Origin of the sequence: Borborobacter arsenicus (genome assembly GCF_003934165.1) — a bacterium.
Lineage (GTDB): Bacteria > Pseudomonadota > Alphaproteobacteria > Rhizobiales > Rhizobiaceae > Pseudaminobacter > Pseudaminobacter arsenicus.
On sequence record NZ_RKST01000016.1, the window covers coordinates 56120 to 112282 of the forward strand.

Consider the following 56163-nt stretch of genomic DNA (forward strand, 5'->3'; position numbering starts at 1 on the left):
CTTTCGAGCGCCGATGCGTCGATCATGTTCACGGCCGAGCACATCAGCACGACGTGCTTGAGCTCGGGTCGTTCAGCGATAAGGGCGGCGATGCGGTCCTCCAGATAGCGGGCGTTGGCGAAATAGAGGCTTTCGTCGACCCGGACTGACAGGATATGCGGCGAGGTTTCCACCTGATGGCGATCGACGTTGCGGAAGTGCTCCGTGCCGGGCATCTGGCCGACAACGGCCATATGCGGGCGCGACGTACGGTGAAGATGGAGGAGCAGCGACAGCACGACGCCCATGACGACGCCGGTCTCGACGCCGAAGAAAAGCGTGCCGAGGATGGTGGCGGCCATGGCCGAGAAATCGACCTTGGAATAGGTCCAGACGCGCCGAATGACGGCGATATTCACCAGTGACAGGACGGCGACGATGATGGTTGCGGCGAGCGTGGCCTGCGGCAGGTTCGCGAGAAGCGGGGTCAGGAACAGCGTGGCAAGCGCGATGCCGATGGCGGTGTAGATGCCGGCAGCCGGCGTCTCGGCCCCGGCGTCGAAATTGACGACTGAGCGAGCAAAGCCCCCAGTGACGGGATAGCCCGAGGAGACCGCCGAGGCGATATTGGCCGCGCCGAGCCCGATCAGTTCCTGGTCCGGCACGATGCGCTGACGGCGCTTGGCGGCGAGCGTCTGCGCGACCGAGACAGATTCCACGAAGCCGATCAGCGAGATCAGGAGTGCCGGGACGGCCAGGATGCGAATGAGGGCGAGATCGAAGGCGGGCAGGGTCGGGACGGGCAAGCCCTGCGGAATGGCGCCGACGAGGACTACGCCGCGCGCGTCGAGGTTGAATGCGGGAACCGCAAGGATCGTCGCGGCGACCGCGGCCACCGGGCCGGCCTTGGTGGCGATATCGGCGAGGCGCGCCGAAAGGCCGAGCGCGACGAGGACACGCTTCAGGCGCATCCGCACGAAATAGAGGAAGGCCAGCACTGATGCCCCGAGGCCAAGCGTCGGCAGGTTGACCGAACCGATGCTCGCGGCGAGGCCGCGCACGATCTGCGGCAGCGTATGGCCCCCGGCCTCGATGCCGAGAACATATTTGAGCTGGCCGGCCGCGATCAGCAGGCCCGATGCGGTGATGAAGCCGGAAATGACCGGGTGGCTCAGGAAGTTCGCGACGAAACCGAGTCGGAAGGCGCCCATGGCGATCAGCATCGCGCCTGACAGGAAGGCGAGGAGCATGGCGGCGGCCAGATAGGCGGGCGTACCTTGAGCGGCGATCTCGCCGATGGCCGAGGCGGTCATCAGCGAGACGACCGCGACGGGACCGACGGCGAGCGTCCGGCTGGTGCCGAACGCCGCATAGGCAACCAGCGGCAGGATCGACGCGTAGAGCCCGATTTCGGCCGGCAGGCCCGCCAGCATCGCATAGGCGAGCGACTGCGGGATCAGCATGATCGTGACGATGACTGCCGCGACCATGTCGTTGGTCAGGGTCGCGCGGGAATAGCGCCGACCCCAGTCGAGGATCGGCAGGTAGTTTGCCAGCCGGTTCATTGTCCTGATCTTTCGATTGTTGCCTGCGTCAGGCGGTACGAGGCGCCGCATTGTCCTCGGCGAGAAGGCGCGCCGCCCACATGCCGAGGATCATGGCGGGGATGAAGGCGAGGGTGCCGGTCGCGCCAAGCCCGACCGCGGTCAGTGCCGGGCCCGGGCAGAAGCCGCCGAGCCCCCAGCCGATGCCGAAGATGGCCGGACCGGCGACGATGCGCGCGTCGATGTCGCCGCGCGTCGGTAGATGGAAGCGGTTACCGACAATCGGCTCGCCGCGCGCCAGCACGAGACGGTAGCCGAGAAAGGTCACGAGCACCGCGCCGCCCATGACGAAGGCGAGCGAGGGGTCCCAGGCGCCGAAGAGGTCGAGGAAGTTCAGGACCTTCGCCGGATCCGACATGCCGGAGACGACGAGGCCGGCGCCGAACAGAAGGCCGAGCGCGAGATTGACGAGAAAGGACATGGGATCAGCCTCCGATGACGTGGCGGACGAGGAATACGGTGACGAAGGCGGTCGCCATGAAGATCGAGGTGGCGACGAAGGAGCGGGTCGACAGCCGCGACAGGCCGCACACGCCGTGGCCGGACGTGCAGCCATTGCCCCAGACCGAGCCGAAGCCGACGAGGAGCCCGGCGGCGATCATCAGCGGGATGTTGGACGATACCGTCTGGCTGATCTCGACGCCTCCAAGTGCGATCATGGCAAATGGCGCCGCGACGAGCCCGATGACGAAGCCGAAGCGCGAGAGGAACACGCCGTCGCGATAGGGCGGCAGGAGGCGGCCGACGATGCCGGAAATGCCGGCGACGCGGCCCTCCCAGAGCATCAGGAGGACGGCCGACAGGCCGATCATCATGCCGCCGGCGAGCGAGGCGAGGGGGGTGAATTCGGTCATGGATTCGATCCTTGGCGCGGCGTGGCGCAGAACATGGCGTGCATCATCGAGATGAATTCGGACACGCGGCCGTCTTCGAGCCGGTAGAACATGTGCTTGGATTCCTTGCGGCCGACAATGAAGCCGGCCTCGCGCAGTTCGGCGATCTGCTGCGACAGACCGGGCTGGCGGATGCCCAGCGTGTCTTCGAGGTCGCGCACCGAACGCTCGCCATCGACAAGCGCGCAGACGATCATCAGGCGCGAGGGGTGCGCGAGTTTCTTCAGAAACTCCGCCGCCTCGCCGGCATTCTCGACCATCTCGGTGGTCTCTTGCGACAGGTCGCGGGTTATGGCGGTCAGTCCCATGCCGCACCCTCCAAGACGTCGAGCGGGAATTTGAGATAACGCTTGCCGTTCGCTTCGGGCTCGGGCAGGCGGCCACCATTTATGTTCACCTGCAGGGCGTGCAGAATGAGCTTGGGCATGGGCAGTGATGCGTCGCGCTTCTCACGAACCGCGACGAATTCGTCCTTGGTCCGGCACTTCGACATATGCGTGTTCGTAGCCTTCTGCTCGTCGACGGTCGATTCCCAGCGTGGCTCGCGATCGTCGGGCTGGTAGTCGTGGCCGACGAAGATGCGGGTTGCGCCCGGCAGGGCGAGTATCTCCTGGATCGAATCCCACAATCGCGATGCGCTCCCGCCGGGAAAGTCGGCCCGAGCCGTTCCCGAATCCGGCATGAACAGCGTGTCGTGGACGAAGGCGGCATCGCCGATCACATAGGTGATCGAGGCGAGCGTATGGCCCGGCGAGAACAGCACTTTCGCGTCGATGGTCCCGACCTTGAACGTCTCGCCTTCCACAAAAAGCCTATCCCATTGCGAGCCATCGGCCGGAAAGTCGGGCCAGTGATAGAGCCCTTTCCAGAGCTTTTGCACCTCGACCACCTTCTCGCCGATGGCGGTCGGCGCGCCCGTCCGTTCCTTTAGATAGCGCGCCGCGGAGAAATGGTCGGCATGGGGATGCGTGTCGAGAATCCACTCGACCGTCAGCCCCTCGCTCTCGATGTAGTCGAGAATGCGGTCGGCATTGATCGTTGCCGTCGCCCCCGACTTCTCGTCGAAGTCGAGCACCGGATCGACGATGGCGCACCTTTTCATGCCGGGATCGGATACGACGTACTGAACAGAGAAGGTGCGCTGGTCGAAGAAGGCCTTCACGTTGGGTCGGCTGATAGTCATGGCATTCGTCCGTGAGTGGGGGATGTGGCGATCGATTATCGGTCGTTGGCGTCGAGCCATTTGACCGCGCCCGACAGATCGACGCCGAGCCGCTGCCCGAGCGGTACGATCTCGTCCTCCGACATCCGGCCGTCGATCACTTCGCCGATCGCATAGAGCGTGGCTGAGCGCGCGCCGGTCCTGCAATGAGCAAGCACCGGACCGCTGGCTTGCGCGAGCGACGCCTGAAAATCGGCCACCTGACCCTCGGTGATCTGACCCGGCACGACAGGAAGATAGGTGTAGCCAAGGCCTTCCATCTCCGCGACGCGGCGGTTCTCAGAGGAATTTGGCTGGCCTGCTTCCTCGCCGTCCGGCCGATTGTTGACGATGGCGGCAAAGCCCTCGGCCTTGGCGGCGCGGATGTCGTCGGCAGTCAGTTGCGGCGCGATGTAGAGCTTGTCGGTGACCTGTTTCATGGGTCTCTCCTGCATAAACGGGTGGGGTGGACGTTAATCATCGCATATATAAAACGATTGCGAAAAAATGCAAGAGACGATATCGAGTGAACGCATGCAGCAGAGAGTCGACGCGTTGTGGATGGCAGGGAGCAGCGAATGAACGAACCTTCGCTGGGCATCATCGCCAATCGGGACCAATTTTCGCATCAGCTCCTTCAGGTGCTGCTCATCGGTCTGACGATCGGGATGGTTCGAACCGTGATTCCCGCGCTCGCCGAGAGTGAATTCGAGGTCGCGCGCGGGTCGATGGTGCTCCTGGCGTCTTTCGTCGTCGCCTTCGGCGTGGTGAAGGGCGCTCTTAACTTTGTCGCCGGCCGTTTGTCGGAACAGATCGGCCGCAAGCCGGTCCTGCTCGCGGGCTGGGTCGCGGCGTTTCCTATTCCGTATCTCATCTACTTTGCGCCTGACTGGTCCTGGATCGTTGCGGCGACGGTACTGTTGGGCGTCAATCAAGGTCTTTGCTGGTCGATGAGTCAGACTGCAAAACTGGACTTCACCCGGCCCGAGCAGCGTGGCCTCACTCTCGGCCTCAACGAGTTTGCCGGCTATGCGGGCGTCGCCATCGCAGGAGTCGCCACCGCTTATCTGACAGAGAGTCTTGGCATGCGAACCGGCCTGCTGGTCTTTGGCATTGGCGTGATTGGAACCGGCACGGTGCTGACGATCTTCGGTGTGCGTGAGACGCTGCGTTTCGTTCGGCCAGCCACCGCCAAGGGATCTGTCAGAGCAAAACCGGCGCTCGGCACATGGGACGTGTTCGCCCTGATGTCGTGGCGGGATCGGCGCCTCGCAGCCCTGTCGCAGGCCGGCCTCGTCGAAAAGTTCGTCGATGCGCTTATCTGGGTGGTTCTACCGGTCCATCTCTTTTCAAAAGGCGTCGCGCTACCGCAAATCGGCTGGATTGCCGGAATCTACGGCGTCGTGTGGGGTGTGTCCCAGCTTGTCACCGGGCCGCTCTCCGACAGGATCGGCCGCTATATCCTCAATGTCGGCGGCATGTGGATCTGCACCATCGGAACCGCTCTGATGGTCGTGGTTGACGGCCCATGGGGATGGACGATCGCTGCTGCTATCGCAGGCTTCGGCATGGCGATGCTCTATCCCAACCTTTCCGCAGCGGTCGCCGATCTGGCGGACCCGACCTGGCGCGGATCGGCGATCGGCATCTACCGCTTCTGGCGCGATCTCGGCTATGCGGTCGGCGCGTTGGGATTGGGGTTGACGGCTAGCCTTTCAGGCTCGCTCGACGCGGCCTTCTGGTTCGTCGCCTTCTCCATGCTTGCTTCAGGTGCGCTGTTGGCCTGGTGGGGCGAGGAGTCCCATCCGGGCCTGTCCAATCGCCGCTAATCCCCAGCAGAATGGCCCTGCCACCACTGCCAAATCGTCCCTGCGTCGGGACGTACCGACGCTGGCAAGCCTTCCCCAGGCCTTCGGGACAGGTGCTCGCCCGCGCCTCGGGCTGATTGACCACGAGCATCGGAACGTCGGAGCCGAGTTTTGATGGACGCCTACGTCCGCCGACTATTCGCAAGAGCGGGATTCTCGGCTCAGGTACATAGATCGATGGTCGTCAGTAGATCTTTCGCCTTCAAAATGCCGCAAGTCGTCCAGTCGCGAGCGCTTCTGCCCAAGTCTACACCGTACACTTAAGCATGCAGCCAATTTGCTCCCAAGGAAGCGATTGTCATGATGGTACTTAGTCACCTTCTGTCAACTTCAATTCATTAAGGCCACGCCGTCGCGAGGAAGAGCTTCGATTTTGTTCAGCATCCCCTCGCGCGAAATTTCGCCGAGATGGATGTCCACGAGCCGGCCGTCCGCACCGATAAACAGCGTCGCCGGCAGGCCCGGCGCCTTGTAGTGCCGGCTCAGTTCGCCAAAATTGTCCATCAGTACGTTGGGCAGGAGCAACCCTTCCCGTGACAGATAGATACGGATGCGCGGCGCGTTCTCGCCCTGGTTGGCGAAGACGAAAGTGACGTCGTCATTCGCCGCGGCCACCTCGGCCATCATCGGCATCTCGCGGCGGCAAGGCGGACACCATGTTGCCCAGAGATTGATAACCATCGGCTTTCCGGCGAGTTCGGGAAGCGCGATGGACTGTCCTGAAAGCGTCTGGAGCGCATTGCCGGGCAGAGGCACGGGATCGACGCCTGACGTCAGGAGCGACGCGGCATTCCAGACGAAGACACCGACGGCGACGCCGGCGAGACCGGCGATCCTCCCGCGTGTCTCCTTGACCTGAAGAACCAGCAGGAGGAGCGCGGCAATGACGCCCGCCGGCCAAAAGAAGCCACCCTGCCAGACGGCGAGCGCGCGCCAGGGGTCGTCGGCAAACGTGCTCCAGTGCATGACGACGTGGGCAGTCCTAGCCGCCGCGATCCCGAAGACCAGGCCCGTCGTTGACCAGCGCGCTAGCCCGTCGCCGGACTTTCGGGCGGCGATCGTCGTCACGACGAGGAACGCGACGATCCCTGCGAGCGCGACGAGACGGTCGACCGACAGCATGAGTGATCCGATGGTGACGGCGTTCATCGCTTGAGCGCCGTCGCCGACTGGATGAGGTCGGACGAGGCGACGCTTCCGATAAGGCGGGTGCCGCTCCTTTCGCGGCGCGAAGAGTCGAAGAAGACCATGGTCGGCGGTCCCGCGATCTTGAGTTCCTTAAGCACCGCTTGGGCTGCGGCGTCGAACTCGCTGACATCGAACTTCACGAGATGAACGCCGTCCAGTGCTTTCGCCACCCCCTTGTCAGGCAACACCTTGCGTTCGATCGTGCGGCAGATTACGCACCAGTCGGCAGTGACATAAAGCATCAACGGCTGTGCTTTCTCTCCTGCCGCCTCGAAAGCACGCAGGAGACCCTCCCGAGATGCTGTCGTCGTGAACGTCAGGTCCGATCCCGCAGGCGGTGCGGAGCGCAGCACAATGCGCGCCATGGCCTGCATCGGCTTGCCGTTGCCGTCGATGGCGCCGAGCGCGAGGATGCCGGCGAGAAGCGTCAGCCCCATCGCCGCCGCCTTGGCTCGGCGCGACGAGATCCGGAGCACGAGGTCGACTGCGGCGACGATCAGCAGGAGCGCATAGAGCGACAGGTCCATGGCGATCGGCAGCAGTGGCGTAGCAACCCAGATCGCCGTAGCGATGAAGCCGAAGCCGAACAGGCGCTTGATCTCCTCCATCCAGCGACCGGCGCGCGGCAGCAGACCTCCGCCGAACGTGGCCATGGCGATGAGCGGCAGGCCCTTGCCGAAGCCCAGCGAGAACAGCGCCAGCGCACCGATCCGCCAGTCGCCGCCCTGCGCGATGTAGACGAGCGCGCCTGCGAGCGGCGCCGTGACGCACGGCCCCACGATCAGCGCCGATGTGAACCCGAGCGCGCCGGCAGATCCGAGCGAGCCGCCGCCGCTCCGTCCTGCAAAGCGGGAGGTCAATCCGCTCGGAAGCTGAAGTTCGAAGGCGCCCAACATCGAGCTGGCGAGGATGAGGAACAGCGCGGCGATCGCCGCGGTGGTCAACGGCGACTGCAGGGCAAACTGGATGTTCTGGCCGCTCCAGCCGACGATCGCCCCGACCAAGCCAAAGGCCACGGCCAGGCCGAGCACATAGGTCGTGGACAGGGCGAAGCCGCGGGCTGCAGTGGTCCGTTCGCCCTGGCGGCCGAGCATCCCGATTACGATCGGATAGATCGGAAAAACGCAAGGGGTGAAGGCGAGGAGCAGTCCGAAGCCGAGAAAACTCAGCATGATCCAGGCGACGCTGCTCCCCTCCAGGATCGAGGAGGTGTCTCCGGCGTCGTCTGCGATCACGATGCCGGACGCAGCAAGCGAGACGTCGCCGGCCACTGGCGCGATGAAGCCGCCGACAGGTTTCGTGACCACGAGCGTGTCGGGTGCGACGACACGCGCTTCCGGCCGATAGCAGATGCCGCCGTCCTGGCAGCCCTGATAGTCGACGCGCACAGGCTCTCCGGCCGCGGGTGTCAGATCCACGATGGCTTCATCGAAGATGACTTCGACATTGCCGAAGCCGGGATCGTCCTTGGCGACGCCTTCCGAGACCGTGAACGGCACGTCGGTCGCGCCCTGCGTGATCGTGAAGTTGTCCCGGTAGAGGTAGTAGCCCGGCGCGATATTCCATCTCAGCTCCAGCTTCTCCCCGACCCTCGCCACCGATAGGGCGAAGGCGTCATCGACGTCGAGCGGTGCGACCGGCTGCTGCGAGGAGGCTGCGCCGGCCGACAGGAACAGGGCAATCAGAGCCGAGACGATGAACCGCATCTTGATCAGGCCTTCTTCCGTTGCGAAGGAGCGCCGTCTCGGCGGATCAACTTAAGGCAGGCTTAAGCGGACGTCGGATACCTGCCCGGCAATCGGAAGGAGTTGGCGCAAGCGATGCGCATTCTCATCGTCGAGGACGATCCCATCCTGCTGGACGGCCTGACCGTGGGGTTGAAGCTTGCGGGCTTCACTCCGGATGCGGTCTCCTCCTGTGCCGATGCGGAGGCCGCGCTGCGCGCAAGCGACTACGAAGCCGTCGTCCTCGACATCATGCTTCCGGATGGATCCGGGATCGACCTCCTCGCCCAGCGGCGGCGCGAGCACGACGCCACGCCGATCCTTCTGCTGACGGCGCGTGACCAGGTCGCGGACCGTATCGCGGGGCTTAACGCCGGCGCCGACGACTATCTCGGCAAACCCTTCGACCTCGATGAACTCGCTGCCCGCCTTCGCGCGATCCAGCGGCGAGGGTCCGGCCGCGCCAGTGCGACGCTGCGCTGGCAGGGCGTGGTCATCGATCCCGCAACGCTGTCGGTCAGCCGCGACGACCTGCCGATCAATCTCACGCGTCGCGAGTTCACCATCCTGCGCCTCCTCATGGAGCGGCCGGGCGCGGTGATCGGCAAGCCTGCGCTGGAGGAGGCGATCTATGGATGGCAGGAGGGCGTCGAGAGCAACGCGGTCGAGGTTCACATCCACAATTTGCGCGCCAAGCTCGGCCCGGGGATTGTCCAGACCGTTCGCGGCATCGGGTATCGGGTCGGGGGAGAGCAGCCTTGAACTCGATGCGCGCGCGACTGCTCGTCATCCTGCTTCTGACCACGGGTGCGGTGTGGCTCTCCGCTGCGGCATGGATCTACTGGAGCACGCAGGCGCGCGTCGAGCAGGTGCTGGATGCCCGGCTGCGCGAAGCGGCGCGCATGGTGGATTCGCTGATCACGGACCATAGGATCGAGATCGCGTCGGCGGCCGAAGCGATCGAGGGCCTGGACGTCGAGCGGATGACCGATGAACCCTACAGCCATCAGCTCTCGTGCCAAATCTGGTCTCTGGCGGGGTCGTTGGTCGGCCGCTCCGAAGCCGCGCCCCGCGAGCGTCTGGCTTCGAGCGACGACGGCTTCTCCCAGACGGCGATCGATGGCGAGACCTGGAGGGTCTACACGGTCCTCAATTCCGAGCGCGGCGTCCAGGTCATGGTCGGCGACAATCTGAAGGTCCGCCAGTCGCTGGTCAACGACGTCATGACCGGCACCTTGCTGCCCATGACTCTGGTCCTTCCCGTCGCCGGTCTCCTGATCTGGCTGTCGGTACAGCGGGGCTTGCGGCCACTCGACCGAATGGCGGCCCTGCTTGCAAGGCGGCACGCAAACGATCTCCGTCCCGTCGACCTGCCCGACGCACCCGGCGAGTTGCGGCCCGCACTCGACGCGATCAACGGGCTGTTCGGTCGCGTCGCCAGCGCCCGCGACCGCGAGAAGAGCTTCACCGCCTTTGCCGCGCACGAACTGAAGACGCCGCTGGCGGGGCTGAAGACGCAGGCCCAGATTGCGCTGGCGTCTGACGATCCCAAGACCAGCCGCCATGCGCTCGAACAGATTGTCAGCGGCGTCGACCGGTCGTCGCGGATGGTCCGGCAGTTGCTCGACCTTGCTGCGGCCGACGCGAACGAGGAACGGGACGTCGCAGGGGCGGCGGACGCAGCTACAGTCGTGCGCGACGCCATCCGGTCGGTCGAAAGCCTTGCGGCGCGGCGCAACGTCGGCATCGAAGCGCAAGGGCTTCCGGACGGAAAAGTGGCCTGCGACCGGGCACTCGCGACCACGGCACTGCGCAACATCCTGGAAAACGCGATCCTGCATTCACCGGCGGGTGAAACGGTGCGGATAGCGGCCTCGACATCGGATCAGAAAACGCTGTTCAGGGTCGAGGACGGTGGGCCCGGCATGACCGAAGACGATCTCGCACACGCTCGTGCGCGATTCTATCGCGGCACGCACCACGATGGGGCGGGGTCCGGTCTCGGCCTCGCAATCGTGGACACCATCATGCGGCGTGCGGGCGGAAGCCTGACGCTAGCAAACCAGGAAGGCGCCGGCTTCACCGCCACCCTCCATTTCCCGAAGGCCTGATACGCTCAGCCTTCTTCTGCCCGCGCTCGCGCATCCTTGATCACCTGTTCGAAGCCGGCCTTGTCCAGCGCCGAGGCGACCAGGAACGGGCCGATCAGGTAGGCCGGCGTGCCCTGCAGACCGAGCGCCTCGGCAATGGCCAGGTTGCGCGTGAGCTGTTCCTCGATCTCCTTGCGATGCATCTTCAGGTCAGCGTCAAGACGGGCAATGTCGATGTCCGTCGCCTCCAGCACGCTTCGCATCGCCGCCGCGTCCGCCCGTCCCTCCTGTGCCATGAGGGCGGTGTGGGCAGTCTCGTACTTTCCCTGCCACTGCGCCGCGAGCGCCAGCACCGCGCCATCCTTCGATGCCTCGGTCAGGATGGGCCACTCCTTGTAGACGAGGCGGATGTCGCCGTCGGCCGCGACGACCTCAGAAAGGGGTGTGCTGGCGCGGCGGCAGAAGGGGCAATTGTAGTCGAAGAAGGTGACGATGCTGAGCGAGCCCTTTGCGTTGCCGCCCACGGGCGAGCCAGGATCGTTCAGCACCATCTCCGGATCCAGCCCCTGTGCGAACGCCCGGTCGCGGAAACTGCCGATGCCCAGAAGGAGTCCGGCGGCGCCAAGGCCGATCAAAAGCTGTCGGCGGGAGGCCGACCGGTCGAGGAATGCCGTGGTCCGGGCATGGGGTACTTGTCGGGTCATGATCGTCCTGCCGTGTTGTCGATGCCCGCAACCTGACGACGGGACTTAAGGCAGGCTTAAGCTGGCGCGGGCTGAGGATGCGGAAAGCAAAAAAGCATCGAGGCCAGCATGACATTCCCGGCAGATCCCTCAAAGTCGGCGCAGCGGGCCGGCGTTCCGCGTCGCGCCTTTCTCGCCGGTGCGGGCGCGCTCTTTCTCGGAGGCTGCACGACGGCGCTCCCGACCGCGCCGACGCCTGCGCTGGTTGCCGCGCCGCCGCCGCCACCACCACCCCTCATGTATGCCGCCATGCCGAACGAGCAGTTCCCCATCCCCGCCGTCGAGACGGAGAAGCTCGACCGCCGCTTCTGGCGCCAGGAGATCGACTACCCGACGGACGAGCAGGTCGGCACGCTGATCGTCGATACGCCGGGGAAATACCTCTATCATGTGTTGCCCGGCGGACGCGCGATGCGCTACGGCATCGGCGTCGGGCGCGAGGGGTTTGCGTGGGCGGGTCGCGCCATCGTCGCCTACAAGCGCAAATGGCCGCGCTGGACGCCGCCCGACAGCATGGTCGCTCGCCAGCCGGAACTCGAACCCTATTCCATCGCCAATGGCGGCATGGGGCCTAGCCTGAAGAACCCACTGGGCGCCCGGGCGCTCTACATTCACGAGGGTGGCCGCGACACGCTCTACCGGCTCCATGGAACACCGGAGGCATCCTCAATTGGCAATGCTGTTTCGTCGGGCTGCATCAGATTGGTCAATCAGGATGTGGCGCATCTCTACGACACGGTCCGCGACGGCAGCGCAATTGTCGTCATTCCCGACCGATCGATGTCGCATCTTCTCGTCTGAGGTGTGGGGACCCTGTGAGTTTTTTGCGCGCAAAGAGATAGATCAGGGCCAGAATGCTCGAATGGCCTCCGCCGTCTACAGGTTCCACTGTTCGTTCAGTCTTGCGGCGACGAGCGAAATGAAGGCTGCGTAGAGCATCTGGCGCCTGAAGGTCTTCGCCGCGCCAACCCCGTTTGTGCGGTCGGTCGCAACCTACATTATCGCTCACAGCTCCCAAGTGCCGACTGGCTGACCTTCCATGCCTCAGCAGATGCGCAGTCGGCCCAGGTGTCGGACGTCGCTCTCGGGCAAGGCAAACCAATCGCTCAGCGCGTCGACTGTTCTGACCGGCAGTGTCTTGCGATGGCTGCCATAGCGCGGCGCGACACCCTGCTCGGTTATGTAGGCGGCGCGGTAAACTCGGTCGTCAACAACAGGTTGGCCATTGGCGGTAAAGCCGGTCTCGATCCGTGCGCCATGCGGGTTCTCGATCTTCACATTGAAGATCAGACCACGAAAGCGCTTCACATAGCCTCCGCGCTGGCCGAACGGATCGCCACTGAAAGTCGCCTCCAGATTGTCCTCCATCATCCCGCGAATCTCTCCTCCGGTCAGATCGACCGTCTGGATCGGGGGGTTCATCGGGACCATGCACAGGAGATCGTGCACCGTTATGGGCCCGGCTGGGATAGGCGCGCCATATCGCCAGCCATTGGAGAAGGCGATTTCGGTGTCGGCTGCCCGGGCGATCGCAGCCAACAACACGTCGTCCATCGGGGAATCAAGGCAGGTCACGCGATGAAGTAGCCGGTCTGTGTGCCCCACGATTTGCTCGCGCAAGTGGCGCGTTGGTTCAACCGCGGAAGCAACCAGCGCCTTCACCCGCGGCTCCTCCGAAACGTCCGCGTCAACCGGGATCAGCCAGTGCCGCGCATCAGCGATGCGGCCGCCTTCGACGGTTAGGTCGAGACGCCCGACGAAACTGCCATGGCAGCCGGACTGGATGATCAGGGCGCCATTGCGAGTCATCGGCGCGGTCAATCGGTTGTGCGTGTGGCCGCTCAAGATCACGTCGATACCGTCGACAGCCTCGGCCAGCGCGCAGTCCTGCGGGAACCCGAGATGCGAAAGAACCATGACAAGGTCGCATCCCGCCTCGCGCAATCGCGCTCCCTCGCGCCGCGTTTCCTCGATCCCGTCCGAGAAGCGCAAGCCCTCAGAAAACGACGCTGGCATGGTCTTGTCGAGGATGGTTGCAGCTAGTCCGATCACTCCGACCTTGACGTCATTCCCGCTGATCGCGGACCCCGGAAAGCGCGGCGCCGCAGGATCTTGTGCCTCACAGTTCGCAGCGAGGAACGGGAAGTTTAAGGTCTGGGTCAGTTCCTTTAGTCGGCTCGGACCGTAGGCAAAATCCCAATGCCCCGTCATGGCGGAAAGCCCGAGCGCGTTGAGGATGGGAACGATCGCGTCACCGCGGCTCGAGACCAGCGCCGGCGTGCCATGAAACGTGTCGCCACTGTCGAAGGCCAGCACCTCGCCATGCGAACGGGCCTCGGCGAAGATCGCCGCAATCCTGGCAAACCCTCCCATGGTCGCGATGGAGGGTCTGTCGGCTGTCCAGACGATCTCGGGATGCGGTTCCAGATAGCCGTGCGTGTCGTTGATCTGCAGCAGCGTCAGTTTAGGCACTTTGCAATCTCCGGATAGACATTGTCGCCTACCAGCGTGACAAGGCCATTTCGGCTTAAGCCATGCTTAAGCGAGGTTCAGCACGTCCAAAATGACGTCGGCTCTTCTCGTGCAGTGGCTTGTCGACGAAGTGAGGCGCTGGCAGCTCTCGTCACGATCCTCATTCCTCTCATGGGCGTCACCTCCGGATTCAATCTCATGCCCCGGCGCGCGTTTACCAGCCGACATCTAAGCAAACGCGGTACGGTCAGTCGCTCTGCCATGACCTCGAGCGCGTCGCTCCGGCTAGGCGATCTTATTCCGGTCGCGCTTTGCGGAAAGGTCGTGGCGGCCCTGATGGTCCGCGCCGTCGCCGAGATTCGGCTTCACCCACGGCCTGCCATCGCTACCGGTTCGTCCTGGTCTCGCCGCAGCTCCGGTTTCACTGTCACGCGAAGGATGGGTCCCGTCACCAGCGCCGTCAGGAACACGATGGCGACCAGCAGCGGCGACATGACCTCGGGCAGCGACCCGTCCGGCACCAGACCGAGCATGATCAGGGCCAGGCCGGCCCGAGGGACCATGCCCGCACCGACGATGACGCTTTCCCGCGTGGTGTAACCCATGATCCTCGACCCGAGCCCGCAGCCGACCAGCTTCCCCGCAATCGCGGCAGCGAGGACGACGAGCACGAGCGGAACCGCGTCGACGAGAAGGAAGAGATCGGTCTGCAGGCCGATGACGCCGAAGAAGATGGGCACGAGAAACCCGTCTGAGAGCGCTTCGACACGGTGCACCATGGCGGGCTCAGCTTCCTCGGTGTAGTGCAGGAAAGCGCCGGCCACGAACGCTCCGAGCACGTCCGCGAGACCGAAGAACTCGGCAGTCCACCCAAAGCCCAGGACGAGGAGGACCGCGACGGTGAAGTGCATCTCGCGGCTGCGCAGCCGGTAGACCCATCGCATGACGGGCTTCAAGAGGAAGATGCCGACAACGGCAGCAAGGGCGAGGAACGCCGCGACCTTGCCGATGACCAGCCACACAGGTTCGGCCGCAGCGTCGCCGCCGAAGAACGACACGACGAAGATGATCAGCAGCATGGCGAGTATGTCGTCGATGGCGTGGGCCGCCATCGAGAGCAATCCCACCCGCGTGCGCATCAACCTGAAATCCGTGAAGACGCGGGCCGTCACGGCAAGCGAACTTGTCGACAGGGCCGCACCGAGAAAGAGGCTGGACGCGACGCCGAAGTCGAACAGCCATCCGGCGCCGAAGCCGAGCCCGACGGAGAACACGATCCCCAGAACAGAGACGAGGACGCTCGGCCCGGCGACCTTCCGCAACATGCGCAGATCGGTCTCCATGCCGGCGAGGAAGGTCATGAACAGGATGCCGAGGTGACCGAGAAACTCCAGCGTCTCATTGGGCGCAATGAGGTTCAGCGCCGTCGGGCCCAGCAGGAGCCCGGCGAGGATCTCGCCCAGCATCGGCGATTGGCGCGCGCGCGTCGCGAGCTCTCCGCCGATGCGAGCCGCAAGGATGAGGACGGCAAGCGCGAGAAGGATGTTCATGCCGGGTCCTTCCCGAACAGCGCCCGGAAAATGTCGCGCCCGCGCAGAAGACCGAGAAGCCGATCGTCCTTGTCGACGACCACAAGCTGGGCGATCTGCATCGTTGCCATGCGCTTGAGCGCAGCGCGGAGCGGTTCATCCACGCGGCAGGTGGAAGGCCGGCGCATCATCATGTCCTCGAGATCGTCGATCAAGCCTTCCCGGATCAGCTTGCCAGGACCGAATGAGAGGGTCGGCTCGCTCGGCGAGAGCACGCGAAGCAGGTCGAGTTCGCCGATCGTGCCGGCAACGCGGTCGTTCTCGTCCAGAACGGGGAAGACGTCCTGCGACGTCCCGGACAGCGCCTCGAGCAGCGCGGCGGGGAGGTCGCTGGTCCTGAGACTGCGGAACTCGGTGACGATCAGGTCACTGACTTTTGGTTCATCGGCTTCAGCCACCGTCCGTTCCCTCTTTTTCGGCTGGCGCGGCCTTGCCCGTTCTGGCTTCGCGATCGAGATAGCGCTGGACATACACCTCCCTCACCAGCGTCAACCCCAAGGCGGCCATCGGCGTCGCGAGCGCGAGGCCGAGGCCGCCGAATAACACGCCCATGAGCAATTGCACTGAAATCACCAGCGCCGGCGCCAGCGACGCCCGCTCCTTCTGGATCAAGGGCGTAATCGCATAGCTCTCCAGCGTCTGAACGCCCACGTAGACGCCTACGACCAGCCACACGGTCGTGGGGCCATCCGACAACGCCAGAAGAACCGCCGGCGCTGCGGCGATTATCGGGCCGATATTGGGGATGAAGGCGAGAAGCGCCGCGATGAGGCCAAGTATGGGCGCGAGCGGCACGCCGACAAGCCACAGGCCGAGCCATGTCAGCACGCCGACCACGGCCATCGACATGAGCTGCGCGACGAGCCAGTTCTTCAAGGAGCCCGTCGCCTTGCGCAGTACCTCATCGCCGTCGTCGCGCGCTGACGGGGTGAGCAGGCTGACCAGACCGCGCCGGTAGGCATCCGGATCGAGCGCGACGTAGAGCCCGATGAAGAGCATGATGACGAAGTTGCCGAGCGCGCCGAACGTGGTCATGACCGCGGTGGTGGCCACTCCGCCGCCGCCATCCGACATCAGAGCTTCGGGCCTGGCGCGCCGAAGCAGTTCCTCCCCCCACGCATAGTCCTCCAGGCGCGCGCGCAGATCTTCGACCGCCGCGGGCAGCTGCTCGACCAACTCATCGAACTGTTCGGCGGCGGCCGGCGCGAAGGCGAACAGGACGCCAGCAAGTCCAAGAACGACCAGAAGTACGAAAAGCCCAATGCCCCACCCGCGACCGATACCGATGCGGCGTACCAGCCAGTCACCGCCGCCGCCGAAGAAGACGCCAAAGAGAAGTCCAGCGAAGACGACCAGCAGGACATTCGGCGCGAAGGCCAGGGTAAGCGCAAGCAGCGCGAAAAGGACGATGAGAGATATGGAGCGGCGTCCCGGGGGAAACCTTTAGTCCACGCGCGCGCCGACCATCCCGCATCAGGCAGCCGCTCCATGCAAAAGAGTGACGGCCGTATGGAGGTCCATCCTCACGATCCGAAGTTCGAACTCGTGCGCCGTTCCAAGCTTCCGCTTCGGATACTCACTTGTCGCCATGAAAGGCGTCCTTGGCCTTTCCGGCGCCATTCTGCACTTTGCCATCAACCTGGTCAGCCTTGCCGCTGCGCTCGGTTTCCTTGTCCCCGGTGGCCTTGCCGACCATCTCCTTGGCTGATCCGATCGCGTCCTTCGCTTTACCTTTTGCCCGGTCTTCATTCATGGCAGTTCTCCATCGGTTGTGTGGGAGAACAACGAAGAAGGGAGGGGCTACGTTCCGCCCTCGGCTCGGATCAGCTGGCCTTTGGTCTGCCTCGCACAGTCAATATGCGGGCTGCCAGAACTCGGAGGTGTTCCGAAGATTTGGGAGTTGCCGCCTGGCCGACGGGATAATGCGATCGTGGCTGCATGGGCTGGTCTTCCGCGAGCCGGAGCGGTTGGGCTCCGCTTCACCCGCAGATTGCAAGGGGCGGCCGAGAAAGAGTAAGGAGTTGGTACCGTGCGACCCATAGGAACTGGGTCAGTGGATGTCGAGAAGGTGTTGCAGACGCAATATCGCCATCGCGAAAATCATCTCGTCGAACGCATAGGCTGGCTCAGGGCGGCGGTGCTCGGCGCCAACGACGGCATTGTGTCGACAGCGAGCCTGATCGTCGGCGTCGCCGCATCGTCGTCTGGGCAAGGCGCAGTGCTCGTCTCGGGGATCGCGGGACTGTTTGCTGGTGCCATGTCGATGGCGGCTGGCGAGTATGTGTCGGTCAGCTCCCAGTCAGACACGGAAAGAGCCGATATCGCTCGCGAGCGGGACGAACTGTCGAGCGACATCGACGCGGAGCGCGATGAACTCGCCGCGATCTACGTCAGGCGCGGCCTCGACCCTGATCTTGCCCGAACGGTCGCCGATCAGCTGATGGCAAAGGACGCGTTGGGCGCCCATGCGCGAGACGAACTGGGCATCTCCGAAGTTACCGCCGCCCGCCCGCTACAGGCAGCCTTCACCTCCGCAGCGACCTTCGCGACCGGAGCGGCCTTACCGCTGCTGGCGGCGATGTTGTCTCCAGGTGCACCCCTTATTCCGGTGGTCGCGGTCGCGTCGCTTATCTTCCTGGCCGTTCTCGGGGCGTTAGGTGCGCATGCGGGCGGGGCGAACGTTGCCAAAGCCTCAATGCGCGTAGCACTCTGGGGCGCTTTCGCGATGACGATTACAGCCGGGATCGGAGCCCTGATCGGAGGCGCCGTTGCATAGTCGCTGCCCGGACCCGCAGTGCCGTGGGTAATGGCTCAGACGGTCTGATGTGTTTTCGGTTTTCTTCATCCAGATTGGCGATCATCCGCAGTTGCCATTTTAAGTTTCCGTGCCCTGATCTTCGAAGCGGCAGAAATACGTGGTGCGCGCGACCGTCTTTCCATCGAGAGGCACATTCTCGAGCGTGACGGCGAAGACCTCACGGTCTGATGGCACCGATAGCGGTCCCTTGATCGTGACATCAGGATTGTCGTCGGGCGTGAGTTCGAACGGCGACGCTCCCCCGGCGGTCGTTCTGTCCCATACGACCGAGCCGTAATCGTAGTCACCCTCTGCCGCGAACGTGGTCTCCATCCGCGTCTCTGAAAGAAACAGATAGAACTCCACCGCTCTCGGAGCCCCTTCCGGCACACGGCCCCATAGCCAGTCTTCCGTTTTGGCGCTCGACGGCTTCACCTCGGCGACGAGGGCACGGCAATCGTCATCCGTGGGCGCCCGTGATGCAATCGGGTGCCAGAGGTATACGCCGACGGGCGGCCCAACCTTATCGTCTCCGGCCGCTCCTTCAGCGGCAACGATCAATGCCGCAGTGGTCGTAAGGATCCTCATTCCTCTCATGGGCGTCACCTCGGGATATCAATCTACTGCATCATGTCGACCGACGATCGCGTTTCCGTATGCGGTGTGGCCCATCTCCGGTCGGCGGCAATGGTTATGGTAGCCTGTCGGCGATACGTTCCATCTGATCGATCTCCTCGCGTTGCGCCTGGGCGATCTCGCCGCACAGGGTCACAAGTTCGGTGTCCGAGAGGTTTGCCTCCCGGCACATCAGGATCGCCCCGGAATGGTGCGGTATCATGGAGGCGATGAACTGGCGGTCGTCGATCAATGCCTGGGCGCGCGTCGCCCAGAAGGACGTCGCCGTTAAGGCCGCCAGGACGAGATACAGTGCGACGTTCAGACGCTTGTTAGGAAACATGCCCGGCATCGTCGCCAGCATGAAGATGCCCATCGGTGCCCACATGGTGATCGCCATGTAGAACATGTTGAGATTGTTCCTGTAGTCGCCCAGGCCGTCGATCATCGTGAACATGACAACGTACATGACCGCGAGGCCGAGAATCATATTCAACCAGAACATCAGATACGGACGGCCGTGGCCCGCTTCATCGTGCTCGCCGTGATCATGCGTCATTGCAGCCTCCTTCGTTTCAGTGTCCCATTCCTGCGGGTTTGAGGATCATCCAGACAGCCATGCCGACCATCATCAGATTCTCGGTCAGCGAGACGAAGCCGAGAGGAACATTGCTGTCGCCGCCGACGCAGGCGCATTTCAGTTCGCGCTTGTCGACGTAGACGGCCTTAAACACGGAGACCGCGCCGACACCGCCGATGAAGAGAGCCACCGGGATAGAGATCCACATCAGCGCTCCGGCGACCATGAGGATCCCGGCGAGGCCCTCCGCAAAGGGGTAGACCTTGCCGTATGGAACCCAGCGCTGCGCCAACAAGTCGTAATTCAGGAACATCGTGGCGAAGCCATCGACGTCCTTCAGCTTCTGGAGCGCGAGCAGACACATGGCGAAAGCCACGAACCATTCCGCCGCGGCGACCGCAAGCACGCTGCCATAAGCCGCCCAGCTCGCCGCGAGCGCCATGGCCAGCGCCATGCCGAACAGTGCGATGACGGGCGTATACGTGACGGCATCCTTGTCCTTGACCTCTTTCCCAAGATACCCGCGCAGGTCGTCGTAGCCGCCGACGCGCTTTCCGTCGATAAATGTCTGGGGCGTGGTTTCGACCTGGTGCCTAGCCTTGAAGATGTCGGTCTCCTCGCGGGAGGTGAGGTGATGATCCTCGACTTCGAACCCCTCGCGCTTCAGAAGGTCGAGCGCTTTCAGGCCCCAGGGGCACGTGTGTTCCGGCATGACCATGCGGTAAAGTTCGGCCTTGCGGACTGCTGTGGCGGGCATTGTGGAATCCTTCCCCGCTAGAACCGCGCCGTCGCGGCAATGGTTCCGGACAGGGTACTCGGTATCAGGCGCCGCCGCCGACAAGCGACGTTAGCCCTGAAGACACTTTCCAAGCGTCAGATAGAAGTGGCCCGACCGCATGCTCGGACCGAACGCCGACGCGTTCGGTGCCAGCGGAGCAGCAGATTCGGACTGGCGGTCACAATGCCCTCGCGCGGATTCGTCTGTGATGTTCGATCGGGCCATCGCCCACGAGATCATTTCGAAACCGTCGCAGCTATGCGATGCGCGATCGCGACATAGTCGCCGTCGAAGTGATGGCCGCCCGACGTGGTGACCACCTCGAACCCCGGGCCGAGGCGCGGGCATCCGCTTTCGGTATCTTCCGAACCCCAGAAGCAGACAAGCTTGTGGGTCGGCAGGCTTCGCATGGCGCCCACAACGTCAAACCCGGAATCCTTCCAGCCGAGCCATCCCGCCACCGTGATTTCGAAGCTCGTCGTCTGGCCCGGCGCCAGCAGGGCGATCGTGGCGACACGATCCCGGACGGTCACGGAAAGCTTCCCATAGGCGAACGGAACCGTGTCGGCGCCGAAGGAATAGCCGATGAGCAGGACCGGGAGACTGGCCGTAGGATCCGCCGCGGCAATCAGTTTCTCGAGGTCCTTTGCCAACGCTTCCGGCGTGCGCTTGGTCCAGAAGTAGCGGACGGCGTCGAGCCCGACCACATGCAGTCCCTGGCTGGCCAGCCACTCGCCGATGGTCTTGTCGAGGTCGCGCCAGCCGCCGTCACCCGAAACGATCACAGCGACTGCCTTCGGCGGCGATTTGGACGGCAGGTCGATTGCCGGCAGGTCGTCGATCGACGAGACTTTTTTCGCGATGGCCGAGACCGCGTCGACCGCCTGCCTCGGCTTGTCGCCAAGGGCTATCGGCACAAGGTTTAGCCCCCGCAGCGAGGAAGAACCGGCAAGGGCCGCGGCATCCGGCTGACGGACAAGGAGCGTTACTGGCGCCGGAAGAGGCCGGTCGAAGGCGTAGCGGTAGCCTTCGCCGAGGGGCAATCGCATGGAAGATGCGCCGGGGCAGAACGGCAAGCGGAGCGACAGGCTGTTCTCGAAGTCGATGCCCACCGCGCCCCCGAGCGTGTTGGCGGGCGCACCAGCGACTGCCGCATAGGCGAAGGTCGCCCCCTGGCCGCGTCCGACGACGATCGGCATGCGATAGGTGTCGACGCCAGCTTGTTTCTGAGCCAGTTGAACGAGATCCGTGAGGTCTCCCACCACGTAAAGACATTGGCCGTCCCAGCCGTCGAGGCGGCGCGCGTAGCTGGCGAAATCCACCTTCAGCACCATGGAACCGGAAGCGGCAAGCGCATCTGTCAGGTCCTCGTCCACGCCGGACCAGCCGGTGCGGTCCGAAAGATAGATCACGACTGAGCTGGGCCTTGTCGAAGCGCCCTCGACGGGAATGGCGTCCAGTTCTCCGGAAGAAACAATGATGGAATTGCTGAGCCATCTGCCGTAGGCGAGCAGGCCACCGATGAGCGAGGCGAGGAGCGCCACTGCGAGCAACGGTCTCAACGCTTTAGCGCTCCCATGGCGCTGCCCGAGATCAAGGTGGTCACGTCAAGGAGCGCCTGAGGCAGCCTGAGGCCGCCGGGGCAAGCCAGGAACTGTGGCGTCCAGACAGGCTGGAACTTTTCCTTAAAGCTGCGCAGCCCTTCGAAATTGTAGAATTCGTCGGCGCGGCTGTAGACGAAGGTTCCGACCTTGTTCCAGGTCGAGGCGAGCGGGTGCTGGGCCAGCCCGGCAAGCGGCGCCGCGCCTAAATTGAACCAGATATAGCCCTGCGTCCGTCCGTAGAGGAGCAGATGGGCAAAAAGCGCGTCCATGGTTACCTTTGAGACGCCCGGACGGTAACGCATCAGATCGATGGAAAGCTCGGACCCGTCTCCCGACCGCCAAAGGTTGGCGAAGGCGACGATGACGCCGCCCTTGCGCAGGACCGCACAATCGAATTCCCGCAGGTAGGCGGGATCGAACCGGCCGAGCGAGAACGACTTCTCGTGACCTGACTTGATGGCGAGCCAGCTGTCGGAGACCTCATTCAGTTCCGCCATGACCGCCGGTACGTCCTCCCGAGGCAAGACCGCGAAATTGAGGCCGTCGCGCCCGGCGCGCTTGAGCGCATAGCGGAAGTCGCTCGCATGCTTTCCGTCCATGGTGAACGTGGCAAGGTCAACGCGTGCGACTTCACCGATCTTGAGGATCGCCAGGCCAAGGTCGAGGTAGTTCGTCAGGTATCGATCGCCGACCGCGTAGAAGACGGGAAACCGTCCTGCCGCGTAGGCGTTCTCGGCGAACTTCCAGACCAAGTCCCGGCCGCTCGATTCGCTGCCGACCGGATCGCCCATCGACACCCAGGAGTGCGCGGCGACAGCATACATGACGAAGGAATCCTTCTGGTCGGCTACGAGAAAGGCCTTGTCGCCGAGATAGGCGACGGAGTTCTGAGTGTCCGAAGACCGTTCCATGATCTGCCGAACGGCGGACGGCACCTGTCGCTTGGCACTTAAATGCAAGAATGCAGCGGTTTTGTCCGGGTTGGGCACTTAATCGTGAGAATCTCGACTGTTCGATTCTCAAATTAACTGCATTTGCCCGGAAGCTCGCAGCTCGCCGGCTTGAGCTATCATGTTTTCGGCAGCGTCAGAGAATCTGACCTTGTTGTCGCCCATCATGTGCTCACGCAACATGCGGAGCATTTCGGGGCCAGCACGCTCGACGATGGCGACCCCGGCGAGGAGAGCCGGCCGCAGCTGAAGCGGCAGGATAGGCTTTGCGGGGGTCGGCAAGTTCACCTGTCCGGCAGCGACGACCTCGTCGAGATCTGGAATGATGGCACCGAGCACCCGGTAGCGCCAAAGCTCATGCTCGCGCGGCAGGGGCCAGATCACCCGCCGCATCAGGAGAAGCCGTGCGATTTCGACTGGCGACGTCCAGGTTCGGTTGCCGCGTTCGGCTTCATCGTCGAGCAGCTTTTCGCCGCGCCGAGCCGCAAGGCGATATTGGCCGAAAGGGGAGGGGACTTCGCGCCCGTTTTCGGCTCGAAGCAGGTCACCGCATAGAGGACATGTGATGCGCCATCCCGACAATTGGCTTCGCAGGATTGGCGCCGGTTCTGGACCATCTGGGCTGCATCTCGTGCAGTACTGCGTTGGTCTTGCTGCGAGGAGCCGATGCGATGACTTCGGCACATCGATGAAGGTCATTCGACGCAAGACGGCCGGTTCGATGGCGAACATGCTGGCGAGGCGGACTGCCTGATCTTCACTCACATGGAGATCGGCGGCACGTACCGAGCGCACTTCCGGCAGGCAATGTCGAAGCATGACGAGTGGTGGAACCGCGTAGAAGGTAGCGTGCCGGCTAATCCACGACGACAGCAGTTCGTCGGTATAGGGTGACAACAATACCGGCAACTGCAGGAGCGGCATGTTCTCCATCATGCGAATGCCGCCTCGGCATCGAATTCAGGCTCCCATCTTTCGATCGCTTCGTCGGTGATGTTTTCGCGGCCGCTTTCGACGGCGTCGATCGCGAGGCTGTTGATCATGAGGAAGATGTTCGCCGTGATGCCCTCCGTAATCTGCAGGATCCGGCGCAGCGATTTCGGCGTGAGCACCGAAGGTCGTTTTAGCGGCGTGTTGCGCAGGATCGACGTCACAAGGGTCTCAAACTGCTCGTTCGCGGCCCATCTGCTCAACGTGAGTTGTTCGAACCTTCGCGCAAGCTGAACGTCGCCGCTGATCGCCTCCCGCGCCTCGTTGACGCCGAAGCATACCAGCGAGATCTGCAAACGATTGCTGAGGAAGCGCAGAGTGTTCAGAACAATGCGCTGCTCGCGATAGGAGCCTGCGAGAATGTTGTGCACCTCGTCGATGACCAGCACCTGGACGCCGATGGCCTCCATGATGCGCAGCGCCGCCTGTTCCATCTGGGCGATGTCGGCGCGCGGCCGCTGCGGTGCGCCGAGTAGGGTGAGCAGCTCGGCGTAGAAGCGCCGCTCACCCGGGCGGCTGGTCATTTCCATGGCAAGGACCGGCGTCTTCAGCGTGCCCGTCACCGGATTGAAGCTCGGCGGGTGCTCGTCGCGGAAGCGCTTCATGATCATGGTCTTGCCCATGCCGCTGTCGCCATAGATCGCGACCGAGGGCATGCGCGTGCCTCGCGGATAGTCGAGCAGCGCGCTCAGCCGGTCGAGCGCCTGCTTGGCGCGCGGGTACAGCACCCAGCGGCGTGATCGTATCGCGCGAATGCGCCGTTCGTCGGTTTCGGCAAGCAGCGCCGAGGCACCGGCGGTCAGGTGGGAGATTTCATCGTTCATATTCACTCCAGCTCAATCTGTATCCTCAACAAAGGGTACAGGTTTGCTGGAGTCGACGCCGCGGAGCGAGCCCAATCCCCGATCATCCACCTTCGATTTCGAAGAAGCCTTCCCGCGTCGCGCAGCTGCCGTCTTGTTGGTTGCCGCCTCGACCAATTCTCGCTGTGCAACGGCGGTGCGGACGATGGCGCGGGTATCGACTTCGCTACGGCCCTTTGCACGCAAGGTTCGGCGGGCGGTCAGTGCCTCGTGCAGCGTTATCGAGGGCAGGGTCACGTCGGCATAACGGGCCTCCACGAAGTTTCCCGACGGTCGCCGGACGAAGATGCGCGCCATGTCGCGCGGATCGTATTTGACAAGCAGTCTCCGGTCCGAGCGTCCGACATCGGCGCTCAGTGCCGGCGACCAGTAGCGCAGTTTGAACAAATGAATCCCGTCAGGCATCAACGTCCGCTCCTGCTCCGGCAGGAACGTCAGCCAGAAGCGCATTCGATCTTGCGGCAGCCGAAGCGGGATCTCGTCCTCGTGCTCCCGCCACACCGCGATCGGTGGCCGGTCAAGGCTACTGTGGATCGACTGATGGTAAGCGCCCACAATGTCGAGAGCGATGTAGCGCTCGAGCTCCCTCAAAGTCAGTGCCGCATGCCGCTTGGAGTCGTAGTCGCCTAACTCCTGTTCATTGCTGAATGTTGTTCCGGGCAGGAGATGCAGCCTCCCCATCTGAGTGCCGATCAGGCGTTCGATATGACCACCGAAACGCGGCTCACCCGGTGGTCGCCATTCGATCGCGATGCCCGCGTCCTGGCATCCTCGCTTGAAGGCCCGACTACGGAAGTCCGGGCCGTTGTCGACATGCACCATGTCCGGCAGACCGGCGACGGGCCAAGGATCCATTATCTCGCGGTCACGCAGCCATGCCGTTTTGTCGAACACCGAGTGTAGCAGGCACAGGCTAGTGGAAAGGCGGGACGGCGCCTCCATCGTGAGATAGAAACCGGTCACCATCCGGCTGCAGACATCCATCGCCAGCGTCAGCCATGGCCGTCCGATCGGCTGCCGCGTCTCCTCGTCAACGATGAAGATGTCGGCCTTGGTATGGTCGATCTGGACCACTGCCAGGGGACGGGAGGCCTCGAATGATCCGGGAACGGCCGTTGTCGCCGTGACGATCTTCTGTTCGCCGCGCGGCTTTGCGCGTTTCTGCAGGTCGATATCCTTGACGCGGGCGACGATTGTTCGGCGATGCGGCGGCTTCAGTCCGACCGAGAAGCAGTTCGTCTGCACGTCCCGCACCAACTGCGAGATCGTCGGTCGGGTCCGCTTCAGGTAAAACCTCTTGATGGTCGTGCTGACGATCTCCTCGCGCTTCTCGTCCAGCGTACGATGCCCCTCAGGTCGTCCGCGCTTACGATCGACAAGAGACAGAACGGTCCCGCCGGCGCGGAACAGCTTGATCAGCCTGTAGGCCGTCGCCTGGCTGACATTCATCTCAGTCGCGAGCCCGGAAACCTCTGCCGCGGTCGCACCGTTGGGATTGCGCTTCAGGAACTCACGGATTGCATCCGCCCGTCGACAAGCTTCATCCCAAAGCGCTTCGTCGATATCGTCAGGGAACCGATCGATCATGGCAGGCTCGAGAGGAAAAACATCGCGAGCGTCATTCTCATATTAAGTGCAAAAAGCCAATGCGCATTGTCAAATTAACTGCCGATTCGCAAATTAAGTGCCAACGTAAGTATCTGAAATAACTGAGGCGCGATTCTCACGATTAAGTGCCAAGCGACAGCCCGCTTCGAAGGTGGCACCGGAGACGACCAACAAGCGCCGCGCACTGTCACCAGCGTGATCGTAGACATGATCAAACTGGGAGGCGTGCTCATGCTTGTGACCGTGAATGACAACGTCGAACTCGCGGTCGCGCAGGAATGCCCGCACCTGCTCGAGATTGGAAATATCGGAAAATGCCTTGATCTCTTCGCGAAGGCTTGGGGCCCGCAAATGATGATGCAGCACCGCGATGCGCAGTTGGCGCCCGTGTTCCGGGCGAGGCGCCCGGTCCACCAACCGCCTCACCTGCTCCAACTGATGTTCCGAAATCCGGGCCATGTCGTACCGGGCGAGGGCGTCGAGCTGATGTCGTAGCTTGCCCTCCTTTTCCGTGTCGGACCCGGATGCGAGGTGCGGCAACTGCGCCCACACGCTCGCGAGCGGCTCCGGTAGCACCGCAGCCGCGTGGCACCAATTGCTCGAGTTGATCGGAAAAATCGCCCAGTCGTTGCCGGTGCCGACAAGCGAATGCGGCGCAGTGGAGCCCGCGTCATCGACACCATCGAGCCAAGGAACGACACATCCGCGCGCGCGCCACGTCGCGCAGAAGTCCTTGTACCGCTCGGCGGTCCCAGGATCGTACGTGCGGTCGACATCGTGATTTCCAGGCGTCGCCACAATGCGCCCGGCGGTGATGCCGAGCGGTCCAAAGAAGCTGAGCAGCAGATCGAGAAGGAGCTCGTGGCCGCCCTGTCGGCCGCGGTCTTGCGCGTCCCCCGAAAAGATCACGCCGTCGAGGCCGCGCCTTTCGCGTGACAAGCGCTCGGCCAGACGTTCGAACACTTGGCGAAGAGCGGCCTCGCGCGTCTGGGGCTGCAGGCCGGCGACGACCGTCTTGCGATCATCGCGTTCCAACGCCGTCCCTGCATAGGCGATGTGCGCATCGGTGACGTGTAGGAACGTCGCGGAAGTCGAATTCATCTAGTGTGCCCTCGCTCGCGAGTAAAACCGCTAACTCTTCTTATGTACTATCGGTCGCAGCAGAATTCGCCATGCCATGCACTTGCGTCAATGGCTTCGGTGCGGCAAGATTCGTGGGAGGGGGTATCGTATGGCGGTCGACGGTCGCGCGCTCATCCGGAGCCAGGGCTCCCTCTTCGGCGATGGCGACCGACTCATCGGCCTCGACGAATACCAGACCTTCACCACCCGAACCGATCGCAACGATAAGGCAGGCGCAGACGGCCTCGGCTTCGTGCTCCTCGGATTGTTCGGGGAAGTCGGAAGTCTCTTGAGCGCGCTCAAAAAGAAGCAGCGCGACAAGGACGCCTTCGCCGCCTATCACGACGAGGTCATCGAAGAGCTGGGCGACGCTCTGTGGTACTTTGCGAACGCCGCGCTTCGCGCTGAGTTGTCGCTGAGCCAAATAGCCCGCAGCGTGCCCGCCAAGCTCGAAGACTGGGATTACAAGGGCCGCTCCGGTGCCTCGACGTTCGAGGATCTGCAGCAGTCAGACGCGCCGTTCGGCGGAGCACTGGCCGGCGATGAGGTAGAGCTTCGTCTGCTTGCCCTGGCCGGAAAGGTCGGCGTGCTTCTGGCCGATTGGAGCGAAGGGCAGATCAAGAAGAACCGCGATCGTCTGTCGGCCGATCTCGTCGAGATCTTCCGCGCACTGCTGATGGCAGCAGACGATGCTCACGTGAGCCTCGAACAGGCGGCCCGCAACAACGTGGTCAAGACGCTCGGTCGCTGGCCGGATGAACAACAATGGGGTCCCTTGTTCGATGACGGCTTTCCCGATTACGAGCAATTGCCGCGCCAGATGCGGGTCGAGTTTATCGAGCGGACGGTGAACGGCCGCACCTTCGTCGTCCAGCAGTGGAACGGGGTGAACCTCGGCAGTCCGCTGACCGACAACCGCCACGAACCGGACGACTATCGTTACCACGACGTCTTCCACCTCGCCTTCGCCGGCATTCTCGGATGGTCGCCGACGATGCGGGCGTTGCTGCGCCTCAAACGCAAGAGCCGTCCCGAGATCGATGAGAACGAAGACGGGGCGCGCGCCAACATCATCGAAGAAGGCATCTCGACGTGGATCTTCAATCATGGTCTACGCCAGGCCGAGTTTCGGAACGCCACCACCCTCGACTACGGACTGCTCAAGGCCGTGCATGAGCTGGTCCGCGGCTACGAGGTCGAGAGCCGTCCCCTCTGGCAATGGGAATGCGCGATCCTCGAAGGATTCCGGGTGTTCCGCGAGCTCAAGAAGCATCGCAACGGGGCGGTCATCATCGACCTCACCAAGCGCACCATAGAATTTGAAGAGCTGACATGACTGACCACCCGCGGAACGCCCAAGAGTTTGTCGAACTCGTCGCCGCGCTGAGCTTCGAAGACGCCTTTAATCCCTATTCGGACCTGTGCTCGGACTTTGACCGTCCAGACGCAGCCCGCATACGCCGCCGCAACCTCGTGATGGTTGTGGAAGCCGCGATCGACCGGGGCGTTCACTCCATCTGGGTCGCCCGCGATCTGGGGTATCGCGGCGGCCGGCGCACGGGTCTGGCGCTCACCGACGAAGTCCATCTTCGTGCTCACGCAGACCTTTTAGGGACGCCCCCGCTGGCGCGGTCCACCAATGGGCCGATCATGGCCGAGCGCACCGCCACGGTGATTTGGCAGATGCTGGTCGCTATCAAGCAGCCGGTCTTTCTTTGGAACGTCTTTCCACTCCATCCGCACGCCTCCGGCGATCCCATGTCCAATCGCTGCCACACCCGCGGCGAACGCCTAGCGTGCCGCCATATCATGGTCGGGCTCATTCATCTGCTCTCCCCGCACCGCGTCCTCGCCATCGGCCGTGACGCTCAGCTGGCGCTCGAGGACTTGGGCGTGGCGGCCGAGAAGGTCAGGCACCCCAGTTACGGTGGGCAGGCCGAGTTCATCTCTGGCGTCAGTACCCACTATGGTCTGCACGCCGCGGACCGCCACGATAGCGCACCCCTCTTCGCCTGACGCTCTGACACCGGCCGAAAGGCGTAGCGAGGTCGCGGGTGCCTTTACGCGGCAGCCTGAACAAGGCGTGCGGTGCAATCGTCAACCAGAGCGAGAACGTCGGACTTCCCCCAGCCCTCTGTGTCGAGCCGCGCCGACGTAGAATTGACGGTCAGCGTGCCGACCTCGAAACCGCTCTCCCGGGCGATGAAGCCGAGAAGGCGTCCGAGGCCCAGCAGGTTGCCCAGCGTCTTCTGCACGTAATAGTGGTTGCGATAGACTGCGATCATGTGGAGTGAGCCGTTTCGTTCCGGCTTAAGCTCGATCATGCTCAGGCACTGCCGGTTCAGCGCCTTGCGCATGTCTCGGACGGGATCAGAGATGACGATTTCGTAGCGGTTCTCGTAGAACCGGCCAGCACGAGCATCCTTGAGCATACGGATGTTCTCCGCGATCTGGTCGACGTGGCCACCCTTTCGGTCCTCCCAATTGACCATGCGCTCGAAATACCGGCCCCACTCGCCCGGCGTGCACATGCGGCGCTTATAGACCTCGAGATAGCGCTCGCGCAGCCCGTCAATGCCGTCACCGCGATCCAGCGCCGACGGGAAGATGGTATTGACAACAGTGGTTATGGAATGGGCGCTGTGGGCGCGAAGGAAGCGGTCGACGGTCATGATCACCGCGTCTTCCTCTGGATCCGCGGCAAGAGGCTGCTCGATGTGAAGCATCAGACCCCCCAACGTAAGATTGGGCTGCGCGCGCAGGCTGCGCGCTGCTTCAACCCACGCGCGCGCGGGCGTCGATGCCGCCGGCATCGGATTGTAGAACATCGCCTTCTCCTTCGCTGATGCTAAACCCACCGAACAGGCGTCGGCTCAGATATGTATCCCGGACCCATGCGTGCCCACTGGCGCCCCAGGCCGAGCCCCAGGAGTTGCGCACTAGCATGAGGTTCTCGCTTCCGAGGCGGCCATGCCCCACCGCAACGACGGCGTGCCCGCGCTGCCGATCGATCGGCTCTCTGTCATCGGGAAGAACGATTTCGGCGCCGGTCCGCAGCCACGTCGTCGCCGCTGTAAAGGCACCCGAGACAAACAAGGCGAGAACGACCGGTCTGCTGCGATCCAGTGCGTCCCTGATATTGGCCAGGTCGGCACCGCAGGCATCCGAACCGCAGCGAAACAGTGCGGCCACTCCCGTCGGAGGGCGCCACGCCGCGGGTAGTCCGTTATAGGGCCAGATACTCTCCAGCGGCTGGCCGAGATCGTAGAGGATCTGGCGGGTGTCTGGGATCGTCGTGCCTTCCCTTGGACCAGTGCCGGCGCGCTGTGCCGCGTGGTAGAATAGCCACTCAACGCACAGCGGATCGGGTTCGGTGCGCGCCTGCTCATGCACTGCCGAGGCAGCGAACGACAAGCAGGTCGGACGACGACCCTGATCGCGCACCGGCCCGAGGCTAGATCGCAAGTCCTGCAGCACGTTGAGAGTCATGAGGCAGCCAGAAGCTCCTCGCGCTGGGGCTCGAACAGACCTGCTTCGTCGCTTGTCGCGGTCTTGCAGTAGAGCGTCAGCAGTTGCGGGTCGTCATTGGGTGCCCAGGGTCTGATCTCGCGCAGTGTCAACAGCCCGGCCAGCGGCCGTTCGGCGTGAACAAGCACCCGACGGACGGTCGGGCTGCCAATCTGGCCTTCCGGCACAGGTTCCCGTCCATCGCGCAAAATGGCAAACCCGGCGTCACGAAGTTCGTCGAAGGTCCAGACATAGCCGCTGCCGCTGTCTTCCTTCAGGCGGAGCAGGAAGAGGTCATCACGGCTGGCCTCGATGACGGCACCTTCGTCCTGCTCCGTCAGATGCCAGACGTCGACGCGCTGGGCGTTCTTCAAGACGTAGTCGCCCAGCAGCTGGCGTTTGAGGTCGCGCGGTTCTGCGCTGCGCAGTTGCTGACCCAGGCTGCGGCCGATGACGTGCTCGCGTTCTAGGGCGAACACCGTGGCCCGGTAGCTGGTGCCGAAGCGCAGCGACGCCTGATAGACTGTCTCCGGGTGAGTGAAGTGGTGAGGCTCCCAGCCACGCAATTCCATCTGCTCCTTGATCAGGTATGGCGGAAGCAGGAAGTATGATGCGAACGCATCAGCCTCGCGTTCCTCCGGTGGCACTCGAGGGGCTCTAGCGCCATCGCTGGCCCAGGGCGCGCGTCGCAGGATGCCCTCGTCGTCGGCATGCGGATCATGACCGAGGACCAGGTGGCCCAGCTCGTGCGCCGCGGTGAAACGCTGCATGCCAAGCGGCCGGCGGGTGCTCAGGATGATCCCGGCGACACCCTCTTCGCGGATGAAGGCGCCGAGGAGCGGCTCGAGCGGCTGGAACATCAGCGTCGCCCCTGAGCGGGCGATGCATCCGAACACATCCACCCGCTGGGCGCGGGAGGCACCGACATCAAGGCGCAGATCGCGCTGCAGCCGCTTCGCCCCGCGGATGCCGCGAAGGATGGATTCGCGCTCGCTACGACCGACCATCACCAGCGACCTTCGACCTGGAGCGCAGGAACTCGGCAAATCGCTGGAGCTCCTGGCGATCGTTGTCCGACAGAGCGCTCGCGGTGCGCGCGAGGAACGCGACATCAGCCGGCACCGCAGCCTCCGGCTCCTCGCCGGTAAACCAAGTCACCGGACGCTGATACAGTCGGGCAAGCTTCTTCAACTCGATGGCGCTGACGCCGCGGCGACCATTCTCGATTTCGGAAACAGCAGTACGCGGTAGCTCCATATGTTGCGCAACCTGGTCCTGCTTGAGCCCGACATATTCCCTCGCCTCACGCAACTTTGCACCGAGGATCAGACCCTCATCCTCAGCAACGGCGAAGCCCATCCGTTCAGCGGTCATAACACTTTCTCTCCTTCCGGCTGCTGCTGCGCTTGCTGCTTGTCCAGCAATTCCACGACGCGCTGGGTGAAGACAGCGACGCAGCTATTCTCATCATCAAAACCGCCTGGCGGCATGGCGGCCTCGGGCAGCTTGACGTTGAACTCTTCTTCGATCCGGATGGCGATCGAAACCATAATCAGGGAATCGACCTGCGGCTCCCATCCCGCCTTGGCGGTGGGGCGGTCGGCCTGCGCGCTCCGGATCTCGTCGCGGATTATCGCTTCAATTGCGGTGGTCGAAACAGTCATTGGCGGTCTCATGTCTCGAATTCCGACACACATATAGTGCATGTCGGAAATTCCGACAAGAGCTAATGTGCAGAGATTTGGTTGAGTTTGACGAGCTGGTCCGCCTCCAAGGTGCCATCCTCGACGCCAGCGCACCGATCTAGACTGGCGCGCCGGCCGCAAACCTACGATGCCTGCGACGACCCGGTCGGGTCAGCGACCAATGGAAACGCTGCCTCCGGGAAGCCACGTTCTGCGTAGTTGGAGTATGGTCCTGAATAGCCGATGAGGTGAAACACCATGCCATGCATGAGACGATACACCCGATGCAGTTGGTCGAACCGCCGCTGCAACTCGTTGTCCTCCAAATCGCTGGAGGTGATTTGGCGGGTGTGAACCGCCGTGTTGCGGACGCGCACCCATGCGGCGATATCGTCCTTCGACACCGCCCCGCGGTTCACAAGCCCCATCATTCGATCTTTCGGCCGGACCATCTCGAGCCCGCCGAGCATGCCGCCGATCCGGTTGACCAGGCTTTCGGGATAGCTGCGCTCACCCAGCCATGCCGTTAGTTCCTTCCTTAGCGTTCCATAGTCGATGGTCTCAGACGGCGCTTCGGCCGGTATCAGGTTCGCAATCCCCTCGACCGCGACTGACAGGCCGACCTCCCAAGCTTCAAGCGAGTTTGCGCTTGCTTGACGCGCATGCGCCAAGTGCGCCGAGCAGGGATGCCACGCATCGGCGATCGGCGCCGCGAGCGCATATCGCAGGTAATGCTGCAACAGCGTGATGATCGGCGCCGTGTTGCCCGGGCTGCGGGTATTGAGGGGCGGGTACGGATTGATTCTGGACGGCCGGGTGCCCGTCGCGCGCAGCTCGGCGATCCGCTTTCCGTCACCCGCGCTGTCCGAGATGTCGACGTGCAGATCGAGGCCAAGCACGAACTGCAGCGCCTCCACTAGACGCATCTCAAGGGAAGCAGGCAGGCCCCCCTGAGAGCTCGCGGTGACGACGACAACCTCGTCTACACCGCGCTCAATTGTCAGAGCCAGCCGTTGGCCCTCGGAATAATCGATGTCATGTGCTCCGAACAACGCAGTCCAGTTCCGGTCCCGTTGGCCGAAGAATTCCAACCGCAACCGTGAAGCGGAATCCCGCCAGCCTAGCCGCCGAATGAAGCGACGTGGTGCGAGGGTCATGACACTGCCATCGGTCACGAAGGAGATCGATGACCCCAGAAGTGACGGGCTGGCTTCCCACTCGTGTCCGGCATGGTCGATCGCCGATGTCCGATAGTGGTCATCTTCGCCATACAGGCTTCCCGAGCTCGACCGCATCTGCCGATTGAACGCGGCGATTCCCATCTGTGGTGTCGTGGTCGCATAGCATTTGACTTCCAGCTTCCCGCTGGCGTCCTGTCTGAAGTATCCCGGCCCGGTATAGGTAACAGGCTCCGTTTCAGTGCATTGCGCGATCGTGATTGTCGCGAAATCGAGTTCGAGCTCTTTGCGTCGAAAAGATTCCGCGGCCTTCTCAAATTCCATGATCCCCCCTCGTTCGATCGAGCCCCGTTCAGATAGGCATCCGCCACGAAATCGTCCACACGGCGGGGATGCGAAGGCATTTCATCCTCGCACCTACCCGTGCTCGATGCTGTCGAGATATTCGAGATAGGCCACCGGGAGGCCATGATGTCGAGCACCGTCGCGGATGTGCTTCAGATACGCCGCGTTCGGCAGCGGCGGGGCTTCCTGGTCAACAGCAACATAGGTCATCATCTCCGTCGGCGCGTCATCGACACTGACGATGACTGGGACGCGGTTGTAGCTGTTGAGGCTTGCATCCCGATCGCTGCGGAATCCTTCACTTACGTCAAGAGCTGCAAGATCCTGCGGCGTTAGGTGAAACACCACGCCCCAGGTCTCTCGTCCGGCAACCGGCGCGACGGACGAGACGCCGCAATTCCGGTTCTTGGAGCGCCGTGGAAAGCACAGAGCATGATCGGCCAGGACACCGATGCCGACGAGTTCGGCGTCCGGGCACCGCTCCCGCATCTGCTCAGGATCCATGTTCGATCCATATGCGAAATAGAGCACTTGTTCCCTCCCGCCTGTTACCGACCAGACCCTTCTGCCAAGCCGCTTGAAGTCCGAGACGGACAACGCGCCGCGCTCGTTCCGGGCCTTCGAGCCAGGCTCGATCAGCCGCGCGACGACACCGGCAAAGGGGACTTCCCAAATCTCGACCGGGTCCAGCGTGGCGTTGTCGAGCAGTACGAGCATGACGATGTCGCAGGGGCCGTCCCGCTTGATCGTCCCTATCCGTTGACTGCTTTGTGCCCCGGGATCGTAAGCCCGCCCTTTGATCTGAATGCGCTGCGCTCCAGCGAGCGTATGGCGCAATGCGTCATAGCCGGCCGTCCTCGGCGGGACCAGTTTCAAACCCAGGAGCTCGGCGGCAACATATTCCGCCACCTCTCCCGTCACGCCCAACGGCTTGCCGGTGAGCCGGTAGTACTCTGCCGCGAGGGGCTTTACCGCGGCCAGGATTTCCTTGATGCGCGCGGGAACGTCGAGCTCGCTGCCCGCGAGGGCCTCGGGCGATGCTACGCCGTTGTGGTTCGTTGCTGGCTCGATATCCAACGCGCTCAAGCTCCCCTCCGGTGCGGAAGGTGCCGCTAGAGCCCCTTCCATGTGTATGTGCCCGCTTGATTGATCTTCTCGTTCTTCTCACCCGGCACGCCCCGCCAATGGTAATGAACCCAGGCATCGCCGTAGGGCCATTTCTTGATTTGGACGCGCTCGACGATGAGGAAGTGTCCTGCCTCCGCGCTCCATGAGCTCTTTACGACCTTGAGGGGTAGAACCTCGCCCTTCTCCCGCCAGAACTGGAAGATACTCTTCCAATCGGTGTCCGGCTCGGTATTCAGCCTCATCTCAGCTTCCCATGGAGCGGATCCCGCCTCCAGCGATACGCCCTGACCAACTCGCGGCCGTTCGTGCGGTCTCCATCTTGCGAAAATCAGGCCCTGAAAAACTGGTCGATCGTCGAGCCGTCGAGGCTACCACCCATCTCCGCCACCGGCCCGGCCTTTATCTCGAGGCGAGAGCTTGATGCGATGATGAAATCGACGATCACATGATCGCCGGCGGACGCGGCATCCACCGCCGAACGGATCACCTTGCGCAACACGCGCCCCAGTTCTGCCGACCGAACCGGGTGGCCGTCCTTGAGCAAGGGCACGCGAAGCGCGCATCTGACCTGGCGTTCACCGCTGCTGCGGATCAGCTCCCGCGTCGACCTCGCCTTCGCGAAGTCGGCGAGCGCCTGCACCAGTTCCTTGGCATGTCGTCCGCTCGGTGACGCGTCGACCTCGACGATTTCAGCGCTGGCAGTCTGGACCGTCATTTTACTCCTTACGACCCCGGCGATGATCGACGATTCAAAATCCGTATCGTTCGTCGGCCCAACGCAGGAGTACCTTCGCATCGTGGTCCGGCAAGCGCACCCGCGCTTCGCGTAAGCCCCGCGCGATTGCTTCGCCAACGTCCGGGTCCACCCCGTTGCCGTGCGTCATCACAAAGAACCAGGCGAAGGGGAGCCCCATTTCGCGGTCGATCGCCTCGATCCGATCCATCAGCACGTGGACGGAGAGTTCCCCGGCTTCCAGTTCTTCCTCCGGCAGACGGAGCGGGCGAGGGATGAATCCGATCTCGCGCTTTCCATCATGCTCGTAGTCTTTGATGTCGAGTGCCCAATGCTCGTACACCCGCGCGCCGTGTGCGCTCGATTCCTCCCAGTCCTGGAAGAAGCGCACTTCCCGCGGCACGAAATCGAACCAGTTGGGCTGCAGTTCGAGAAACGGTGTTCTTGCCCCGTCCGAGCCCACCCACACGCGTCCCTCCATCTCCGCACGGCGCGCCTCCCGCTTGTCGCGCTCGAGGCGCGCGCACCGTCCGAGGAACGTGCGCATATGCACGACGCTGCCGCCCGTGCGCTTCGTCAGCCGGTACAATGGCCCGGCGACGATCCTGTCGTCGGATATATCGTCGTGTGCGATCCATGGCGGATCGAGCAGCGCCTCTGCGCTCCAAGGCCGATGCGCAGGATTGACGATCGGACCCGCACACCACTCGACCTCACGCCCAAGCGAGATCTGCACATAGTCGGCCGCTCCCGAGCCGGTCCGGGCAAACGCATAGACACTGTTGCCGTGCCACTCCGAAATCTGGAGATCGGTGCCCTGTAACCGCGTCCAGAGCGCCGCGACATCGCCATTGCCCCTCGCGAGCTCCGCCTCCATCCACGGTCGATACTCCGCGATGCGCGTTCCGTCGGCCGCCAGCACCGAGCGCGTATCCCGCCAATACTGATCGTCGACGCTCGCCGCGGAAAACCCGAATCCAGGGAACGCCTCAGTGAGTGCCGCCGCCAATTCGGGCTCGCCAGCGCCGGCCGGCAGACGCGCGAGTACGGCCTCGACCGAGGCATGGTCAGGCAGTCTTGCAGAAGCTTTCCCGGAAATCTCAGCCATGCTGCCAACCTATCATTTCGCCTGCGCCCGGTTGAGCTCATCCTCAACTTGACGGACCGATTTCAAGATGTCGTCGAAGCTCGGCGGGGCGCCAAAGATCATCGCTGTGGTGTTGATGTAGTCGCGCGCGAGCGCCTCAATCATTCCGGGAACCGGAGCAATCGCGAGGCTGCCCGGCACCGCGGAGGCCAGGTCGTAGTCGGGGCGATCGAAGAACATGCGGGCGTGTCGCACGCAATCGGTACCAAGCCCGAGATCGGCGATCGCGGCCTTTCCGATGTCCGACTGCATTAGGCAGTGCAGGTCGTAGTAGTGCCGGGACACCCGCTGACCTTCCTGCCTAAGCTCGCCGCGCCGCTCGTACCATCGCCGCAAACCATGCGCGATCACCACCTTGTCCCAAAAGGTGCGGGTTGCCTCGATCGTGGTCACCTCGGGAACGACCAGGTCGATGCCCGCCGCTTCTTCGGCGACATACGGCGTAATCGTCAGGGGACCGTTTGGGTCGAGCGCCGATTTCGCTCCCGATTCGAGGCGGATCGCCGGTCGCACATAGGCGCCGTCTCGCGGTTCGACTTCGGGGTACCAGAGCAGCAGCGTCTGTCCATCCGGATCGGCCTCATCGACCTCGACGCGACCCGTCCCGTCGGTCACCTCGGCAAGCCGGTCCGCGAGAAACTCTCGCAGCGGTCCAGTGATGTAAGCCCGGCACGCATTGCGAATGGCATCGAGCCTCGCCCGGCGCTTCTTGTTCGATAGGGCCTCGAGCTCTTCCACCGAGGCGGGCTCCTCGAGGTCGTCGCGGAAGACGGTCACGTCGATGTCTTCCGAAAACCGCTGGATCAAGCCGTAGCCTTTGGAGAGTGATGTTCCACCCTTGAACAGCAGTCTGGGTTCACCCCCGGCGCGCTCGTGGTAGAGCGCGTTGAGGGTCCAGCAGACCCAGAAGTCTTTCTCCACATTGCCGACCGGCGCGCCGATCCGATTGGCGGTCGCCAGAAACAGATCGAGGCGGTCCTGTGCCGGCGCCGCGATGATCTGGCGATATGCCCCCGTGCTCATCGCTCCGCCTCGAGCGGAGCGACGCTCAGAAGGTCGCGCAGGAACTCCTGCATCCAGATGGGCACGGCGGACAGGCCCGCGCCGAGGTCCTCTCGGATCGCCTCGCCATGCTTGGGATCGGCGAGAAGCCGGCGTAGCGTCGCTTCGATCCGTTTGCGTTCGTCCGGCTTGGCGAGCATGTCCTGTAGCCAGTGCAATGCCTGCACGACACGCATTCCCGGCCGGTTCGCCCAATAGAGCCGGCTCGGCGCGGCATATTTGAAGTGAATTTCTTGACTGCCGAGCTTGATCGGTTTCAGCCGGGCATCGACCAGCACCTCGATCCGCGCCGGCACCGCCGTCGTGAGGCCGAGGTCGTTGGCGGCCGTCATGCCGTCGATGACGGTGCGCGCATTGTCGCGGCGCGTCACGGCGCGGATGACGGCGCGATAGTCAGGCACGGTGGCCCGGCCCGTCAGGCTGTTCGTGCGCGGTTTGTCGTAAAGACCCCGGTCGATCCTGCGCAACTCGCCGGCTGCTGCCAGGCGCTGCAGGCTCTTGTCGACGGCCGCACGGCCGCCGAGATCGGCGAAATCGCCCGGAGTCCAGACCTCGTCCGGTTTGGATTGGATACGCCCCAGGACGCGAGACTGTATGTCGGTATCGGGTGCCACTGTCGTCATGTCCGAAATATGCTACAGATTTCGGACAGAGACAAGAACCTGAGTCCGAAGAATGCTACAAACTTCGGACAAGGCCGACGCCATCTCGCTGACCAGAATTTCTATTCAAACTTTGGTCAGTCCGCTCATCAATCAGGCCCGATCGAGCCGGATTGACTCTTCTCGCGTTGAGAACAAAAATAGAACATACCAAAATTGGAGCCTGTTGCGACGGACATGGCCGCGTCCTCGACCCATTTCGTATTGTCCGAACTCCGGGAGCGCGTCGCGCGCCTGGAAGGCGGCGCAACGCGTCGGCGCGAGGTGCTGCCGTTCGGCATCCCTGAGATCGACAGGGTGCTGCCGGGAGGAGGGCTGGCGCTCGGCGCGCTGCATGAGGTCGCCGGCGGCGCCAATGGCGCGGTCGATGGCGCCGCGGCCGCCCTGTGGGCCGCCGGCGTCGCCGCCCGGACCCGCAGGCGCGTGCTGTGGTGCGTTACGCGCCAGGACCTCTTCGCGCCCTCGCTCGCCCAGGCCGGGCTGCCGCCCGGCCGCGTCATCTATGTCGAGGCCGGCGACGAGGCGGCGGTCCTCGCCTGCTTCGAGGAAGGTCTTCGGCATGGTGGCCTCGGCGCCGTCGTCGCCGAACTCGCACGTCTGCCGATGACCAGTTCGCGCCGCCTGCAGCTCGCGGCCGAGGCCTCCGGCACGCTCGGCATCGCTATTCGCCGGTGGCGGCGGCAGACCGAAGCCACCGATTTTGGACAACCGACTGCCGCGGTCAGCCGCTGGCGCGTCTCCGCGCTTTCCTCCCGACCGCTGCCGGTCCCAGGCGTCGGCCGCCCTCGCTGGCGGCTCGAACTGCTCCGCGTCAGGGCTGGGGAGAGCGCCGATTTTGAAGTGGAAGCCTGTGATGCGAAGGGTCGTCTCGCTCTATCTGCCGACATGGCCGACCGATCGGCTGCGCCGCAAACTCGGCGCATCGGCGCCGACGGCTGACACGCCGATCGTCCTGTTCGGCCGGCGGGGTCGCCGCCGCGAGGTGCTGGCGCTCGACGCGGCCGCGCGAAACGCGGGCCTGCGGATCGGCATGCCGGCGAGCAAGGCGCAGGTCCTCGTTCGCGGTCTCGTCAACCTCGAGCTCGATCCGGCCGACGACGCGGCCGCACTCGACCGCCTCGCTCTCTGGGCGCTGCGTTACGCGCCGATCGTCGCCGCCGATCCGCCGGATGGGCTCATCATCGACACCAGTGGCGCCGATCATCTGCATGGCGGCGAGACGGCGATGCTCATGAGCCTGGTCGACCGGATGGAAGCGTCCGGCATGGCCGCCCGGGCGGCGGTTGCCGATGCCTGGGGCACCGCCCATGCCGCCGCCCGGTTCGTGGCCCTCCCGATCGCCATCATCCCATCGGGGGAGGCCGAAGCCACGATGCGCGATCTGCCGATCCGCGCGCTGCGCCTGCCCGCGCCAATCGTCGAGGGGCTTCACGTCCTCGGCTTCGAGCGCATCGGCGACATTGAGGACACTCCAAAGGCGCCGCTGGCGCATCGCTTCGGCCCAGAGCTCATGCGCCGGCTCGAGCAGGCGATGGGCCGCGCGCCCGAGCCCTTCGAGCCCGTGCGCTCGCCGCAACTGATCGAGGTCCGGCGCGCCTTCAGCGAGCCGATCGGCGCCGCCGAGACGATCGCGCGCTACACCGCAAAGCTCGTCGACCAGCTTTGTGCCGCCCTCGAGCAGCAGGGGCTCGGCGCGCGGCGGCTCGATCTGCTGTTTCATCGCGTCGACAATCGCATTGAGGCGATCCGCGTCGGCACGGCGGCGCCGGTGCGTGATACCCGCCGCCTGACGCGGCTCCTCACCGACCGTATCGAAACCGTCGATCCCGGTTTCGGCATCGAGCTGATGACGCTGACCGCAACACTGGCCGAGCCGCTCCGCGACCGCCAGACCATCTCGTCGCTGGTCGAGCCGGAGGAGCCGGACATCTCCGACCTCATCGACGTCATCGCCAATCGCCTGGGTTCGAGTCGGCTCTATCGCTTCGCCCCGGTGGAGAGCGACGTGCCGGAACGCTCGATCAAACGCATCGCACCGAACGCGCCCGACGATGGCGCGAGCTGGCCCGGCGACTGGCCGCGGCCGTCGCGCCTGCTCTCCCCGCCCGAGCCGATCGACACAATGGCACTGCTCCCCGACAATCCGCCGGTGTGGTTCACTTGGCGCGGCATCGGGCGCCGCGTCGCCCGTGCCGACGGCCCCGAGCGCATTTTCGGCGAATGGTGGCTGCGCGAGGCCGAGACGACATCGGTGCGGGACTATTTTCGCGTCGAGGACGAAGGCGGCGAGCGCTTCTGGATCTATCGCGCCGGCGACGGCGAGGATCCGGCGACCGGCTCGCACAAATGGTTCCTGCACGGGATCTTCGCATGAGCGGACCGCGCTACGCCGAGCTGCAGGTCACCTCGCACTTCTCGTTTCTGCGCGGCGCAAGCTCTTGCGACGAGCTGTTCGCGCAGGCGGCGCTGCTCGGCATCGAGGCGCTCGCCGTCGTCGACCGCAACAGCCTCGCCGGCGTGGTCCGCGCGCACGAGGCGGCGAAGACGACCGGCGTCCGGCTCGTCGTCGGCTGCCGCCTCGACCTCGCCGACGGCACCTCGCTGCTCATCTATCCCAGGGACCGGCCAGCCTATGGCCGCCTCTGCCGGTTGTTGTCGCTTGGCAAGTCCCGCGGCGGAAAGGGGCTCTGCCATCTCGAATGGAGCGACGTCGTCGCCTATGGCGAGGGTCTGATCGTGGTGCTCGTGCCCGACGTCGCCGATGATATTTGCGCAATGCAGTTGCGCCGGTTGGGGGAAGCGTTCGGGAAAGATGCCTATCTGGCGCTGACCTTGCGCCGGCGTCCCAACGACCAGTTGCGCATCCACGAGCTCGCCAATCTGGCGACGCAGATGCGGGTGCCGAGCGTGGTGACGAACGATATTCTATTTCATCATCCCGAGCGTCGAGTGCTGCAGGACGTCGTCACCTGCATCCGGCACAACATCACCATCGACGATGCGGGCTTCCGGCGCGAGCGTCACGCCGATCGGCACCTGAAGCCGCCCGAAGAAATGCATCGGCTGTTCAGCCGCTATCCCGATGCTCTGGCGCGGACGGTCGCGATCGCCGAGCAATGCCGTTTCTCGCTCGACGAACTCGCCTATCAATACCCGGAAGAAAAGACCATGCCAGGGCTGACGGCCCAGCAGGCGCTTGAAAAGCTCACCTGGGAAGGGGCGACGCGGCGCTATCCCGAAGGCGTGCCGGATAAGGTGGTCGGCCTCCTCAAGCACGAGCTCGGCCTGATCGAGACGCTGCGCTACGCGCCGTACTTCCTGACCGTGAACGCCATCGTGGCATTCGCGCGGTCCAAGGACATCCTGTGCCAGGGCCGGGGATCAGCCGCCAACTCGGCGGTCTGCTATGTGCTCGGCATCACCAGCATCGATCCCGATCGCAACAATCTGCTGTTCGAGCGCTTCGTCAGCCAGGAGCGCAAGGAGCCGCCCGACATCGATGTCGACTTCGAGCATGAGCGGCGCGAGATCGTCATGCAGTGGGTCTACGAGACCTATGGCCGCGATCACAGCGCGCTGTGCTCGACCGTGGTGCGCTATCACACCAAGGGCGCCGTCAGGGACATCGGCAAGGCGCTCGGCCTGCCCGAAGACGTCACCAAGCTGCTCTCCTCGCAGGTGTGGGGTCACGGCGAGGGCATCGACGAGACCCGCGCCCGCGAGCTCAATCTCAACCTCGCCGATCGGCGCCTGACCCTAACGCTCGAGCTGGCGCGGCAACTCGAAGGCACGCCGCGGCACCTATCGCAACATCCGGGTGGATTCGTCCTCACCCACGACCGGCTCGACGAGCTGGTGCCGATCGAGCCCGCGCGCATGGTCGATCGCCAGGTCATCGAATGGGACAAGGACGATATCGACATCCTGAAATTCATGAAGGTGGATGTCTTGGCTTTGGGGATGCTCACCGCGATGAAGCGGAGCTTCGACCTCCTGGCCGAGCACAAGGGCGTCACCCTCGACCTCGCCACCATCCCCGCCGAGGATCCGGCGACCTATGCGATGATCCGCAAGGCCGACACCATCGGGGTCTTCCAGATCGAGAGCCGGGCGCAGATGTCGATGCTCCCCCGCATTAAGCCGCGCACCTTCTACGACCTCGTCGTCGAGGTCGCGATCGTGCGGCCCGGCCCGATCCAGGGCGACATGGTGCATCCCTATCTGCGCCGGCGGGAGGGCAGGGAGCCGGTCGACTTCCCGACCCCCGAGCTCGAGCGCGTGCTCGGCAAGACGTTGGGTGTACCGTTGTTCCAGGAGCAGGCCATGCAGGTGGCCATGGTCTGCGCCGGCTTCTCCGCCGGCGAAGCGGATCAGTTGCGTCGGGCCATGGCGACGTTCAAGCACACCGGCGGAGTCAGCAAGTTCAAGGAAAAACTGATCGGGGGCATGATCGCCAACGGCTATACGGCGGATTTCGCGGCCAACACGTTCAAGCAGCTCGAGGGTTTTGGCAGCTACGGCTTTCCCGAGTCGCACGCTGCCAGCTTTGCGCTGATCGCCTATGCCTCGTCGTGGATGAAGTGCCACCATCCCGATGTCTTCTGTGCGGCGCTGCTCAACTCGCAGCCGATGGGCTTCTACCTGCCGGCGCAGATCGTGCGCGACGCGGTCGGTCACGGTGTCGAGATCCGTCCTGTCTGCATCAATATGAGCCGCTGGGATTGCACGCTCGAGCCCGTGGGCGAGGACGGCCGTTTCGCGGTGCGCCTCGGCATGCGCCTGGTGAAGGGTTTGGCCAATGACGATGCCGCCGTCATCATCGCGGCACGCGGGGACGAACCTTTTGCATCCGCAGACGATCTCTGGCACCGCGCCGGCGTGCCGGCCGCCTCGCTGGTGCAGCTCGCCGAGGCCGACGCTTTCCGTCCGTCACTCGGCTTGGCGCGCCGGGAGGCGCTCTGGTCGCTCAAGGGGCTGCATGACGACCCGCTGCCACTGTTTGCCGCCGCCTCTGAGCGCGAGCGGCGCACCATCGTGGAGCGTGTCGAGCCCCGCGTCTCGTTGCGGCCCATGATGGTCGGCCGCGAGGTGGTCGAGGATTATGCCCATGTCGGCCTGACCCTGCGCGAGCATCCGGTGGCGTTCCTGCGCGCCAGTCTCGCCCGCCGCCGTATCGTCACGTGCGCAGAGGCCATGGCCGCGCGTGACGGGCGTTGGCTCGAGGCTGCCGGCCTCGTCCTCGTCCGGCAGCGGCCCGGCTCGGCCAAGGGCGTGATGTTCGTCACCATGGAGGACGAAACCGGCGCCGCCAACATCGTCGTTAGGGTAAAAGTGTTCGAGAAATTTCGGCGCACCATGCTGTTGGCCTCGATGCTCGCGGTGCGTGGGCGCATCCAGCGGGAGGGCGACGTCGTCCACCTCGTCGCCAATACCGTCACCGATCTCTCGGCCGAGCTCGCCAGCGTGGGCAATCGCGATTCCGCCTTTCCATTGCCGCACGGCCGAGGGGACGAGGCCCATCACGGCGGTCCTGGGATCGACCCGCGCAGCCTGCCGAAAGGCTTCCGGCCGCGCGACATGGTCGATCCCACGTTGAGGATCGAACCGATCAGGGTAAAGACGCGCGACTTCAGATGAACTAGACAGGCGCTCGCGAAGAGTCGGCGGCAGTGCCGCCACAGTATTGCTGGAGGTTAGCGTGGCCATCACAGCCAAGGACGTTGAGGAGCTACATGCCTACGCCGAGGGCGTCATGGGTCGGGCCGAGCACCATGCCGGCCAGGTAAAAGGCATCGCGCTCGCCATCCTTGGCGGCATCATCTGGCGCGGCGAACCCGATTCCATAAGGATCCGTAGCTTCGCGGGCAGCCCGGCCAACATGCTGTGGGCCAGGATCCCCGCCAATACCTATGTGTTCGCCTACAACCACGACAGCGAGAAGATCGAGATCAGGGACCGCACGCAGACCGGCGCCGTGCTGCACAGTTTCGACAACAGCACGCCCGTCGCCGACATCGAGTCCGCCTTCAGGGCATTGTGACGATGCTGGCCGCGCGCGCGCAGCTCGACTTCATCAACAGTCTCGTCGCCCGGTTTCAGCGGCGGGACAGCGTGATGCAACCGCTCATCGTGTTCCAGTCGCAGTACATCGCCATCATAGCGCTGCTCAGGTCGGTCGGCCATGTCTTCGAAAAGGTCGACTGCGACACTTCCGAGCGCGAGGTATGGGGCAATAGAAAATGGGCAGAATGGAAACGCGTGCCGATCTTTCGGAGCTTCATTGAGCCCAGACGCAACGACCTGCTCAAGGAGTTCAAGGGCGGTCTTGAGTTCCGCGATAGTGGCTTCAGCACGCCGGCAATCGTCGCCGACCCGTCGATGCCTGGTATGACGTCAATCGTGACGACCCTGGAAGCGGCAGAGCTCCGCGACGCGAATGGCCGTCTCATTCTGCCGCAGGTTCACGAAGCGGTCGCGTTCTGGGATCGCTGTCTGGCTGAGGCCGAGGCTGCTTTCGGCGAAGACCGTCGTTCGGCGAGCTAGAGCGGGAGAGCGGTGGGGGCCATGCCAGAGAAGCAGACTGATCAGCCGCCATCGTTGCAGCAGCGGCTCGGCGCCATCGAGAAGCTCGAGGCCGAGCTGGTGGAGAAGGCCCACGCCATCCTGCCCAAGGGCGCCATCAACATCGTCGACTTCTTCATCCTGGGCGCCACACAGCGCACGCTCTCCCAGTCGACCGCCTTCCGTACCCTGATCGAGACACGGAACTTCCCGTCCGCGACGGTCCTCCTCCGCACCCAGATCGACACCGCGATGCGCATCAATGGCCTGAGGATGATGGCCAATCTCGAAACGGACGTGCAACGCATCTTCAAGGGCGAGCGTACCTTCGATCGGCTGATGTCCAATCCCGCCGCCGGCGGCGGCAAGCCTGAGCGTCTCACCGACGCCTTTCTGAAGAAGAAGCTCGCCGAGGATCATCCCTGGATCGAGCCGCTTTACGAGCAGACCTCTGACTTCGTCCATCTCAGCTTCCGCCACCTCTTTACGGCCATCACGGAAACCGACGCCGCAACGCAGATAGCGACCATGGCGATCAGTGGCACCGATCCCAAGCAGGACGAGAGCGTCTACTACGAGGTCTGCGATGCCTTCTTCCGTGTTTCGCGCCTTACCTCGATGACGATCCTCGGCGTGTTGATGGCGAGGCATCAGCCCGACAAGGTCAAGGCGAGCGCGGCCGCCGCAGCGAGCGGCGGGGCGGAATGACCGGTTCGCAGCGCATCCTCATCGACCTCGATCGCCCGCAGCACTGGCCGGCCGATCTCGTTGACGTGCTCGAGACCCACCACGGCGCGCTGCGCTCCCGCGAAGTCGGACCGCTGAGCGATCGCTTCGATGCGGCGATCTACGCCATCGTCGACGCCCTAGCGCCCTACAGCGTTGCAGGCTGGCACTGCACGCGACTGGCCGCACACGAAATCGAGGACATTCGGAGCCGAGGCATGGCTCTCCTCGATGTGGATCTCGTTTCCCGGCGCGTCGAGGCCGCGATCCACCACGGCCTCATCTCGGTCGAACACGGTGAACGTCTAAAGACCGCCAACCAGGCCGGCGAACGCTATCGCGCTGGCATGCTCTGGTTCTTCTTTTTTCCGCCGGCAATCGCCGGCGAAGGCGGCATCGGTGACCTCCTTCGCTACTGGGGCGGCGAGGCCGTCTACAATTCCCATGACCGGCACCCCGAGATGGGCACGGTGATTGCCGGCGTCGGCCGCCCGGCTATCGTAGAAGCAGAAATTCCCGTCGCTTGGTGTGGCGGCGATCGCGGCCTGCGCTTGGCCATGAATATCGGTCAGCGTTTCGTCGTCGCGCGCGGAATACGCAGTCCGAATACGTTGCATGTCGAGGACAACATCAAGCGGCCGCTCCCACCCGAGCTGATCCGCCAAGTGCATGTCTTCCCGGCAGCGGAATTCCTGAGGCTCTCGGGCTGCGCGAGCTGGTCGTCGCCGTTTTAGTCGGAGCCTGGCCGCACCGTTTCAGCCGCCAGCGTTCCGGCCGGCAATGGTCGCAGCAGCTCTGTCTGCGGCTTGGTGAGATAGAGCCAAGCCGCCCAATCCCGTGGCCGCAGCACGACCACCTGCCGGTTGTGGTAGGGCTCGATGTCGGGACCCGGAGACGTCGTCAGCATGGTGAAGCTCACCGGGTGATTTCCCTGCGTTTCGCGCCACAGCCCGGCAATGGCAAGGAACGGCGATCCCGCCAACGTGAAGCGATGTTTGGTTTTGGGATATCTGGTGCCCGTGAACTCGAAGAAGCCGGAGGCCACGATCAGGCTGCGTTTGCTGTTGGAGAAAGTGCGACCGTCCGAACGGTAATTGAATAGCGGGCCGCGCTTGGGTTGATCGGGCGGAGCCCGAAATTCATCTGCGTCAATTCGATCTCATTGTCGTTGGCAGTGGCCCGCATCACCGGCCCTATATCGTTGATACGGATGTCGTCTGCCAGCGGCAGATCGAGTTCGGTCTGCTGTGTCGGAATGCCGAGCTCAAGCTCCTGCATCATTTTCAAATACTCGACCCATTTCACATGCTGTTCGTAGGCATTACACATGCCTTGATGATAGCCTCACTTCGAAGCTCTGGCGAGGTTGGCGTCCTCCTGCGGAGCCGGGCTGTCGGCAGAGCCGAAGCCCGTTCGGGTCTTCGTCCTGCGGGCATCCATCCTGACGCGGGTACGGGGACGTCCGGCGAAAGAAGGTGGGCGCAGGCCATGAACGACGTCGCTGGTCTTGTCGGCTTCGTGTCGACCGAGCCCGTCGGGGAGCGGAATCGCGAGCCCGAGCCCGATTTTTCCATTGCTAAACGCTGGGAACGGCGACGTAGCCCGTGGCGCGCATCAGCCACTTGGCGCTATCTTATCGACACCCGCCAGCGTGCTGAACCCGAGCGCGCGCTCGAAAGTCGGCGTTGCACGCCTCTATGCCACCCAACGCGATGCCGGCGTCCCTCTTCCGTACGCCGAGTTCAACGTCCGTGTTTTGGCTAGATCCCCAGTTTGTCGCGACCTCAGGCTTGGCAGCATAAGCGTTTTGCTCTTGGTGGGTGTGCCACCAAGTTTCTCACCACCGTTGAACCTCCGTATCCCAGCGGTGCGCAAGCCCCGCAATGGCAGATCCGCCAGCTTCATCGCGACGGCTTACCTCGCGAGATGGGCGACCATCTCTCGGCTCGCTTCCCGTGCCACTCGACCGGCCCCGATGATCGTCGCCGATGCGGCACCGGTCCAGTTCCCGTATCCCATGAGCCATAAGCCCGGGACCGCGGTGGATTGCTGACCGCTCGTTGCGACCCTACCGTCGTCTCCGACGATTCCGAGCGCTTCGAGATGAGAGAGTGCCGCTTTGAAACCCGAGCACCAGATGACAGCATCGACCCGAGATGTGCGGCCATCCGACCATTGCACGCCGCCTTCTGTGAATCTTTCGAACGGACGCACCGCATGCAGGACCCCTCTGTCGCGCGCGGCGCGTACGGGAGGAACCATGACGATGTCTCCGAGACCGCCATGAGGAGCGGTGTCCTTGCCGAGGATGCGCGCCGAGGCGCGCTGAAACAGGACACGCCCGTCGACGTCGTCGGGCAGGAAGATGGGCTCCCGGATTGTGACCCACTGCGCCGATGCCACCTGCGTTACCTCGGAGAAAATCTGCGCGCCGGAGTTCCCGCCGCCGACTACGAGGACGCTCTTCTCGCGAAACCGGTCCGGATTGCGGTAATGTGCGGAGTGAAGCTGTTCGCCCCGGAAATCCGCCAGTCCTGGATAGTCGGGAATGAACGGTGCTGACCAGGTCCCGGTAGCGCTCACGACTACCTTCGAGCGATAGCGACGGTCGTCCGTTCCGATGACGAACCCATCACCTGCATTCACGACCGATCGGACCGGCACCGGCCGCACGACGGGAAGAGAGTATCGTGCCTCGTAGCGCGCCAGATAGTAGATGACGTCATCTCTCGACGGGTATTCCGGGTCGGAGCGACCGGGCATCTGCCAGCCCGGGAGGGAACTGTAGGCTGCCGGCGAGAAGAGCCGCAGCGAGTCCCAGCCGTGTCTCCATGCGCCACCAGGACCTTGGCCGTCGTCGAGGATTAAGAAGTCGATACCGGCGCGCTTCAGGTAGTAGGCCGTGGCGAGTCCCGCCTGCCCGCCACCGATGATGATTAGCTGATGATCCGTCATTGGTGTCCTATCTGTTCCGTCGACCTGTCGTTGAACTGTAACAATGTCTCCCTAGTACCGGTTCAGGTATCAACCGGGAGATTTTTCCAAGATGCGTCACCTTCTCGCTGCCGTCGCGCTCGTCGCGCTCACAGTTCCGGCTCTTGCCGAATTCAAGCTAGACAACCGCTACACCGACGCCGACGGCGATTTGATCGCCGACATTCCGACCGACGCTTCGCAGCTGGTCGATCCCTCGACGCTGATCTTCGCCTATACGCCTGTCGAGGATCCCGCGGTCTACGCTGAGGCATGGACGGATTTCCTGACCCACGCGGAAGCCGTCACCGGCAAGAAGGTGCAATTCTTCCCCATCGACAGCAATGCCGCCCAGATCGAAGCCATGCGCGCCGGGCGCCTGCACATCGCAGGCTTCAACACCGGGTCGAACCCGCTCGCCGTCGCCTGCGCCGGCTTCCGGCCCTTTGCCATGATGGCGGCCAAGGACGGCTCCTTCGGCTACGAGATGGAGATCATCACCCATCCCGGTTCGGGCATCGAAAAGGTCGAGGACATCAAGGGCAAGACGATGGCCTTCACGGCCGAAACGTCCAACTCGGGATTCAAGGCACCTTCCGCCCTCCTAAAATCGGAGTTCGGCATGGAAGCGGGCACCGACTTCACGCCCGCCTTCTCAGGAAAGCATGACAACTCGGTCCTCGGCGTCGCCAACAAGGACTATCCGGCGGCGGCGATCGCCAATTCGATCAAGACGCGCATGATCGAGCGCGAGGTCGTCAAGGCCGACCAGTTGGTGGTGCTCTACACGTCGCAGACCTTTCCTACGACAGGCTATGGCGTGGCGCACAACCTGACGCCGGAACTGCAGGAGAAGATCAAGGAAGCCTTCTTTACCTTCAATTGGGAGGGCAGCTCGCTCGCCGAGGAGTTCTCGAAGTCCGGCGAAGAGCAGTTCATCCCGATCACCTTCAAGGACAACTGGTCGGTGATCCGCCAGATCGACGAGGCGACCGGCGTTTCCTACGCCTGCCAGTAGATTTCCCTGCCTGAACGGGGTGCGGCCGTCGATTGCGATCGGGTTCGCACCCGTATCCTTTGAGGTCTCTCTGTCCATGCTGGAAATTCGCGACCTGACCAAGACCTACAAGACGGGCGACAAGGCGCTCAACAATGTCAGCCTGTCGGTTCCCAAGGGGCAGGTCGTCGGCCTGATCGGACCGTCCGGCGCCGGCAAGTCCACCCTGATCCGCTGCATCAACCGTCTCGTTGAACCTACATCCGGCGCGATCACTCTTTCGGGCCGGCCGCTGACCGGAATCGGCGCTGGTGAGCTGCGTGCCATGCGCCGCAAGATCGGCATGATCTTTCAGGAATTCGCGCTGGTCGAACGGCTGACCGTCATGGAAAACGTCCTTTCGGGTCGCCTCGGCTATGTCGGCTTCTGGCGCAGCTATCTGCGCCGCTTTCCGGCTGAGGATATCCAGCGCGCGTATCGTCTTCTCGACCGGGTGGGTCTGATGGATCAGGCGGACAAACGCGCCGACGCCCTTTCAGGCGGCCAGCGCCAGCGTGTCGGCATCGCCCGGGCGCTGGCCCAGGAACCGGAGCTGATGCTGGTCGACGAGCCGACAGCAAGTCTCGACCCGAAGACGAGCCGCCAGATCATGCGTCTCTTGATCGAGATCTGCGGCGAGCGCGGGCTCCCAGCGATCGTGAACATTCACGACGTGCCGCTGGCCCAGCAATTCATGCAGCGGATCGTCGGTCTGCGCGCCGGTCGGATCGTCTTTGACGGGACCCCGGCGGAACTGACCGAAGCCGTGCTGACCAAAATCTACGGGGCAGAGGACTGGGCGGCCATGCGCAAGGGCACCGAGGAAGACAAAGCCGCGGACGCCGATACCTTGCGCGAGATGCTGCGGCTCGGCGCATGAGCGAACGCGACTATCCCCTCACCTGGAAACGACCGCCGCAGATCCTGACGCATCGCGGCTGGCGGTGGGGGCTCCAGATCGGGTTCGCGATCTGGCTCGTTCTCGCGCTGTCGACGCTCGATCCGAACTGGACGCGCATCGCCGATGGCTGGGAGCGGGGCATGCGCTTCGTCTACGGCTTCATCCAGCCCAATTTCTCGTCACGCTGGCGCGACATTTCCAACGGGCTCGTCGAGAGCCTGACCATGACGCTGACATCGACGGTGGCAGGCATCGTCATCTCGGTGCCGATCGGCATCGGCGCCGCCCGCAACGTCGGCCCCGCCTGGATCTACTACATCTGCCGCAGCATCATCGCGATGAGCCGCGCGCTGCAGGAAATCATCGTCGCGATCTTCTTCGTCGCCATGTTTGGCTTCGGTCCCTTCGCGGGCTTTCTCACCCTGACCTTCGCGACGATCGGCTTTCTGTCCAAGCTTCTCGCCGAAGACATCGAGGACATCGACGAGGCCCAGGCCGAAGCGATCCGTGCGACGGGCGCGAGCTGGTGGCAGGTGATCGGCTACGCCATCCAGCCGCAGGTCATGCCACGGCTGATCGGCCTGTCGCTCTATCGCCTCGACATCAATTTCCGCGAAAGCGCGGTCATCGGCATCGTCGGCGCGGGCGGCATCGGCGCCACGCTCAACACGGCGATCGATCGCTACGAATATGACAGCGCAGGCGCCATCCTACTGATCATCATCCTTCTGGTGATGATCGCGGAATACGGCTCCAGCTACCTGCGAAGGTTCCTGCAATGAGCGAACGCAGCTTCCCCGCCGAATGGCGCAGGCGGACGCCGCGCCAGAGCCTTGCGATCTGGACGCTCTGGTTCGGTCTCGTCGCGCTGACCGTCTGGTGCTGGCAGGTCATGAACGAGAACACGATCTGGGCCTTCGTCGCCGACGCGCCGCGCCAGGCCGCCGACATCGGGTCGCGCATGATGCCGCCGCGCTGGTCCTACTTGCCGGAGCTGCTCTGGCCGCTGTGGGACACGATCAACATAGCCACGCTCGGCACGATCCTCGGTGTGATCCTTGCCGTGCCAGTCGCCTTCCTGGCGGCGCGTAACACCACGCCGTCACTCCTGTTCCTGCGACCCGCCGCGCTTTTCCTCATCGTTGCCTCGCGCTCGATCAACTCGCTGATCTGGGCGCTCCTGCTGGTGGCGATCATGGGGCCGGGCCTTCTCGCCGGCGTGATCGCCATCGGGCTGCGGTCGATCGGCTTCATCGGGAAGCTGCTTTACGAGGCCATCGAGGAGGTCGACGCCGCCGCGGTTGAGGCGGTGACGGCGACCGGCGCCAGCCGCGCCCAGATCCTCGAATACGGGATCGTGCCGCAGGTCCTCCCGGCCTTCTGGGGCATCACGGTGTTCCGATGGGACATCAACATCCGTGAGAGCGCGATACTTGGCCTCGTCGGCGCGGGCGGTCTCGGCCTCAAGCTGCAAGGCTCGCTCAACGTACTGGCGTGGCCGCAGGTGACGATGATCATGCTCGTCATCCTCGCAACCGTCGTCCTTTCCGAGTGGGTCTCGGCGAACGTTCGCTCCGCAATCATCTGAACGAGAGTTGCAAATGCGGCGAGACATGGAATGGGAGCCCTTCAGCCGCGAGGGATGAACAGACGCGTGGATGACACGAAAGTCCTTGGCGAGTACTTCGAGCAAATCAGATCGAGCGGGCCATGGTGCAATCGGCTTTATCAGACTCGAACCCCCAGCCTCGTCATCTTTTCCCACAGCGTAGAGCGGCCGATGCCGAGCAGTTCGGCGGCCTTGATGACCTGACCGTCAGTTTGTTCGAGCGCCCGCTCGATCTGCCGGCGCTCTGCAGCGTCGCGGATTTCGGCCAGCGGGAGGAAACCTGGTCTGGCCTGGGTCCCGCTACGATCCGGGAAAAGATCGCCAGGCATGATCCATTCCGACGCGGTTAACGCCACGGCGCGGTCAACGCGGTTGCGCAGTTCGCGCGCGTTGCCGGGCCATGGATGCGCCAAGGCTGCTTCCTCTGTCAGAGCGCTGAATCCACGGATGCGGGCGTCGGAGCGCGCGGCGGCATTTTCAAGGAAGCGGTCGAGCAGCCAAACAATGTCCTCCGGCCGCTGCCTGAGCGGCGGGATGTCGACCGGAAGCACGGCGAGCCGGAAGTAGAGATCCTCGCGGAAGCCTAACGCCTGCCCAGGTGCCAAGGCACGGTGCGTAGCAGCGACGATCCGGGCGCGGAAAGGGACGGCTGTTTCGCCGCCGAGGCGCGTGAAGGATTCGCTCTCAATCAGCCGCAGCAGCTTGGCCTGAAGTGCTGCCGGCATGTCGCCGATCTCGTCGAGGAAAAGCGTGCCGCCTCTGGCGCGTTCGGCATAGCCAAGATGGCGCTGGTGAGCGCCGGTGAAGGCGCCCTTCTCATGACCGAAGAGTTCGCTTTCGAGCAGGTCGGCCGGGATCGCGGCGCAGTTTACCGCGACGAAGGGCTGCTCCGCTCGCGCCGAGACCTGATGCAGGAGCCGCGCCGCGACCTCCTTGCCGGATCCGGTCTCACCCGTGATCAGCACCGGCAGGTTATGTGCGGCGTACCGATGGATGAGGTCTTCCGCGTGCTGGATCGCCGGCGACAGGCCCAACACGTATTCCTTCAGCCGCATGCCGGCGCGCGTGCTGCGGCGGCCGGTGGCGATCCGCTTCAGGAAATCATCCATCGCGAAGGGCTTGGTCATGAAGTCGACCGCACCGGAGCGCATCAGGCGGACGGCCTGGTCGATCTCGGCGAAACCCGTGACGAACAGGAAGGGCGGAGCGTTCGGCTGCCGGGCCATTTCCTCGAACACCGCCTCGCCGGACATGTCCGGCAGTCGTATGTCGCAGATCACGAGGTCGAGAGAGCCGGCGACGCGGCCCAGTCCTGCCACAGCCTCGCTCCCGGTCTGCCACCAGGTCACGTCCCAGCCTTCGAGCTCCAGCCGCTGGACGATTGAACCGCCCATGACGGGATCGTCTTCGACCAGCCCAACGCTGGCGCGCTCAGGCAGCATGGCTGCGTTCATTCCGTGTTTCCTCCGGGATCGGAAGGACTAGGGTCACGACCGACCCTCCCGATGGTCCTGCTTCGACGTCGACCTTTCCGCCGCAGGCATCGACCATGCGGCGCACCATCCAGAGCCCCAGCCCTCGTCCGGTGCGCACGGCCGGCCCGGGATCTTCGTCACTCAGCATGGCGATCGAATCTTTGGGCATGCCCGGACCTTCGTCGGATACCGAAATCGTCAGCTGGTCCGCCGTCCGCTCGACGCGCAGACCGACCGCGCCTGCCTCCGGCGTCGCGGCGCTGGCGTTGAGCAGCAGATTCAGGACCGCCTGCCGCACCGGGCCGCCTGGGATCGTCGCGGCGACCTCGGCCGGCCAGTCGACCTGCCAGTCCAGTCTCTGTCGGCGTCGGCGCAACTCCGGCTTCATCAGAACACGAACGTCTTCAAGATCGTCGGCGCTCAGAGGGCGGGCGGATCGTTCGGGTCTATAGGTCGCGAGCGCCGCTTCGACTACCTCGCGGATACCGTTCAGCCCGCGTTCGATCAGGCTGATCGAAGTATCGCGCACGCCCGGCGTCCGCCCGTGCGTCTTCAGCGTATCGATCGCGTTGAACAGCCCGCCGAGCGGATTGTTGATCTCGTGCGCCATGCCGGAGGCGAGCCGCCCGAGGCTCGCCAGCTTCTCCTCCTCGGCCAACTGCATGGCGAAATTGGCGCGCTCCCGTTCGGCATGGACCAGCGCGTTATAGCCATTGAAGAGGCTCGCGACCTCGCCACCTCGCGACGGAAACTCGCGCGACGAAATCGGCTCCGCGACCCCGTTGGCGGCGGCGCGCATGTGATCCTCCAACACCCGCATCGGCTCGATCATGCGACGGACCAGCAGGAAGCCGCCGAGCGAAAAGATCGCTGCGAGGATGCCGTTGGTGACGAGCAGGGTCGCCAGGATCTCTCGGCGCTCGGCGAAGATGTGCGAGGCGTCGAAAGCGGTGTGGATCGCACCGATCTTCTGGCCCTGATAGACGAGATCGCGGAAGGCAAAGCCCGTGTCCGCTTCGCGGTCGAAGGTCACCGTGCGTGCGCCGTAGCGCGACGCATAGGCTTCCGGAAGCTCCGAGAAGGAAGGGATTCGGGTCGGGTCCGTGGCCGCCAGGACTTTTCCATCGGCGCCGGTGACGACCGCCTCGATCGGCGACAGCGCCTGATAGGATCGCTGTGACCGATCGAGCGCGTCAAAGACCTCCCACACGTCGCCACGAAGGACGGCCGGCAGGACGGCAGCCGTCAGTCCGTCGAGATAGCTTCCGGCAAGACCGTCGATGAAGGATTCCTGCGTGCGCGACAGGCGGTCGAGCACGCGCTCCGAGATCACCGCGCTGATCGCCACCATTAAAAGTGCTACCAGGATCGGCACGCGGTACGAGACCGGAATGGCGCGGAGGCGAGCAAAGAACCTCATCCGAAGCGCCTCACCGTATCGACCTTGGCGGCGATCGTGTCGAAGAGCGCCGGCTCGGTGGCGACGAAGCCGTCGAGACGCAGCAGCGCCAGAACCTTGCGGCCATCCTCGTGCCGGTCCATCGCAGTCAGGGCATCCTTGAGGCGGGTGATCCGCTGGTCGCCGGCGAGGGCCCTCGGCGAGGCGACGGGCGGAAAGCCGAGCCATTCGGACCGGCGCACGATCCGCGTCTGGTTGACGAGGTCCGGCTCCATCTCGCGCATCACGTCCCAGACATAGCCGTCGACGCTGCCGGACTGGGCAAGCCCCGACGCGACTGCGCGGATCACGTTGCGATGGCCGTAGGTGTAGAAGGTGCGGGCGAAGAAGCCTTCCGGCTTCAGTCCGTTCTCGGCCAGAAGCGCGCGGGTCACCAGGAACCCGGAATTGGAATCCGGGTCGGAGAAGGCGTGGATGTCGCCTTTCAATTCCTCCCACCGCTCGGTCGGCCGGTCGGCGGCAGCGATCAGGTAGGACTGGTAGAGCGGTTTGCCATGCCATGACGGCGTCGCGACGAGATCGAGCTCCGACTTGAACTGGACATAGGGGTAGCCGCAGATCCATGCCGCATGGAGCTGGCCTGCGACGAGGAGAGCTGTAATTTCCTGGTAGGTCCGCCGGCTGACCAGTTCGACCGGCTCGCCGATCGCTTCGGTGAGAAAGGCGCGCAGAAGCGCCAGAAGTTCGAGGTCGTTGGACAGGAAGACCGGAGTCAGGC

The 56163-nt window shown here is 63.9% G+C and carries 55 protein-coding genes and 2 pseudogenes (2 of these 57 only partly in view); 18 read left to right on the top strand and 39 right to left on the bottom strand.

Annotation, left to right across the window (positions count from 1 at the left end; genetic code table 11):
- The 5 genes and pseudogenes from EET67_RS17865 to blh all read right to left on the bottom strand — a co-directional run.
- A protein-coding gene (locus EET67_RS17865; RefSeq protein WP_128627562.1) for a SulP family inorganic anion transporter crosses the window boundary here: on the bottom strand, positions 1–1544 show its 5' portion. Its footprint begins 175 nt before the window's first position; only the first 1544 of its 1719 coding nucleotides appear in the window; its start codon is at positions 1542–1544; the stop codon falls past the left edge of the window.
- A 28-nt stretch (positions 1545–1572) separates the two neighbouring features.
- The gene (locus EET67_RS17870) at positions 1573–2004 is read right to left on the bottom strand and encodes a DUF6691 family protein (RefSeq protein ID WP_128627563.1); all 432 of its coding nucleotides are present in this window, start codon (positions 2002–2004) and stop codon (positions 1573–1575) included.
- A 4-nt stretch (positions 2005–2008) separates the two neighbouring features.
- On the bottom strand, positions 2009–2437 hold the full coding sequence (locus EET67_RS17875) for a YeeE/YedE family protein (RefSeq protein ID WP_128627564.1): 429 nt from the start codon (positions 2435–2437) through the stop codon (positions 2009–2011).
- Positions 2434–2784: a metalloregulator ArsR/SmtB family transcription factor gene (locus tag EET67_RS17880; protein WP_425359532.1), complete on the bottom strand. Its 351-nt coding sequence runs from the start codon at positions 2782–2784 to the stop codon at positions 2434–2436. Before EET67_RS17880 ends, EET67_RS17875 begins: the two co-directional genes overlap by 4 nt.
- Positions 2775–4117 (bottom strand): annotated as a pseudogene (blh, locus tag EET67_RS17885) (bifunctional sulfur transferase/dioxygenase Blh). Before blh ends, EET67_RS17880 begins: the two are co-directional and overlap by 10 nt.
- 138 nt (positions 4118–4255) lie before the next feature.
- Here blh and EET67_RS17895 point away from each other — a divergent pair.
- Entirely contained in the window at positions 4256–5506 is a 1251-nt protein-coding gene (locus EET67_RS17895) for an MFS transporter (RefSeq protein ID WP_128627567.1), read from the top strand.
- A gap of 369 nt (positions 5507–5875) precedes the next feature.
- On the opposite strand, the gene EET67_RS17900 is transcribed toward EET67_RS17895, so the two are convergent.
- Together EET67_RS17900 and dsbD are read right to left on the bottom strand one after the other, a co-directional pair.
- Complete coding sequence (locus EET67_RS17900; RefSeq protein WP_165899947.1) at positions 5876–6667, bottom strand: TlpA disulfide reductase family protein; 792 nt, start codon at positions 6665–6667, stop codon at positions 5876–5878.
- A 23-nt stretch (positions 6668–6690) separates the two neighbouring features.
- Positions 6691–8439, bottom strand: coding sequence for a protein-disulfide reductase DsbD (gene dsbD / locus EET67_RS17905; protein ID WP_128627569.1), 1749 nt, complete (start codon positions 8437–8439; stop codon positions 6691–6693).
- A 114-nt stretch (positions 8440–8553) separates the two neighbouring features.
- On the opposite strand from dsbD, the gene EET67_RS17910 reads away from it, so the two are divergent.
- Both EET67_RS17910 and EET67_RS17915 read left to right on the top strand, forming a co-directional pair.
- Positions 8554–9219, top strand: a complete 666-nt coding sequence (locus EET67_RS17910) for a response regulator (RefSeq protein ID WP_128627570.1) — start codon at positions 8554–8556, stop codon at positions 9217–9219.
- 5 nt (positions 9220–9224) lie between these two features.
- Positions 9225–10568, top strand: coding sequence for an ATP-binding protein (locus EET67_RS17915; protein WP_245451035.1), 1344 nt, complete (start codon positions 9225–9227; stop codon positions 10566–10568).
- A 5-nt stretch (positions 10569–10573) separates the two neighbouring features.
- On the opposite strand, the gene EET67_RS17920 is transcribed toward EET67_RS17915, so the two are convergent.
- Positions 10574–11251 carry a DsbA family protein gene (locus EET67_RS17920; protein ID WP_128627572.1) on the bottom strand — a complete coding sequence of 226 codons (678 nt, stop codon included), beginning with the start codon at positions 11249–11251 and terminating at the stop codon, positions 10574–10576.
- Between the two features lie 108 nt (positions 11252–11359).
- Between EET67_RS17920 and EET67_RS17925 the strand changes: the two genes are divergently transcribed.
- On the top strand, positions 11360–12091 hold the full coding sequence (locus EET67_RS17925; protein WP_128627573.1) for a L,D-transpeptidase: 732 nt from the start codon (positions 11360–11362) through the stop codon (positions 12089–12091).
- 243 nt (positions 12092–12334) lie between these two features.
- Here the strand turns inward: EET67_RS17925 and EET67_RS17930 are convergent, their stop codons facing one another.
- From EET67_RS17930 to EET67_RS17950, 5 genes are all read right to left on the bottom strand, one after another.
- A complete protein-coding gene (locus EET67_RS17930) occupies positions 12335–13762 on the bottom strand; it encodes a bifunctional metallophosphatase/5'-nucleotidase (RefSeq protein ID WP_245451012.1) in 1428 nt (475 codons plus the stop codon).
- 365 nt (positions 13763–14127) lie between these two features.
- On the bottom strand, positions 14128–15312 hold the full coding sequence (locus EET67_RS17935) for a cation:proton antiporter (protein ID WP_128627574.1): 1185 nt from the start codon (positions 15310–15312) through the stop codon (positions 14128–14130).
- Positions 15309–15749 carry a CBS domain-containing protein gene (locus EET67_RS17940; RefSeq protein ID WP_165899948.1) on the bottom strand — a complete coding sequence of 147 codons (441 nt, stop codon included), beginning with the start codon at positions 15747–15749 and terminating at the stop codon, positions 15309–15311. Before EET67_RS17940 ends, EET67_RS17935 begins: the two co-directional genes overlap by 4 nt.
- Positions 15742–16770, bottom strand: coding sequence for an AI-2E family transporter (locus EET67_RS17945; RefSeq protein ID WP_128627576.1), 1029 nt, complete (start codon positions 16768–16770; stop codon positions 15742–15744). Before EET67_RS17945 ends, EET67_RS17940 begins: the two co-directional genes overlap by 8 nt.
- A gap of 157 nt (positions 16771–16927) precedes the next feature.
- On the bottom strand, positions 16928–17104 hold the full coding sequence (locus EET67_RS17950) for a CsbD family protein (protein ID WP_128627577.1): 177 nt from the start codon (positions 17102–17104) through the stop codon (positions 16928–16930).
- 300 nt (positions 17105–17404) lie between these two features.
- On the opposite strand from EET67_RS17950, the gene EET67_RS17955 reads away from it, so the two are divergent.
- Positions 17405–18127: a VIT1/CCC1 transporter family protein gene (locus EET67_RS17955; protein ID WP_245451014.1), complete on the top strand. Its 723-nt coding sequence runs from the start codon at positions 17405–17407 to the stop codon at positions 18125–18127.
- Between the two features lie 99 nt (positions 18128–18226).
- Here the strand turns inward: EET67_RS17955 and EET67_RS17960 are convergent, their stop codons facing one another.
- The 9 genes from EET67_RS17960 to EET67_RS18000 all read right to left on the bottom strand — a co-directional run bounded on the left by EET67_RS17960 (position 18227) and on the right by EET67_RS18000 (position 27237).
- Positions 18227–18745, bottom strand: coding sequence for a hypothetical protein (locus tag EET67_RS17960; protein WP_128627578.1), 519 nt, complete (start codon positions 18743–18745; stop codon positions 18227–18229).
- Positions 18746–18839: 94 nt separating this feature from the next.
- Complete coding sequence (locus EET67_RS17965) at positions 18840–19322, bottom strand: DUF305 domain-containing protein (protein WP_128627579.1); 483 nt, start codon at positions 19320–19322, stop codon at positions 18840–18842.
- A gap of 16 nt (positions 19323–19338) precedes the next feature.
- Positions 19339–20100: a glutaredoxin family protein gene (locus tag EET67_RS17970; RefSeq protein WP_245451016.1), complete on the bottom strand. Its 762-nt coding sequence runs from the start codon at positions 20098–20100 to the stop codon at positions 19339–19341.
- 257 nt (positions 20101–20357) lie between these two features.
- Entirely contained in the window at positions 20358–21683 is a 1326-nt protein-coding gene (locus tag EET67_RS17975; protein WP_128627580.1) for an AcvB/VirJ family lysyl-phosphatidylglycerol hydrolase, read from the bottom strand.
- Positions 21680–22636: a phosphatidylglycerol lysyltransferase domain-containing protein gene (locus EET67_RS17980; RefSeq protein WP_128627581.1), complete on the bottom strand. Its 957-nt coding sequence runs from the start codon at positions 22634–22636 to the stop codon at positions 21680–21682. Before EET67_RS17980 ends, EET67_RS17975 begins: the two co-directional genes overlap by 4 nt.
- Positions 22637–22744: 108 nt before the next feature.
- The gene (locus EET67_RS17985; RefSeq protein WP_128627582.1) at positions 22745–23611 is read right to left on the bottom strand and encodes a TniQ family protein; all 867 of its coding nucleotides are present in this window, start codon (positions 23609–23611) and stop codon (positions 22745–22747) included.
- Positions 23608–24489 carry a TniB family NTP-binding protein gene (locus tag EET67_RS17990; RefSeq protein ID WP_128627583.1) on the bottom strand — a complete coding sequence of 294 codons (882 nt, stop codon included), beginning with the start codon at positions 24487–24489 and terminating at the stop codon, positions 23608–23610. The genes EET67_RS17985 and EET67_RS17990 overlap by 4 nt, the downstream gene beginning before the upstream one ends.
- Before the next feature lie 12 nt (positions 24490–24501).
- Positions 24502–26115 carry a Mu transposase C-terminal domain-containing protein gene (locus EET67_RS17995; RefSeq protein ID WP_128627584.1) on the bottom strand — a complete coding sequence of 538 codons (1614 nt, stop codon included), beginning with the start codon at positions 26113–26115 and terminating at the stop codon, positions 24502–24504.
- A 93-nt stretch (positions 26116–26208) separates the two neighbouring features.
- Positions 26209–27237 carry a metallophosphoesterase family protein gene (locus EET67_RS18000; RefSeq protein WP_128627585.1) on the bottom strand — a complete coding sequence of 343 codons (1029 nt, stop codon included), beginning with the start codon at positions 27235–27237 and terminating at the stop codon, positions 26209–26211.
- 130 nt (positions 27238–27367) lie between these two features.
- Between EET67_RS18000 and EET67_RS18005 the strand changes: the two genes are divergently transcribed.
- Entirely contained in the window at positions 27368–28594 is a 1227-nt protein-coding gene (locus tag EET67_RS18005) for a nucleoside triphosphate pyrophosphohydrolase family protein (protein WP_165899949.1), read from the top strand.
- Positions 28591–29274, top strand: a complete 684-nt coding sequence (locus tag EET67_RS18010) for a uracil-DNA glycosylase (RefSeq protein ID WP_128627587.1) — start codon at positions 28591–28593, stop codon at positions 29272–29274. The genes EET67_RS18005 and EET67_RS18010 overlap by 4 nt, the downstream gene beginning before the upstream one ends.
- 44 nt (positions 29275–29318) lie before the next feature.
- Here EET67_RS18010 and EET67_RS18015 read toward each other — a convergent pair whose 3' ends face one another.
- The 12 genes from EET67_RS18015 to EET67_RS18070 form a co-directional block, all read right to left on the bottom strand.
- A complete protein-coding gene (locus EET67_RS18015) occupies positions 29319–30086 on the bottom strand; it encodes a thymidylate synthase family protein (RefSeq protein ID WP_128627588.1) in 768 nt (255 codons plus the stop codon).
- The gene (locus tag EET67_RS18020) at positions 30034–30747 is read right to left on the bottom strand and encodes a C1 family peptidase (RefSeq protein ID WP_128627589.1); all 714 of its coding nucleotides are present in this window, start codon (positions 30745–30747) and stop codon (positions 30034–30036) included. The genes EET67_RS18015 and EET67_RS18020 overlap by 53 nt, the downstream gene beginning before the upstream one ends.
- The gene (locus EET67_RS18025) at positions 30744–31772 is read right to left on the bottom strand and encodes an ImmA/IrrE family metallo-endopeptidase (protein ID WP_165899950.1); all 1029 of its coding nucleotides are present in this window, start codon (positions 31770–31772) and stop codon (positions 30744–30746) included. The genes EET67_RS18020 and EET67_RS18025 overlap by 4 nt, the downstream gene beginning before the upstream one ends.
- Complete coding sequence (locus tag EET67_RS18030; protein WP_210211137.1) at positions 31759–32139, bottom strand: helix-turn-helix domain-containing protein; 381 nt, start codon at positions 32137–32139, stop codon at positions 31759–31761. Before EET67_RS18030 ends, EET67_RS18025 begins: the two co-directional genes overlap by 14 nt.
- Complete coding sequence (locus EET67_RS18035; RefSeq protein ID WP_128627591.1) at positions 32136–32429, bottom strand: hypothetical protein; 294 nt, start codon at positions 32427–32429, stop codon at positions 32136–32138. Before EET67_RS18035 ends, EET67_RS18030 begins: the two co-directional genes overlap by 4 nt.
- A 164-nt stretch (positions 32430–32593) precedes the next feature.
- A complete protein-coding gene (locus tag EET67_RS18040) occupies positions 32594–33952 on the bottom strand; it encodes a hypothetical protein (RefSeq protein WP_128627592.1) in 1359 nt (452 codons plus the stop codon).
- 93 nt (positions 33953–34045) lie between these two features.
- Positions 34046–35059: a gamma-glutamylcyclotransferase family protein gene (locus tag EET67_RS18045; protein ID WP_128627593.1), complete on the bottom strand. Its 1014-nt coding sequence runs from the start codon at positions 35057–35059 to the stop codon at positions 34046–34048.
- Between the two features lie 26 nt (positions 35060–35085).
- Positions 35086–35343, bottom strand: a complete 258-nt coding sequence (locus EET67_RS18050; RefSeq protein WP_128627594.1) for a hypothetical protein — start codon at positions 35341–35343, stop codon at positions 35086–35088.
- A gap of 86 nt (positions 35344–35429) precedes the next feature.
- On the bottom strand, positions 35430–35816 hold the full coding sequence (locus EET67_RS18055; protein WP_128627595.1) for a hypothetical protein: 387 nt from the start codon (positions 35814–35816) through the stop codon (positions 35430–35432).
- 34 nt (positions 35817–35850) lie between these two features.
- Positions 35851–36942 (bottom strand): hypothetical protein, encoded by a 1092-nt coding sequence (locus EET67_RS18060; protein ID WP_128627596.1) that lies wholly within the window; start codon positions 36940–36942, stop codon positions 35851–35853.
- Positions 36943–36954: 12 nt separating this feature from the next.
- Positions 36955–38004, bottom strand: coding sequence for a nucleotidyl transferase AbiEii/AbiGii toxin family protein (locus tag EET67_RS18065; RefSeq protein WP_128627597.1), 1050 nt, complete (start codon positions 38002–38004; stop codon positions 36955–36957).
- Entirely contained in the window at positions 38001–38666 is a 666-nt protein-coding gene (locus EET67_RS18070) for a DUF6088 family protein (protein ID WP_128627598.1), read from the bottom strand. The genes EET67_RS18065 and EET67_RS18070 overlap by 4 nt, the downstream gene beginning before the upstream one ends.
- Before the next feature lie 216 nt (positions 38667–38882).
- Here EET67_RS18070 and EET67_RS18075 point away from each other — a divergent pair, with 216 nt between their 5' ends.
- The 7 genes from EET67_RS18075 (at position 38883) to EET67_RS18105 (ending at position 46726) form a co-directional block, all read left to right on the top strand.
- Positions 38883–39644 (top strand): ImuA family protein, encoded by a 762-nt coding sequence (locus tag EET67_RS18075; RefSeq protein ID WP_128627599.1) that lies wholly within the window; start codon positions 38883–38885, stop codon positions 39642–39644.
- A complete protein-coding gene (locus EET67_RS18080; protein WP_128627600.1) occupies positions 39559–41079 on the top strand; it encodes a Y-family DNA polymerase in 1521 nt (506 codons plus the stop codon). The genes EET67_RS18075 and EET67_RS18080 overlap by 86 nt, the downstream gene beginning before the upstream one ends.
- The gene (locus tag EET67_RS18085) at positions 41076–44342 is read left to right on the top strand and encodes an error-prone DNA polymerase (RefSeq protein ID WP_128627601.1); all 3267 of its coding nucleotides are present in this window, start codon (positions 41076–41078) and stop codon (positions 44340–44342) included. Before EET67_RS18080 ends, EET67_RS18085 begins: the two co-directional genes overlap by 4 nt.
- Before the next feature lie 61 nt (positions 44343–44403).
- Positions 44404–44745, top strand: a complete 342-nt coding sequence (locus EET67_RS18090) for a hypothetical protein (protein WP_165899951.1) — start codon at positions 44404–44406, stop codon at positions 44743–44745.
- Between the two features lie 2 nt (positions 44746–44747).
- Positions 44748–45248, top strand: coding sequence for a hypothetical protein (locus EET67_RS18095; RefSeq protein ID WP_128627602.1), 501 nt, complete (start codon positions 44748–44750; stop codon positions 45246–45248).
- A gap of 54 nt (positions 45249–45302) precedes the next feature.
- Entirely contained in the window at positions 45303–45974 is a 672-nt protein-coding gene (locus EET67_RS18100; protein WP_128627603.1) for a hypothetical protein, read from the top strand.
- A complete protein-coding gene (locus tag EET67_RS18105) occupies positions 45971–46726 on the top strand; it encodes a hypothetical protein (RefSeq protein ID WP_128627604.1) in 756 nt (251 codons plus the stop codon). Before EET67_RS18100 ends, EET67_RS18105 begins: the two co-directional genes overlap by 4 nt.
- Here the strand turns inward: EET67_RS18105 and EET67_RS18110 are convergent.
- Positions 46723–47321 (bottom strand): annotated as a pseudogene (locus EET67_RS18110) (SOS response-associated peptidase family protein). The gene EET67_RS18105 and the pseudogene EET67_RS18110 sit on opposite strands and share 4 nt — an antisense overlap.
- A 585-nt stretch (positions 47322–47906) precedes the next feature.
- Positions 47907–48947: an ArsO family NAD(P)H-dependent flavin-containing monooxygenase gene (locus EET67_RS18115; protein WP_128627605.1), complete on the bottom strand. Its 1041-nt coding sequence runs from the start codon at positions 48945–48947 to the stop codon at positions 47907–47909.
- Between the two features lie 91 nt (positions 48948–49038).
- Between EET67_RS18115 and phnD the strand changes: the two genes are divergently transcribed.
- The 4 genes from phnD to phnE (EET67_RS18135) all read left to right on the top strand — a co-directional run bounded on the left by phnD (position 49039) and on the right by phnE (EET67_RS18135) (position 52490).
- Positions 49039–49983: a phosphate/phosphite/phosphonate ABC transporter substrate-binding protein gene (phnD, locus tag EET67_RS18120; protein WP_128627606.1), complete on the top strand. Its 945-nt coding sequence runs from the start codon at positions 49039–49041 to the stop codon at positions 49981–49983.
- A 76-nt stretch (positions 49984–50059) separates the two neighbouring features.
- Positions 50060–50881, top strand: a complete 822-nt coding sequence (phnC, locus tag EET67_RS18125) for a phosphonate ABC transporter ATP-binding protein (RefSeq protein ID WP_128627607.1) — start codon at positions 50060–50062, stop codon at positions 50879–50881.
- Entirely contained in the window at positions 50878–51684 is an 807-nt protein-coding gene (gene phnE / locus EET67_RS18130) for a phosphonate ABC transporter, permease protein PhnE (protein ID WP_128627608.1), read from the top strand. Before phnC ends, phnE (EET67_RS18130) begins: the two co-directional genes overlap by 4 nt.
- Positions 51681–52490, top strand: a complete 810-nt coding sequence (gene phnE / locus EET67_RS18135; protein WP_128627609.1) for a phosphonate ABC transporter, permease protein PhnE — start codon at positions 51681–51683, stop codon at positions 52488–52490. The genes phnE (EET67_RS18130) and phnE (EET67_RS18135) overlap by 4 nt, the downstream gene beginning before the upstream one ends.
- A 140-nt stretch (positions 52491–52630) precedes the next feature.
- Here phnE (EET67_RS18135) and EET67_RS18140 read toward each other — a convergent pair whose 3' ends face one another.
- The 3 genes in view from EET67_RS18140 to EET67_RS18150 are tightly spaced (each overlapping or abutting the next) and all read right to left on the bottom strand, a layout consistent with a single transcriptional unit that may run on beyond the window.
- Positions 52631–53965: a sigma-54-dependent transcriptional regulator gene (locus tag EET67_RS18140; protein ID WP_281011142.1), complete on the bottom strand. Its 1335-nt coding sequence runs from the start codon at positions 53963–53965 to the stop codon at positions 52631–52633.
- Positions 53943–55406 (bottom strand): sensor histidine kinase, encoded by a 1464-nt coding sequence (locus tag EET67_RS18145; protein ID WP_128627610.1) that lies wholly within the window; start codon positions 55404–55406, stop codon positions 53943–53945. Before EET67_RS18145 ends, EET67_RS18140 begins: the two co-directional genes overlap by 23 nt.
- Positions 55403–56163 carry the 3' portion of a substrate-binding domain-containing protein gene (locus EET67_RS18150; protein WP_128627611.1) on the bottom strand. 130 nt of this gene lie beyond the right edge of the window, so only the last 761 of its 891 coding nucleotides appear in the window; its start codon lies off the right edge, out of view — the gene reads right to left on this strand; it ends in the stop codon at positions 55403–55405. Before EET67_RS18150 ends, EET67_RS18145 begins: the two co-directional genes overlap by 4 nt.

What these genes read in the sequence shown, in the direction of transcription:
- EET67_RS17900 (WP_165899947.1), bottom strand. Translation starts at nt 6,667, where the DNA reads ATGCTGTCGGTCGACCGTCTCGTCGCGCTCGCAGGGATCGTCGCGTTC.
- EET67_RS18105 (WP_128627604.1), top strand. Translation starts at nt 45,971, where the DNA reads ATGACCGGTTCGCAGCGCATCCTCATCGACCTCGATCGCCCGCAGCAC.
- EET67_RS17995 (WP_128627584.1), bottom strand. Translation starts at nt 26,115, where the DNA reads ATGATCGATCGGTTCCCTGACGATATCGACGAAGCGCTTTGGGATGAA.
- EET67_RS18040 (WP_128627592.1), bottom strand. Translation starts at nt 33,952, where the DNA reads ATGGAATTTGAGAAGGCCGCGGAATCTTTTCGACGCAAAGAGCTCGAA.
- EET67_RS17950 (WP_128627577.1), bottom strand. Translation starts at nt 17,104, where the DNA reads ATGAATGAAGACCGGGCAAAAGGTAAAGCGAAGGACGCGATCGGATCA.
- EET67_RS18115 (WP_128627605.1), bottom strand. Translation starts at nt 48,947, where the DNA reads ATGACGGATCATCAGCTAATCATCATCGGTGGCGGGCAGGCGGGACTC.
- phnE (WP_128627609.1), top strand. Translation starts at nt 51,681, where the DNA reads ATGAGCGAACGCAGCTTCCCCGCCGAATGGCGCAGGCGGACGCCGCGC.
- EET67_RS17980 (WP_128627581.1), bottom strand. Translation starts at nt 22,636, where the DNA reads ATGGAACGGTCTTCGGACACTCAGAACTCCGTCGCCTATCTCGGCGAC.
- EET67_RS18030 (WP_210211137.1), bottom strand. Translation starts at nt 32,139, where the DNA reads ATGACCGCTGAACGGATGGGCTTCGCCGTTGCTGAGGATGAGGGTCTG.
- EET67_RS18050 (WP_128627594.1), bottom strand. Translation starts at nt 35,343, where the DNA reads ATGAGGCTGAATACCGAGCCGGACACCGATTGGAAGAGTATCTTCCAG.
- EET67_RS18140 (WP_281011142.1), bottom strand. Translation starts at nt 53,965, where the DNA reads ATGAACGCAGCCATGCTGCCTGAGCGCGCCAGCGTTGGGCTGGTCGAA.
- phnD (WP_128627606.1), top strand. Translation starts at nt 49,039, where the DNA reads ATGCGTCACCTTCTCGCTGCCGTCGCGCTCGTCGCGCTCACAGTTCCG.
- EET67_RS17915 (WP_245451035.1), top strand. Translation starts at nt 9,225, where the DNA reads ATGCGCGCGCGACTGCTCGTCATCCTGCTTCTGACCACGGGTGCGGTG.
- EET67_RS17875 (WP_128627564.1), bottom strand. Translation starts at nt 2,437, where the DNA reads ATGACCGAATTCACCCCCCTCGCCTCGCTCGCCGGCGGCATGATGATC.
- EET67_RS17935 (WP_128627574.1), bottom strand. Translation starts at nt 15,312, where the DNA reads ATGAACATCCTTCTCGCGCTTGCCGTCCTCATCCTTGCGGCTCGCATC.
- EET67_RS17920 (WP_128627572.1), bottom strand. Translation starts at nt 11,251, where the DNA reads ATGACCCGACAAGTACCCCATGCCCGGACCACGGCATTCCTCGACCGG.
- phnE (WP_128627608.1), top strand. Translation starts at nt 50,878, where the DNA reads ATGAGCGAACGCGACTATCCCCTCACCTGGAAACGACCGCCGCAGATC.
- EET67_RS18020 (WP_128627589.1), bottom strand. Translation starts at nt 30,747, where the DNA reads ATGACTCTCAACGTGCTGCAGGACTTGCGATCTAGCCTCGGGCCGGTG.
- EET67_RS17925 (WP_128627573.1), top strand. Translation starts at nt 11,360, where the DNA reads ATGACATTCCCGGCAGATCCCTCAAAGTCGGCGCAGCGGGCCGGCGTT.
- EET67_RS18065 (WP_128627597.1), bottom strand. Translation starts at nt 38,004, where the DNA reads ATGAGCACGGGGGCATATCGCCAGATCATCGCGGCGCCGGCACAGGAC.
- phnC (WP_128627607.1), top strand. Translation starts at nt 50,060, where the DNA reads ATGCTGGAAATTCGCGACCTGACCAAGACCTACAAGACGGGCGACAAG.
- EET67_RS18005 (WP_165899949.1), top strand. Translation starts at nt 27,368, where the DNA reads ATGGCGGTCGACGGTCGCGCGCTCATCCGGAGCCAGGGCTCCCTCTTC.
- EET67_RS18000 (WP_128627585.1), bottom strand. Translation starts at nt 27,237, where the DNA reads ATGAATTCGACTTCCGCGACGTTCCTACACGTCACCGATGCGCACATC.
- EET67_RS18025 (WP_165899950.1), bottom strand. Translation starts at nt 31,772, where the DNA reads ATGGTCGGTCGTAGCGAGCGCGAATCCATCCTTCGCGGCATCCGCGGG.
- EET67_RS17990 (WP_128627583.1), bottom strand. Translation starts at nt 24,489, where the DNA reads ATGAACGATGAAATCTCCCACCTGACCGCCGGTGCCTCGGCGCTGCTT.
- dsbD (WP_128627569.1), bottom strand. Translation starts at nt 8,439, where the DNA reads ATGCGGTTCATCGTCTCGGCTCTGATTGCCCTGTTCCTGTCGGCCGGC.
- EET67_RS17965 (WP_128627579.1), bottom strand. Translation starts at nt 19,322, where the DNA reads ATGACGCATGATCACGGCGAGCACGATGAAGCGGGCCACGGCCGTCCG.
- EET67_RS18075 (WP_128627599.1), top strand. Translation starts at nt 38,883, where the DNA reads ATGGCCGCGTCCTCGACCCATTTCGTATTGTCCGAACTCCGGGAGCGC.
- EET67_RS18080 (WP_128627600.1), top strand. Translation starts at nt 39,559, where the DNA reads ATGCGAAGGGTCGTCTCGCTCTATCTGCCGACATGGCCGACCGATCGG.
- EET67_RS18095 (WP_128627602.1), top strand. Translation starts at nt 44,748, where the DNA reads ATGCTGGCCGCGCGCGCGCAGCTCGACTTCATCAACAGTCTCGTCGCC.
- EET67_RS18070 (WP_128627598.1), bottom strand. Translation starts at nt 38,666, where the DNA reads ATGACGACAGTGGCACCCGATACCGACATACAGTCTCGCGTCCTGGGG.
- EET67_RS18145 (WP_128627610.1), bottom strand. Translation starts at nt 55,406, where the DNA reads ATGAGGTTCTTTGCTCGCCTCCGCGCCATTCCGGTCTCGTACCGCGTG.
- EET67_RS18060 (WP_128627596.1), bottom strand. Translation starts at nt 36,942, where the DNA reads ATGGCTGAGATTTCCGGGAAAGCTTCTGCAAGACTGCCTGACCATGCC.
- EET67_RS17960 (WP_128627578.1), bottom strand. Translation starts at nt 18,745, where the DNA reads ATGAGAGGAATGAGGATCCTTACGACCACTGCGGCATTGATCGTTGCC.
- EET67_RS18035 (WP_128627591.1), bottom strand. Translation starts at nt 32,429, where the DNA reads ATGACTGTTTCGACCACCGCAATTGAAGCGATAATCCGCGACGAGATC.
- EET67_RS17880 (WP_425359532.1), bottom strand. Translation starts at nt 2,784, where the DNA reads ATGGGACTGACCGCCATAACCCGCGACCTGTCGCAAGAGACCACCGAG.
- EET67_RS17985 (WP_128627582.1), bottom strand. Translation starts at nt 23,611, where the DNA reads ATGATGGAGAACATGCCGCTCCTGCAGTTGCCGGTATTGTTGTCACCC.
- EET67_RS18010 (WP_128627587.1), top strand. Translation starts at nt 28,591, where the DNA reads ATGACTGACCACCCGCGGAACGCCCAAGAGTTTGTCGAACTCGTCGCC.
- EET67_RS17910 (WP_128627570.1), top strand. Translation starts at nt 8,554, where the DNA reads ATGCGCATTCTCATCGTCGAGGACGATCCCATCCTGCTGGACGGCCTG.
- EET67_RS18015 (WP_128627588.1), bottom strand. Translation starts at nt 30,086, where the DNA reads ATGTTCTACAATCCGATGCCGGCGGCATCGACGCCCGCGCGCGCGTGG.
- EET67_RS17870 (WP_128627563.1), bottom strand. Translation starts at nt 2,004, where the DNA reads ATGTCCTTTCTCGTCAATCTCGCGCTCGGCCTTCTGTTCGGCGCCGGC.
- EET67_RS18085 (WP_128627601.1), top strand. Translation starts at nt 41,076, where the DNA reads ATGAGCGGACCGCGCTACGCCGAGCTGCAGGTCACCTCGCACTTCTCG.
- EET67_RS17895 (WP_128627567.1), top strand. Translation starts at nt 4,256, where the DNA reads ATGAACGAACCTTCGCTGGGCATCATCGCCAATCGGGACCAATTTTCG.
- EET67_RS17970 (WP_245451016.1), bottom strand. Translation starts at nt 20,100, where the DNA reads ATGCCCGCCACAGCAGTCCGCAAGGCCGAACTTTACCGCATGGTCATG.
- EET67_RS18055 (WP_128627595.1), bottom strand. Translation starts at nt 35,816, where the DNA reads ATGACGGTCCAGACTGCCAGCGCTGAAATCGTCGAGGTCGACGCGTCA.